At 37.6% G+C, this 57671-nt stretch carries 59 protein-coding genes, 1 tRNA gene and 3 riboswitches (2 of these 63 cut by a window edge); of the genes, 8 read left to right on the top strand and 52 right to left on the bottom strand.

Features of this window, described 5'->3' with window-relative positions; genetic code table 11:
- Window positions 1–976: the 5' portion of a diaminopimelate decarboxylase gene (lysA, locus tag AC3B5D_RS01445; RefSeq protein ID WP_489839873.1), read on the bottom strand. 320 nt of this gene lie to the left of the window's left edge; only the first 976 of its 1296 coding nucleotides appear in the window; the start codon lies at window positions 974–976; its stop codon lies beyond the left edge, outside the window.
- 9 nt (window positions 977–985) lie between these two features.
- Window positions 986–2101, bottom strand: a complete 1116-nt coding sequence (gene alr / locus AC3B5D_RS01440) for an alanine racemase (protein ID WP_489839874.1) — start codon at window positions 2099–2101, stop codon at window positions 986–988.
- Window positions 2102–2196: 95 nt separating this feature from the next.
- Window positions 2197–2371, bottom strand: a riboswitch (Lysine riboswitch).
- 107 nt (window positions 2372–2478) lie between these two features.
- Between alr and AC3B5D_RS01435 the strand changes: the two genes are divergently transcribed.
- The 3 genes from AC3B5D_RS01435 (at window position 2479) to AC3B5D_RS01425 (ending at window position 5698) form a co-directional block, all read left to right on the top strand.
- The gene (locus AC3B5D_RS01435) at window positions 2479–3834 is read left to right on the top strand and encodes an aspartate kinase (protein WP_489839875.1); all 1356 of its coding nucleotides are present in this window, start codon (window positions 2479–2481) and stop codon (window positions 3832–3834) included.
- Window positions 3835–4094: 260 nt separating this feature from the next.
- Entirely contained in the window at window positions 4095–4775 is a 681-nt protein-coding gene (locus AC3B5D_RS01430) for a transposase (protein ID WP_489839876.1), read from the top strand.
- A complete protein-coding gene (locus tag AC3B5D_RS01425) occupies window positions 4694–5698 on the top strand; it encodes an IS3 family transposase (protein WP_489841187.1) in 1005 nt (334 codons plus the stop codon). The genes AC3B5D_RS01430 and AC3B5D_RS01425 overlap by 82 nt, the downstream gene beginning before the upstream one ends.
- 103 nt (window positions 5699–5801) lie before the next feature.
- Here the strand turns inward: AC3B5D_RS01425 and AC3B5D_RS01420 are convergent, their stop codons facing one another.
- Together AC3B5D_RS01420 and rbsR are read right to left on the bottom strand one after the other, a co-directional pair.
- The gene (locus tag AC3B5D_RS01420; protein WP_489839877.1) at window positions 5802–6824 is read right to left on the bottom strand and encodes a DUF3114 domain-containing protein; all 1023 of its coding nucleotides are present in this window, start codon (window positions 6822–6824) and stop codon (window positions 5802–5804) included.
- Window positions 6825–6863: 39 nt separating this feature from the next.
- Window positions 6864–7856: a ribose utilization transcriptional repressor RbsR gene (gene rbsR, locus AC3B5D_RS01415; RefSeq protein ID WP_489839878.1), complete on the bottom strand. Its 993-nt coding sequence runs from the start codon at window positions 7854–7856 to the stop codon at window positions 6864–6866.
- Window positions 7857–8049: 193 nt separating this feature from the next.
- Window positions 8050–8142: riboswitch (THF riboswitch) on the top strand.
- A 39-nt stretch (window positions 8143–8181) separates the two neighbouring features.
- On the opposite strand from rbsR, the gene AC3B5D_RS01410 reads away from it, so the two are divergent.
- On the top strand, window positions 8182–8721 hold the full coding sequence (locus tag AC3B5D_RS01410; protein WP_489839879.1) for a folate family ECF transporter S component: 540 nt from the start codon (window positions 8182–8184) through the stop codon (window positions 8719–8721).
- A gap of 124 nt (window positions 8722–8845) precedes the next feature.
- On the opposite strand, the gene AC3B5D_RS01405 is transcribed toward AC3B5D_RS01410, so the two are convergent.
- Window positions 8846–9160, bottom strand: a complete 315-nt coding sequence (locus tag AC3B5D_RS01405) for a hypothetical protein (protein WP_489839880.1) — start codon at window positions 9158–9160, stop codon at window positions 8846–8848.
- A 189-nt stretch (window positions 9161–9349) separates the two neighbouring features.
- On the opposite strand from AC3B5D_RS01405, the gene AC3B5D_RS01400 reads away from it, so the two are divergent.
- Window positions 9350–10006 (top strand): metal-dependent transcriptional regulator, encoded by a 657-nt coding sequence (locus AC3B5D_RS01400; protein ID WP_489839881.1) that lies wholly within the window; start codon window positions 9350–9352, stop codon window positions 10004–10006.
- Between the two features lie 80 nt (window positions 10007–10086).
- Here AC3B5D_RS01400 and AC3B5D_RS01395 read toward each other — a convergent pair whose 3' ends face one another.
- The 30 genes from AC3B5D_RS01395 to AC3B5D_RS01250 all read right to left on the bottom strand — a co-directional run bounded on the left by AC3B5D_RS01395 (window position 10087) and on the right by AC3B5D_RS01250 (window position 39048).
- The gene (locus AC3B5D_RS01395) at window positions 10087–10722 is read right to left on the bottom strand and encodes a redox-sensing transcriptional repressor Rex (RefSeq protein ID WP_489839882.1); all 636 of its coding nucleotides are present in this window, start codon (window positions 10720–10722) and stop codon (window positions 10087–10089) included.
- 284 nt (window positions 10723–11006) lie between these two features.
- Window positions 11007–12278, bottom strand: a complete 1272-nt coding sequence (locus AC3B5D_RS01390) for a DEAD/DEAH box helicase (protein WP_489839883.1) — start codon at window positions 12276–12278, stop codon at window positions 11007–11009.
- Window positions 12279–12299: 21 nt separating this feature from the next.
- Window positions 12300–13295, bottom strand: coding sequence for a Gfo/Idh/MocA family protein (locus tag AC3B5D_RS01385; RefSeq protein WP_489839884.1), 996 nt, complete (start codon window positions 13293–13295; stop codon window positions 12300–12302).
- A 162-nt stretch (window positions 13296–13457) separates the two neighbouring features.
- A complete protein-coding gene (locus tag AC3B5D_RS01380; protein WP_489839885.1) occupies window positions 13458–14006 on the bottom strand; it encodes a cysteine hydrolase family protein in 549 nt (182 codons plus the stop codon).
- A gap of 94 nt (window positions 14007–14100) precedes the next feature.
- The gene (rlmD, locus tag AC3B5D_RS01375; protein ID WP_489839886.1) at window positions 14101–15471 is read right to left on the bottom strand and encodes a 23S rRNA (uracil(1939)-C(5))-methyltransferase RlmD; all 1371 of its coding nucleotides are present in this window, start codon (window positions 15469–15471) and stop codon (window positions 14101–14103) included.
- Window positions 15472–15746: 275 nt separating this feature from the next.
- The gene (gene htpX, locus AC3B5D_RS01370; protein WP_489839887.1) at window positions 15747–16637 is read right to left on the bottom strand and encodes a zinc metalloprotease HtpX; all 891 of its coding nucleotides are present in this window, start codon (window positions 16635–16637) and stop codon (window positions 15747–15749) included.
- A 17-nt stretch (window positions 16638–16654) separates the two neighbouring features.
- A complete protein-coding gene (locus AC3B5D_RS01365) occupies window positions 16655–17224 on the bottom strand; it encodes a LemA family protein (RefSeq protein ID WP_489839888.1) in 570 nt (189 codons plus the stop codon).
- Between the two features lie 151 nt (window positions 17225–17375).
- Entirely contained in the window at window positions 17376–19100 is a 1725-nt protein-coding gene (locus AC3B5D_RS01360) for a phospho-sugar mutase (protein WP_489839889.1), read from the bottom strand.
- 83 nt (window positions 19101–19183) lie between these two features.
- Window positions 19184–19879, bottom strand: coding sequence for a ribose-5-phosphate isomerase RpiA (gene rpiA / locus AC3B5D_RS01355; protein WP_489839890.1), 696 nt, complete (start codon window positions 19877–19879; stop codon window positions 19184–19186).
- 136 nt (window positions 19880–20015) lie between these two features.
- Window positions 20016–20801 (bottom strand): carboxyltransferase subunit alpha, encoded by a 786-nt coding sequence (gene accA, locus AC3B5D_RS01350; protein ID WP_489839891.1) that lies wholly within the window; start codon window positions 20799–20801, stop codon window positions 20016–20018.
- 2 nt (window positions 20802–20803) lie between these two features.
- Window positions 20804–21649 (bottom strand): acetyl-CoA carboxylase, carboxyltransferase subunit beta, encoded by an 846-nt coding sequence (gene accD / locus AC3B5D_RS01345; RefSeq protein WP_489839892.1) that lies wholly within the window; start codon window positions 21647–21649, stop codon window positions 20804–20806.
- 10 nt (window positions 21650–21659) lie between these two features.
- A complete protein-coding gene (accC, locus tag AC3B5D_RS01340; protein ID WP_489839893.1) occupies window positions 21660–23036 on the bottom strand; it encodes an acetyl-CoA carboxylase biotin carboxylase subunit in 1377 nt (458 codons plus the stop codon).
- 2 nt (window positions 23037–23038) lie between these two features.
- Entirely contained in the window at window positions 23039–23470 is a 432-nt protein-coding gene (gene fabZ / locus AC3B5D_RS01335) for a 3-hydroxyacyl-ACP dehydratase FabZ (RefSeq protein WP_489839894.1), read from the bottom strand.
- A 12-nt stretch (window positions 23471–23482) separates the two neighbouring features.
- Window positions 23483–23944: an acetyl-CoA carboxylase biotin carboxyl carrier protein gene (gene accB / locus AC3B5D_RS01330; protein WP_489839895.1), complete on the bottom strand. Its 462-nt coding sequence runs from the start codon at window positions 23942–23944 to the stop codon at window positions 23483–23485.
- Complete coding sequence (gene fabF / locus AC3B5D_RS01325; protein ID WP_489839896.1) at window positions 23944–25179, bottom strand: beta-ketoacyl-ACP synthase II; 1236 nt, start codon at window positions 25177–25179, stop codon at window positions 23944–23946. The genes accB and fabF overlap by 1 nt, the downstream gene beginning before the upstream one ends.
- 87 nt (window positions 25180–25266) lie before the next feature.
- Window positions 25267–25989: a 3-oxoacyl-ACP reductase family protein gene (locus AC3B5D_RS01320; protein WP_489839897.1), complete on the bottom strand. Its 723-nt coding sequence runs from the start codon at window positions 25987–25989 to the stop codon at window positions 25267–25269.
- 11 nt (window positions 25990–26000) lie between these two features.
- On the bottom strand, window positions 26001–26930 hold the full coding sequence (locus tag AC3B5D_RS01315) for an ACP S-malonyltransferase (protein ID WP_489839898.1): 930 nt from the start codon (window positions 26928–26930) through the stop codon (window positions 26001–26003).
- A 15-nt stretch (window positions 26931–26945) separates the two neighbouring features.
- The gene (locus tag AC3B5D_RS01310) at window positions 26946–27893 is read right to left on the bottom strand and encodes a DUF561 domain-containing protein (RefSeq protein WP_489839899.1); all 948 of its coding nucleotides are present in this window, start codon (window positions 27891–27893) and stop codon (window positions 26946–26948) included.
- Window positions 27894–27923: 30 nt separating this feature from the next.
- Window positions 27924–28163: an acyl carrier protein gene (locus tag AC3B5D_RS01305; RefSeq protein ID WP_075269310.1), complete on the bottom strand. Its 240-nt coding sequence runs from the start codon at window positions 28161–28163 to the stop codon at window positions 27924–27926.
- A 46-nt stretch (window positions 28164–28209) separates the two neighbouring features.
- Window positions 28210–29181, bottom strand: a complete 972-nt coding sequence (locus AC3B5D_RS01300) for a beta-ketoacyl-ACP synthase III (RefSeq protein ID WP_489839900.1) — start codon at window positions 29179–29181, stop codon at window positions 28210–28212.
- An 11-nt stretch (window positions 29182–29192) separates the two neighbouring features.
- The gene (locus tag AC3B5D_RS01295) at window positions 29193–29651 is read right to left on the bottom strand and encodes a MarR family winged helix-turn-helix transcriptional regulator (protein WP_489839901.1); all 459 of its coding nucleotides are present in this window, start codon (window positions 29649–29651) and stop codon (window positions 29193–29195) included.
- Between the two features lie 2 nt (window positions 29652–29653).
- A complete protein-coding gene (gene fabZ, locus AC3B5D_RS01290) occupies window positions 29654–30115 on the bottom strand; it encodes a 3-hydroxyacyl-ACP dehydratase FabZ (RefSeq protein ID WP_489839902.1) in 462 nt (153 codons plus the stop codon).
- Between the two features lie 257 nt (window positions 30116–30372).
- Entirely contained in the window at window positions 30373–30612 is a 240-nt protein-coding gene (locus AC3B5D_RS01285; protein WP_489839903.1) for a CsbD family protein, read from the bottom strand.
- Between the two features lie 152 nt (window positions 30613–30764).
- Window positions 30765–32060: an adenylosuccinate lyase gene (gene purB / locus AC3B5D_RS01280; RefSeq protein WP_489839904.1), complete on the bottom strand. Its 1296-nt coding sequence runs from the start codon at window positions 32058–32060 to the stop codon at window positions 30765–30767.
- A gap of 229 nt (window positions 32061–32289) precedes the next feature.
- A complete protein-coding gene (locus tag AC3B5D_RS01275; protein WP_489839905.1) occupies window positions 32290–33357 on the bottom strand; it encodes a peptidylprolyl isomerase in 1068 nt (355 codons plus the stop codon).
- A 69-nt stretch (window positions 33358–33426) separates the two neighbouring features.
- Window positions 33427–35895, bottom strand: coding sequence for an ATP-binding protein (locus tag AC3B5D_RS01270; protein ID WP_489839906.1), 2469 nt, complete (start codon window positions 35893–35895; stop codon window positions 33427–33429).
- On the bottom strand, window positions 35877–36977 hold the full coding sequence (locus tag AC3B5D_RS01265) for a carbamoyl phosphate synthase small subunit (RefSeq protein ID WP_489839907.1): 1101 nt from the start codon (window positions 36975–36977) through the stop codon (window positions 35877–35879). Before AC3B5D_RS01265 ends, AC3B5D_RS01270 begins: the two co-directional genes overlap by 19 nt.
- Before the next feature lie 63 nt (window positions 36978–37040).
- Window positions 37041–37553: a bifunctional pyr operon transcriptional regulator/uracil phosphoribosyltransferase PyrR gene (gene pyrR / locus AC3B5D_RS01260; protein ID WP_489839908.1), complete on the bottom strand. Its 513-nt coding sequence runs from the start codon at window positions 37551–37553 to the stop codon at window positions 37041–37043.
- 207 nt (window positions 37554–37760) lie between these two features.
- Window positions 37761–38675: an RluA family pseudouridine synthase gene (locus AC3B5D_RS01255; RefSeq protein ID WP_489839909.1), complete on the bottom strand. Its 915-nt coding sequence runs from the start codon at window positions 38673–38675 to the stop codon at window positions 37761–37763.
- Window positions 38668–39048, bottom strand: a complete 381-nt coding sequence (locus AC3B5D_RS01250) for an EbsA family protein (protein ID WP_489839910.1) — start codon at window positions 39046–39048, stop codon at window positions 38668–38670. The genes AC3B5D_RS01255 and AC3B5D_RS01250 overlap by 8 nt, the downstream gene beginning before the upstream one ends.
- A 100-nt stretch (window positions 39049–39148) precedes the next feature.
- Here AC3B5D_RS01250 and AC3B5D_RS01245 point away from each other — a divergent pair, with 100 nt between their 5' ends.
- A complete protein-coding gene (locus AC3B5D_RS01245; protein WP_489839911.1) occupies window positions 39149–39538 on the top strand; it encodes a ribonuclease HI family protein in 390 nt (129 codons plus the stop codon).
- Here the strand turns inward: AC3B5D_RS01245 and AC3B5D_RS01240 are convergent.
- From AC3B5D_RS01240 to AC3B5D_RS01225, 4 genes are all read right to left on the bottom strand, one after another.
- Window positions 39522–40874 (bottom strand): Na+/H+ antiporter NhaC family protein, encoded by a 1353-nt coding sequence (locus AC3B5D_RS01240; RefSeq protein ID WP_489839912.1) that lies wholly within the window; start codon window positions 40872–40874, stop codon window positions 39522–39524. The two genes, AC3B5D_RS01245 and AC3B5D_RS01240, sit on opposite strands and share 17 nt — an antisense overlap.
- 524 nt (window positions 40875–41398) lie before the next feature.
- The gene (locus tag AC3B5D_RS01235; RefSeq protein ID WP_092462411.1) at window positions 41399–41641 is read right to left on the bottom strand and encodes a type B 50S ribosomal protein L31; all 243 of its coding nucleotides are present in this window, start codon (window positions 41639–41641) and stop codon (window positions 41399–41401) included.
- A 113-nt stretch (window positions 41642–41754) separates the two neighbouring features.
- The gene (lepA, locus tag AC3B5D_RS01230; protein ID WP_489839913.1) at window positions 41755–43578 is read right to left on the bottom strand and encodes a translation elongation factor 4; all 1824 of its coding nucleotides are present in this window, start codon (window positions 43576–43578) and stop codon (window positions 41755–41757) included.
- A 71-nt stretch (window positions 43579–43649) separates the two neighbouring features.
- Window positions 43650–43790: a hypothetical protein gene (locus AC3B5D_RS01225; protein WP_489839914.1), complete on the bottom strand. Its 141-nt coding sequence runs from the start codon at window positions 43788–43790 to the stop codon at window positions 43650–43652.
- 122 nt (window positions 43791–43912) lie between these two features.
- On the opposite strand from AC3B5D_RS01225, the gene AC3B5D_RS01220 reads away from it, so the two are divergent.
- Window positions 43913–44539 carry an HdeD family acid-resistance protein gene (locus tag AC3B5D_RS01220; protein WP_489839915.1) on the top strand — a complete coding sequence of 209 codons (627 nt, stop codon included), beginning with the start codon at window positions 43913–43915 and terminating at the stop codon, window positions 44537–44539.
- A 157-nt stretch (window positions 44540–44696) separates the two neighbouring features.
- On the opposite strand, the gene cls is transcribed toward AC3B5D_RS01220, so the two are convergent.
- The 12 genes from cls to AC3B5D_RS01160 all read right to left on the bottom strand — a co-directional run bounded on the left by cls (window position 44697) and on the right by AC3B5D_RS01160 (window position 55862).
- Window positions 44697–46145: a cardiolipin synthase gene (gene cls / locus AC3B5D_RS01215; protein ID WP_489839916.1), complete on the bottom strand. Its 1449-nt coding sequence runs from the start codon at window positions 46143–46145 to the stop codon at window positions 44697–44699.
- A gap of 82 nt (window positions 46146–46227) precedes the next feature.
- Window positions 46228–47748 carry an ABC transporter permease/substrate-binding protein gene (locus AC3B5D_RS01210; protein ID WP_489839917.1) on the bottom strand — a complete coding sequence of 507 codons (1521 nt, stop codon included), beginning with the start codon at window positions 47746–47748 and terminating at the stop codon, window positions 46228–46230.
- Window positions 47749–47759: 11 nt separating this feature from the next.
- On the bottom strand, window positions 47760–48683 hold the full coding sequence (locus AC3B5D_RS01205) for an ATP-binding cassette domain-containing protein (RefSeq protein WP_489839918.1): 924 nt from the start codon (window positions 48681–48683) through the stop codon (window positions 47760–47762).
- 125 nt (window positions 48684–48808) lie between these two features.
- The gene (gene thiE, locus AC3B5D_RS01200) at window positions 48809–49426 is read right to left on the bottom strand and encodes a thiamine phosphate synthase (protein ID WP_489839919.1); all 618 of its coding nucleotides are present in this window, start codon (window positions 49424–49426) and stop codon (window positions 48809–48811) included.
- A complete protein-coding gene (gene thiM / locus AC3B5D_RS01195; protein WP_489839920.1) occupies window positions 49380–50228 on the bottom strand; it encodes a hydroxyethylthiazole kinase in 849 nt (282 codons plus the stop codon). Before thiM ends, thiE begins: the two co-directional genes overlap by 47 nt.
- Window positions 50225–50740 carry an energy coupling factor transporter S component ThiW gene (gene thiW / locus AC3B5D_RS01190; protein WP_489839921.1) on the bottom strand — a complete coding sequence of 172 codons (516 nt, stop codon included), beginning with the start codon at window positions 50738–50740 and terminating at the stop codon, window positions 50225–50227. Before thiW ends, thiM begins: the two co-directional genes overlap by 4 nt.
- A 101-nt stretch (window positions 50741–50841) precedes the next feature.
- Window positions 50842–50943, bottom strand: a riboswitch (TPP riboswitch).
- A gap of 49 nt (window positions 50944–50992) precedes the next feature.
- A complete protein-coding gene (locus tag AC3B5D_RS01185) occupies window positions 50993–51889 on the bottom strand; it encodes a LysR family transcriptional regulator (RefSeq protein WP_489839922.1) in 897 nt (298 codons plus the stop codon).
- Window positions 51890–52004: 115 nt separating this feature from the next.
- A complete protein-coding gene (locus tag AC3B5D_RS01180; protein ID WP_489839923.1) occupies window positions 52005–53225 on the bottom strand; it encodes a phosphoglycerate kinase in 1221 nt (406 codons plus the stop codon).
- A gap of 106 nt (window positions 53226–53331) precedes the next feature.
- A complete protein-coding gene (gap, locus tag AC3B5D_RS01175; protein WP_489839924.1) occupies window positions 53332–54342 on the bottom strand; it encodes a type I glyceraldehyde-3-phosphate dehydrogenase in 1011 nt (336 codons plus the stop codon).
- Between the two features lie 355 nt (window positions 54343–54697).
- A complete protein-coding gene (locus AC3B5D_RS01170) occupies window positions 54698–54910 on the bottom strand; it encodes a hypothetical protein (RefSeq protein ID WP_489839925.1) in 213 nt (70 codons plus the stop codon).
- Between the two features lie 123 nt (window positions 54911–55033).
- Window positions 55034–55489, bottom strand: coding sequence for a hypothetical protein (locus tag AC3B5D_RS01165; protein ID WP_489839926.1), 456 nt, complete (start codon window positions 55487–55489; stop codon window positions 55034–55036).
- Window positions 55476–55862, bottom strand: a complete 387-nt coding sequence (locus AC3B5D_RS01160; RefSeq protein WP_489839927.1) for a helix-turn-helix transcriptional regulator — start codon at window positions 55860–55862, stop codon at window positions 55476–55478. Before AC3B5D_RS01160 ends, AC3B5D_RS01165 begins: the two co-directional genes overlap by 14 nt.
- Before the next feature lie 158 nt (window positions 55863–56020).
- Here AC3B5D_RS01160 and AC3B5D_RS01155 point away from each other — a divergent pair.
- Window positions 56021–56092, top strand: a tRNA-Arg gene (locus AC3B5D_RS01155).
- Between the two features lie 446 nt (window positions 56093–56538).
- Here AC3B5D_RS01155 and AC3B5D_RS01150 read toward each other — a convergent pair.
- Window positions 56539–57671, bottom strand: the 3' portion of a protein-coding gene (locus AC3B5D_RS01150; protein WP_489840598.1) for an aspartate kinase. Its footprint extends 226 nt past the window's final position; the window shows 1133 of its 1359 coding nt (coding positions 227–1359); its start codon lies beyond the right edge, outside the window; its stop codon occupies window positions 56539–56541.

Genomic DNA, 57671 nt, shown 5'->3' with positions numbered 1-57671 from the left:
CTGGTCGAATATTATCACCCATACCACCATCAACAGATAGATATGTGCGAATGCCTGGAACATCTTTTTTTGCACCAATTGTATACAGATTATACCCAGCTGGTCCAACAATCGCACGTCCGGGTTCGATCCAAATTGCTGGCATTGTCATACCATATGCCATCGTCTTTTCACTAATTGTATCAATAATGGCATCGACAAATTCAGTTGCTGGCAAAGGTTTATCTTCTTCAGTATAGCGAATACCAAAGCCCCCACCAGTATTGATCACTTGTGGTTCAAAGCCCCATTCATGGACTAAATCAACTAATTTGGCTGCAGCCATTTGGAAACCAGTGACATCAAAAATCTGTGAGCCAATATGAGCTGATACACCCAAAACATTGAGATATGGATCAGCTAAAGCCTGCTGCAATGCTTGTTGTGCTTGACCACTAGCAACATCAAAACCAAACTTACTGTCTGTTTGACCTGTTGAAATATAGTCATGTGTATGAGCTTCAACACCTGGCGTAATTCTCAACAACACATTTTGTTGTTGCTTTCTTTCCTTCAATAACTCATGTAAAATACTTAATTCATAAAAATTATCAAGAATAATGGTCCCCAAACCATTGTCAATAGCCATCGTTAATTCTTCAATTGATTTATTATTACCATTAAAAGAAACATTAGCCATTGGATAATTTGCTGCTAAAGCTGTTTGAATCTCGCCACCAGAAACAACATCCAAATGGATGCCTTCTTGAGCGGCAACTTCATACATCGCAATCGTTGCAAATGCCTTTGATGCATAAGAGACGACATAATCTAATTTTCGTTTAATGAAAACGGTTTTAAATGCTCGCATTTGTTGCCGAATATGATTCACATCATACACATAAAGTGGTGTTTGATATTGTTTGGCTAAATCAGTTGCAGAAACACCACCAATTGTTAATTCGCCAGCTTCGTTTACTTCATATGGTACTGTCATATTTTCCCCTTAATCTACAAGCACACGCATTAGTCTCTCTTGCAAGCCAGTCGTGACGACCCATGGTGCTAAGCCAACATGCTGTGCAAAGTCCTCTATCGTATTTTCATATTGCCCTTGTTTACCAATGATGGTGACTACCGTGCCAACGGGTAATTCTTCTGGTAAAGAAATCATCATTTGATCCATTGCAAGGCTGCCAATAATTGGCGCTTTCTTCCCGTTCACTAAAACTTCAAAACCTTCTAAGGAACGTGGTAATCCATCGGCATAACCAATGGGTAACGTGCCGACCCACTCATCTGCATGCGTATAATATTTGTGTCCGTAACTAATACCAACATTTGCTGGCATTTGTTTGACAAAAATTAATGTCGTTTCCAATGTTAGAACAGGTTGTAAATAATTATCTGGTCTAACTTCCCCTCGTGATGGTTCGATACCATAAACCACCGTTCCTGCCCGAATATAGTCAGTTGGTAATTCATCTGCATGATACATGGCAGCCCCTGAATTTGCTAAGTGAACCATCGGAGGCATTGGCAAATCATCAGTTAAAGTATGCCAATGGCGTAACTGCGTTTTAAAATAATCAGTTGCAAGTGAATCAGCTTCTGAAAAATGAGTCATGATACTTTGATAAACAAAATAATCTGATCGTTCAGTTAAAAAGTCAATCGCTGTTGCTAATGCTTGTCGACTTCGAAATCCGATTCGACCCATGCCAGTATCAACGCCTAAATTAACCTTCAATGACGCCTGTTGTTTGTTTAAACTCTGTTGCGCAGCTTGTAACCAACTGATATCACTGACCGTTGCAATTAGGTCATTATCAGCCATTAACTTGGCATATTGTGGTAGCGTAATGCCTAAAATAAGGATTGGCACAGTAATACCAGCTTGACGTAGTGCTAAGGCTTCATCTAGGACAGCCACTGCTAAGCCATCAACACCCGCTTTCAGTGCTGCTTGCGCCATCGTTTGCAATCCAAATCCATATGCGTTAGCTTTCACAGCTAAAAACATAAACTTCGCCCCACTTGCCTCTCGTGTGACGGCAACATTATGCGTCACTGCTGCTTGTGATATTTTGATTCTTGTTGGTCTTGTTACTGCTACTACCATGTTTAGCCCCTTTATGATGCCATCTTTTTTACAAAAAAAATCCGACTAACAGCACTATTGCACTGTCAATCGGATTGGTTTCTATTCCTAAAGACTGTGACAATAGCTCCCCGCTGAAATTTAGCGACAGTCTAATAGTTATTTACCATTAGCCCAACAATAACAGGTGCACAAACTGTTTCATTTCGGCAACCGCCCCTTTAACTTAATTTCTTTGTCTGTGCAGACTCCATTAAGCGACTCTTGTTGGTTGCGACCTCTATTAATCATTAACGTAACATTAGAATATATTAATTTAATGTTCATGTCAATACTTGACATTAATCTTTTTTTCACTTTTAATTAGTGCCAATTAGAAATTTATTTGGAGGCAAAAAATGAAAGTTGTAAAATTTGGTGGATCTTCCTTAGCAACGGGTGCTCAGGTACAAAAAGTTTTAAATATTATTCAAGCTGACGCTGAACGTCAAGTTATTGTCGTATCAGCACCAGGTAAACGTTTTGATGGTGATATTAAAGTGACTGATTTACTTAAAACATATGCTGATCAAACCATTGCTGGTACCGATACATCAGAAATTTTAACAACTATTCTGGCGCGCTACCAAGAAATTGTCCAATACTTTTCGTTAGAAGAAACTAAGATTATCCCTCATATCAAACAACAACTTATTCATTTAAATCGCGTTCACTATCCATCATTTGATCACTTATATGCCGCTTTTATGGGGCATGGTGAATTATTGAACGCACAATTGATTGCTTTTATTTTTCAAGAAAAAGGCTTAGCTGCTGATTTTGTTTCTCCTGCTGCATTAGGTCTAACAGTAACTGGTTCACCACGATCAGCACGCTTAAATGAGGCTAGTTATGAAGCTATTAAAAATTATGATTTTGATGATTCACGTTTAATGATTGTTCCTGGATTTATTGCCTATACCAATGATGGTTATGCCGCAACTTTTAGTCGAGGTGGTTCCGATATTACTGGTGCAATCTTAGCACGCGGCTTTCAAGCTGATTTGTACGAAAATTTTACTGATGTATCAGCTATCTATGCTGTTAATCCTAAGGTTGTACCAAATCCTCAATCGATTAAAAAAATGACTTATCGTGAAATGCGTGAACTATCATATGCTGGCTTTGCTGTTTTCCATGATGAGGCCATCATTCCGGTTATTGAAGCAAATATACCAATTAATGTTAAAAATACAAACGACCCACAAGCACCAGGAACCATGATTGTCCCAAATCACGCCATTGATCCAAAGAATCCAGTGACAGGAATTGCAAACGATAATCGTTTTGCGGCACTTTATTTACACCGTTATTTGTTAAATCGTGAAGTCGGTTTCACTTTGAAAATATTACAAATTTTGGCCACTTATCACGTTAGTTATGAACATATGCCATCTGGAATTGATGATATGACTATTATCTTTGATAAATCACAACTTACGCCTGATATTAAAGCCCATATTAGCCATGATTTATACGCAACGATTGCCCCAGATGAACTCGAATGGTTAGATGACTACGCCATTATTATGATTGTTGGTGAAGGCATGCCAAAACATATTGGTACTTTTAGTAAAATTACCACAGCATTAGCTCAAGCAGGTATCAACCTACCGATGATCAACCAAGGTGCTTCACAAATTTCAACGATGATTGGCGTTCCTGTCGATCAGATGGATGATGCTGTCCGTGTCATTTATCAGGCTGTTTTCTAAATTTAAAAGGGGCTAAGACATAAGTCGTTATGATCAGCTGAAAAAGGCGCTAATCTATCAATTTTGATTGGTAGATTAGCGCCTTTAAACGTGTTCCAAAAGACTGAAGTCTTACTGTAACAACAATTAGGCGCTTCCGGTTCTTCGTTATACTGCAAACCAAAATCACCTAATCATTGTTACAATCGTGCTATAGTCTCCTAGAGGTTGACGAAAGAAATAATATAAATTTCTTTCATAAATCTTTAGGGGACTTTTTTATGGCAAATATAAAATTTACAGCAATGGAAAAATATGAATTAATACAAGAATTCCTTGAATCAGGACAAACGGAACGAAGGTTTCAAAGAGAACATCATTTAAATAATATGTCCATCAAACGATGGTTAGATTTGTATAATAATTATGGTATCGACGGACTATGTCCGCCAAAGACACGTCAAAAATATAAACCCGCCTTTAGACGTAAAGTTGTACAAGCTTATTTACAAGGTGCTGGCTCAATGGAGCAATTGGCAATAAAATTCGGCGTACGTAGTTCTACTCAAGTACGTGATTGGGTTTCAAAGTATAATGGGAATAAAGTACCGTCCCGTTCAGTCGGGTATACAAGGAGAATTCCTATGACATCACGAAAACTAACATTTGAAGACCGTGTTAAAATCGCAACTTATGCCATTGAAAATAATCGAGATTATCAGAAAACTGCTCAAAAATTTGATGTCAGTTATCAACAAGTTCGTACGTGGGTTTTAAAAGTTGATCAAAATGGTTTTGAGGCTTTAAAAGATGGTAGAGGTCGAAAAAAATCGCAGAACGAATTATCAGATATGGATAAAGTGTTACTTGAAAATAAACGATTAAAGGCAGAATTAAAAGCAAGCAAAGCACAGGCAGTATTCGCAAAAAAATTTCTAGAAAATCTCAAGAAAGGCAGGTAATAACTAGTCGTGTTATCCATGAAGTTGCGTTCCAGACCATTAAAATAATGCATGAAGAGAATCCAAGAGAATATCCGATCCGCCTATTAGTTAAATTTAGTGGCGTATCTTTTCAGGCTTATTATAAGTGGTTGAAACGACAAAAATCGATTAATGATCAATTCAATGAATTATTGAAAATTAAAATACAGAAGTTAGACAAGCAACATCATCATAATTTAGGGGTTAAACGCATGACGATGTACCTTAACATGGATAAAGAAATCAATCATCGTGTAAATCATAAACGTGTTCGTCGACTTATGCATTATTTAAATATCCGTGCAGATATTCGCAAGAAACGTCACAATCGTATTAAAGCTAATGAACAGTTTATTATTGATAATCTAATGAACCAGAACTTTAAAACAATATTGCCTAATCAAAAATGGGCAACAGATATGACTGAATTAAGATTTGGAGAACATTTAGAAAAAACATTAAGATTATCTGCAGTCGTTGATTTATACGGTACATATGTTTTATCGTTTAACGTTAGTAAAACAGAGACTAGTCAATCAGCTGTACAAACCCTTCAAAGAGCTTATCAATTCGCAGGTAATCCAGCGAATGTTTTAGTGCACTCTGATCGCGGAACAGCTTATACATCATGGGCTTTTAAAAACATCTTGAGTCAACATCATGCACAACGTAGTATGTCTCGGCCTGGAACGCCCTATGACAACGCAATTATTGAGAAATTTTGGAATGATTTCAAAGTTGAATGGTGGGATAAACAACACAGCGACACATTACAAGAAGCAATTGAAGCAATTAAACGAGGAATTGATTACTTTAACAAAGTTAGACGATCGGAAATAATAAATGGCCATACTCCGGAAGAATTCCGGAATATAGCCATTTATGGTGAAGTAATCGCCTAACTAATTCTTATATTATTTTTACCGTCAACTTGACGGGGACCAGTACACGGCTTCAAAACGTCTTTTGTCACACTCTCTTTTATTTATTATCTATATCAGGCTATTAAAATTGATTTTTCGCAAAATTACGTAGATCAGATTCCAAACCAGCATACCGATTAGCTGGCATGACATCTAACGATTGATGGATTTGACCACCAGCATTCGCATAATTAGCCGATTCAGTATTCGCAATCATCTGTAGTTCTGCCAACGAGTAAGTTGCTGGATCCTCAGAAAAGACTAAAACACCCTGTTCATTAGTGATTTGATGTTTCTCTAACACTGGCCACATTGAAATAATTTGCCCGTTATGATCGAAAATTAATTCCAAATGGTATCCTGGCAAAGCTACTTTAATATTGTCTTTTTTTGCAACGCCACGATTATGAAATTGTGCATCGGGATATGAGACTGGTGTTCCTGTTAATTCTAATATTCTATCAGAGACATCATTTTGATGCCACTGATGACGAACAATGAAATCAACAATCGGTTTGCTCAAATAATAACGAAATTGATTATCTATAATCGTACTTAACTGACGACTAGTTTCATACTTTGAACGAATACCATTCCAAGCATGATGCTTCAAACGCATCATATACGCCACTTGTTTGACAAATTCAAAATAACTTTGTGTCTCTTGCAAACTTTCTATATGATAATAATATAAATCAGCATCTTCGATTGTTTCCCTTAACTGCCAATTGCCTAATCGCGTCATTTTGACAAAATTCGATGAACTAACTGTCATCCCCAAAATTTTATATAGCATATCTAAACGATCAGCCGCTGGCAAACCGCCACGATGAAAACCAGCTGCAAACATCTCAGTAAACAGCGCCGAACCAATTCGATGCGCTTCTGCCCAATTTTCAGACAATATACGGTTCATCGTCTTATCTGTTAACGCTTCGTTATTCACCGTATGATCAACATACACGGCAATGGCTTTTGGAACCCAGCCATCATTCATGAGATGTGTTACTTGTGTGGCTAAGGCAGTCGACATATTTTTTTGGCGTTTATCCACACCTTTGGGCGATTTTATTAATTCTCGTGTTCGTTTGAACAGTCCTGTCATTATAAAATGACCTCCTTGCTACGATTAGCTTACCACATCTTATTGTAAAGATGCAGTTGATTCACGGATAACCAACGCCGTATCAAATGCTGCTACTTGCCGTTCAGCATCTGGATGATTAATACGAGCTATCACTGTTTTTAACGCCGCTTCAGCAACTAACCAGACTGGTTGTGCAACAGTCGTTAATGCTGGCCGAAAAAATTCTGCATAATCAGTATCATCATACCCGACAACCGACATATCTTCAGGAACCCGAATACCATGCGCATTTAATCCGGCAATTAAACCAATTGCTAGTTCATCATTTAATGCAAACGCTGCTGTGGCTTGCGTAATCGATACGGCCATCGCCGCTGCCCGACCAGCATGTTTTGTTAAATTACGAGTCGCAACTTCGCTAACTTTCGCCCCTGCTGCTAACATTGTTTCTTTAAACGATGCGGTTCGATATTGTAAATTGTCGGTATAAACTTGATTACCCAACAAAACGACATGACGATGCCCCAGAGCTAACAAATGTTCAGCAACGAGCCGACCACCTTTTTTATCTGATGCATAAACGGCATCCGCTTCTGCCAATTCATCATGATTTTCTAACACAACTAGTGCAATCCCACGTTTTTTTAAACGATGTGCCACGGTTACTGGTTTCGTCAATTGGCTTGCCATAATAATACCATGTACCCCTGCATTCACTAATGTTTCAACTGTTTGATCTGTTTTTGCTGGTACAGCAGTCATAATTGATAACGACACATTGTCAGGTAAATTTTCTTGCATCCGTTGAATTAAATCACCAAAAAATGGTGCTCTTAAACTAGGAACAACAACGCCAATTAGTATCGTTGATCCTTGTTTTAAACTCCGTGCACTCGCATTGGGTACATATCCGATTTCATCACGCGCTGCAAATACTTTGGCCTTGGTTTTATCAGAAAACCGCGTACCCTTACCATTTAAGACTTGTGAGACAGTCGCAATTGATACGCCTGCCAAACTAGCCACATCTCTGATTGAAACTTTACCCATGCCCTACCTCTTATCTCAATAATCAATTAATAGATTCGTTTATTTGCCAGTTTGTTATGCAATTAACTTTTTGATCATAAATTATCTTTACTAAAACATTTTACCAACTTTTAAAATGCCTTTCAAAAGTTTTATTTCTAAACTAGCTGTTTACTTTTAATAAGAATGTAGTAAAATATACTCCTGTAAAACGAACAGGGTAGATTCAGGTGCGTTAAGTGCTGTGGAAACGGAATGTGGGCCATGGACGAAGGATTACCGCGATGCTTGAATCACATTCACTGTAACAAGTGAAACCCTCCAATTAATAAGGAGGTGTTTTCAAATGAAAACATTAGAATATGTCTTACCACATTTACGTACACGACAACTTGCTATGCTGGGCATTTTAATGGCTTTACAAATAGTCATTAGTCGTTTCTCATTCGGCACTGCTACCATCAAAGTTGGCTTTACGTTCTTGATTGTCGGAGTGATTGCTAAGTGGTATGGTCCCTTTTGGGGAATGCTCGTTGCAATTTTTACTGATGTCATTAGTAGCTTAATGAATGGTTATGGTTATTTTTGGGGCTTTACTATTTCCGCAGTAATTGCAGCCGCTGTTTATGGCTTTTCTTTCTATGGCCGCCAAACGCTTTCTTGGTTACGGATTATTTTAACGGTTACAATCGTTTTGTTAATTGTTAATGTCATCTTAAACACGTTATGGGTTGTCATGATTGGTAACATTCATAATTCACAAACGATTACTTCTCTACTTTGGGTACGTGTCATCAAACAACTTGTTTTTTTACCAATTCAAAGTATTTTATTATATCTACTGCTGAATAACACAACCATTGATCAACTACATCAAAAAATTTAATTAAAAATTATTTTATAATGCAAACAAAAAAGGTCGATCAGCTTCCACCATCTAGGGAGTTGATCGACCTTAATTTGCATCCAAATGACTAATTATAGAAATTAGAACTATTTTTAACCTATTATTAGTAACTCCGATGCACAGTTAAGCCAACTTCTCGACAAGCAACTTCAAAAGAACTCGCAAATTTATTACGAACATCTGGCGTTGAAAAACATAATTTTGTTTCAGTGTTAATATCACCACAACCAATTCGATAAACACAACTATCATAAACCTGACCAACATAAACTTCTGGCCGACAAGTCAGTGTTTCTTCTAGTGCTGTTGCTAATTGTTGTACAGTCTGCTCTGAAATATCACGTGAGCTTTGTAATAGGTGACGAATTAAGGTACATCCCCCTAACTTGTTCTCTTGGCATACTTTCATTTCCTGCATTTTGAGCCTCCAAAACTTGTTTCTGACTGTTGTCAGTTGCTGATTAAATTTTACATAATTATCATAACCTAAAATCATTTTTTTATCAAACGTATAATTAGTTTCATTTTTATAAAATACATTATCTGCCATTTCATGGTATAATTAATCATATTAACTATTTCACAACAAACGAGGAAATTTTACATTATGACCGAATCTATTTCTAAAACCCAATATCTACAAACAATCTTAGAATTAAGCGGTGGCGATGAGTCAACAAAAATTTCTAATAACCAAATTGCTGAACATTTAAACGTCACTCCTTCATCGGTTTCTAATATGCTGGCAAAACTACAAGAAGCTGGCGAAGTTGATGTTGTGCCTTATTATGGTGTCACACTCACAAAACCTGGTCGTGAAACAGCCCTCCGTTTAATCCGTGCCCACCGTTTAATTGAAACATTTGGTGCAACAAAATTAGGCTTATCAATTTCAGAAGCCCACTCAAACGCTGATCACCTTGATCACGATGCTAATGATCAATTTATTAACGCCCTAGATAAGTACTTAGGTTTCCCAAAATTAAGTCCCCAAGGTCTCAGCATTCCTGATATCGACCATCATTATTCACCAAAATCATTACGTTCATTACGTGAAGCAAAAGATAATGAAACTGTCACTATCAACAGCTTTACTGAAGACTTAGAACTATTACAATATACTGAAACACTACACCTAGGATTAAATACAACTTGGACAATTAAAGAGCGTTTGCCATTTGATGGTCCCCTTGTTTTAGTTTCGGGTGATCAAACAATTCAAGTAACACAACATGCCGCTGACTTTATTTATGTCAACGACTAGTCATTCCAAAAAAGCACATCAGTTACCAAAATTGGTTCCTGATGCGCTTTTTTATATTATATTGGTTAATGATCGTTGTCTTATTTTTCTCCAAAATTGTTGATAAAATACAAAAGCGTTTGCAGCTCATTTGTTAAGTCAACGTTTTGTACACGGACAGACTTTGGCACATCCAAGCGTAATGGTGTAAAGTTTAAAATACCACGAATGCCTGCGAATGCTAGACGCTTGGCAACATCTTGTGCTACATTGGCCGGTACTGTCACAATTGCGACATCAATTCGTTGATCAATGATTTGCTTTTCTAAATCATCCAAACTATAGACAGGAATACCCGACTGGATCGTATTAACAATTTCTGGATTAACATCAAAAGCTGCTGCAATTCGTGCATTAGAACTTTGATGAAAATTGAAGTTCAATAAAGCTTGTCCTAGATTTCCGACTCCTACCAATGCGACTGAAGCTAATGTATCTTGATTAAGAATTTCACCAAAAAAATTCATTAATGCCTCAACATCGTAGCCATAACCACGCTTACCAAGTGCGCCGAAATAAGAAAAATCACGTCGAATCGTTGCGGCATCAAATTTCACAGCTTCGGATAATTCGTTTGATGAAACGCGGACAGTCCCAGAGTCTAACAGCAATTTCAAATAACGATAGTAAATTGGCAATCGCTTTGCCGTTGCTCTAGGAATATCATGTTCAACCATTAGTTCGACCTCTTTTTTTAAAATTAACTATTTTCACAAACATTTCCAAAGATTGTGAAACTCATATTAGTTATTATCATAACATATTTAATCATTTATGTGAACTAACTAACAATCGAACATTCACAAAATAACTATTTTTTGTAAACGTTTTCTAAATACCATCATTAACAAACACAGCATCTTTCAGCACGCCTCGCTCAAAAAGGACCATTAATCTAGCTAATCTGACTAACTAGATCAATAGTCCCTAAACCTATTTTAAAATTTCATAATGCCCATGATTAATGCTTTGGCTTACCTTTGTTTTTACGATGCTTTCTTTGCGCTCGTTTTTCTTTTGCAAACCGTTCTTCACGCGATACAATGACTTTTTTCCCTTCATGTTTACCCTGTCTTTTAGTTGTTGTCCCAGTTACCTGTTTAATAGGTCGATCATGATGAGTTATTGCCGTAGTTGCTGACCTCACGGCTTGCTTGCGAGATACCTGGCTACCAGAAACCGTTTGAATATCAACTGCTACCATCTTTTTTAAATCACGCAAGTCATGATCATTACCAAAAGAAATCACTAATCCTGACTTACCCATACGACCAGTTCGCCCTGCACGGTGCGTATAAGTTTCACCATCACGTGGTAAATCAAAATTGATTACTGCTGTTAAATCAGGAATATCCAATCCTCTCGCACCAACATCTGTCGTCAACAGAAATTTGGCAACACCTTTTTTAAAATGCATTAATGATCTCGCACGCGTCGTACTTGAGTCACCTCTCACCAAAGTTGCCATGGCAACATGTTCATGTGCTAAAAAGCTAGCCGTAATTTTAAGTTGCTTTGTCGTATTAAAAAATACTATCGCTTGAAAGTTCTTTTGGGCAGCTAACTGACGTAACCGTTTTTGACGTTGATCATGTGCGGTTGGCCAAAATTCATGTTTAATCGTTGTTGGCATCATAACATGACGCTGATCAATTCGTATAAACTCTCTATCAAATAAACCGTTAGCAATGGTTGTATCAACTTCAGTAGCACCAAATAGTGCCACTTGGATGTCTTTATCATTGATAATGTCCCAAATATGATCAATTTGATTTGCTGTATCATCACGCAATAATTCATCAGCTTCATCTAAAATTAATGTTCGTAATCGTTTTAGTTTCAGCTTGCCACTATTCATCAACTCATTCACACGACCAGGTGTACCAACCAAAATTTCAGGGTGCTTTTTTAACCGGTCAACTTGATGCTTGATGTTTGCCCCACCTGTCAACGACAATACTTTTAGTGATAACACATTAGCCCACTCACGAGCAACACGTGTTGTCTGCATTGCTAATTCTTGTGATGGCGCTAAAATTAATAACTGTTCACCATCATCTGGTACTAATTTTGGTAACAATGGCCAAATGAAAGCTAATGTTTTCCCGGTTCCTGTTGGTGCAAGCGCATCAATTGACACACCTGCTGCCAATGGTTCTGCGACTGCTTCTTGAATGGGCGTTAGTGACTGAAACCCAATCGTTGTTAATCGCTCTTCAAAACGAGAGTCCATGTTTTCTCCTTCGTCTGTTACTTATTTTTCATCTGCTGGGAAGACAATTCCCGCATCTTGACGCAAATCAAATAGTACTTGATTGACTGTTTGACTCAGTGTCAATAATGCTTGATACTCTGTTTCAGTTTCTGTAGGATGTTTTAACATGTCAGCAAATTTGACAGCTTCAGCAACCATTGGATTTTCTAAAGGTGTTTTACTTAGTTTTTGTTGACCACCCTCAGCATCGTGATAAGTGACATCCACTACTTCAGCAATATTACCAATAACCAACGTGTCACGCCGACCTAGAATTTCAGATTGCAAATAGCTATTTGAACCCTTACCAAATTCAATCGTGACATCAAAATCTGCATAACGTAGAATAGCAATTCCACGCCCATCTGCCCCATTCCGAAGTGTTGTTGCAAAGTAATGACTTTTTTGCGGCTTACCGAATAATTTAATTGCTGCATAAATTGGATAAACGCCTAAATCAGTTAGTGCCCCAGCACTGAATTGACGGCTCAATACATTGGGTTCATGGCCTGCTAAATAATCATCGAAACGTGATGAATATTTTTCATAAACAAATGTTGCACCTGCAATTTTAGACATTTTAGCCACTTGCGCTTCAACGATTTTAAAATTGGGTTGTTGAATATGTCGAGCCGCTTCGAACAGGCGGACATTCGTATGTTCTTGAAGTAATGTCATGATAGTTGTGTATTCAGTTGGATTTGAAAAAGCAGATTTCTCAACGATAACGTTTAAGTCATGCGTGATTGCTCCTTTTACTTGCTCAAAATGAACACTATTTGGTGAAGCAATATAAACAACATCAATACCACTGGTATAGAAATTTTCTAAATCAGTATAAATATTTGTGACATCAAAATGATTACCAAATGAGCGACCTGATTCTTCATGACGTGAATAAACGGCTGTTAATTCATATTCACCTGATTCATGAGCTGCTTGCACGAATTGCTTGGTAATCCAATTAGTACCAATAATGCCCAGTTTGTATGCCATAATTAATCTCCCTTATTATTTTTCATAATCAATTATTTCTAATTATACCATTGAAAGCGAACCGACTGGCACATAAGTCGTTGAGTGAATCTAAAAGAGCTGTCAACCCAACCATTTCACATGGTAGATTGACAGCTAAATGACTTTGAAAAGTAAGCGTAATTATTTTACGGTAGCCCCAAGACTATTCTTGAAATGAGCTAAAGCCCATTCTTGACCGTGTTCCGTAAATGTTGCGACCCCATTTTTTAGAATCGTTAATTGATAATTCAGATTGTATGCATAAATTGCCGTATGCAACACACAAATATCAGTGCAGACGCCAACTAATGTTAATTCATTTATCTGACGTTCTCTCAAAAAGTTATCTAAATTAGTATTTTGAAAGGCTGAGTACCGATTTTTGTTAAATTTATAGACTTTTTCATCTGTTTGATGTGCTTCATACCAAGGTTGCAATTGACCATACAAGTCTTGGCCCCATGTTCCCACAATATTATGAGGTGGAAACAATTGATGTTCTGGATGATAATTATCATCCTCAAAATGCGCATCTGTTGGCAAAATGACATAATCACCATTGTTATAAAATGCTTGAGCTTGGTCAACAATGTATTGTTCTAATGCCTGACCAGTTTCACCACAAGTTAAGGCACCCTTTGTATCTACAAAATCATTGGTATAATCTATAATTACTAGCGCTTTTGCCATGTCTTGTCACCCTCCTGTCACTTGATTATACCATTAAAAAAACCATCAATCTAACTATTTTCATAGCAAATTGACAGCTTTTAAAGGCTTATCTTTAATCAACACGTTCAAGGACAGTAATCGACTCAATATGTGTTGTTTGTGGGAATTGATCAACGGGTTGAACATCCCCCTTAATATCGTAACCTTGCGCCTTGAATTCGACAATATCACGAACCAAAGTTGCTGGGTTACAGCTAATATAGACAATCTTCTTTGGCTTCATTTTGGCTGCTGCATCAATTAACTCAGGTGTCAATCCCTTACGTGGTGGATCAACAAAGATAACATCCGGTTTCAAGCCCTCTTGTTGCCAAGCGACCATCTTTTCTTCAGCTTTGCCTAACTCAAATGTCACATTGTGTACATGGTTGAGATCTGCATTTCGCTTGGCATCATCCACAGCGCTAGGCACAACTTCCACCCCAATGACTGACTTCACTTTATCCGCAATCGTTAATGAAATCGTACCAATACCTGAATAAGCATCAATCACTGTATCTTCACTTGTCAATTCTGCTTTGTCTGCTGCCAACTGATACAAAACTTCAGTTGTTTGTGGGTTAACTTGATAGAAAGAATTTGGACCAATCGCAAATGTCTTATCAAACAAAGTATCTTTAATGACCTTATTACCCCATAATACATGATTCACATCACCCAAGATAACATTAGTCTTATCTTGGTTAACATTTTGAATAATTGAAGTGACTTCAGGTAAAGCTTCTTTGATTTGTGGCACGATAATATTAGCGCCAGGAATACGTTTTGAACGTGTCACAAGCACGACCATCATTTCGTGTGAATAATAACCCCGACGAACCATAATATTACGAATGACCCCCTTATGATGGATTTCATCATAAGCTGGCACATGGAACTGACGTAAAATATCACGAATAATCACGATTGCTTTGTCAATTTTTGGATCTTGAATATAAAAGTCTTCAATTGGCATCAATCGATGCGACCCCCGTCGGAAAAAACCAGTTGTTAGTTGACCTTTGATCATCCGTGCAGGAATTTGCGCTTTATTCCGGTAACCTGTTGGATTTGACATACCAATTGTGGGTGCCACATTCACAGATACATGTTGCTTATTAAATAATTCAGCAATCTGGCCTTGCTTGAATTTTAATTGGGCATCATATTTTAAATGTGCTAAGGGTGCAATACCAGTTGTTAATGCCGTACTATTAACTTCATGATTACGATTGGGTGATGCTTTAAGTGTTTTAATAACTCGACCAAACGCATACGTACTAGCAACTTTTGTGATACCAACCCGAATTTTTTCGCCTGGCACAGCATTTGTAACAAAGACAGGAAAGTCATCAACTTTAACAACACCATTTCCTTGGTACGTTAAATCAATCACTTCAGCATCAAATTCTTGATTTTTAACCACAGGGGCTTTCTTCTTCATTATTCTCTCCTTCTTTTGGCCTTTGCGACGACCAACAATCCTTTTATTGTATCACATGCCCTATCAAACAGAAAGATAAAGTTACTAGAATAAAGATACTAAAAAGGACGTCAATCTATCAATGTAAAATTGATAGATTGACGCACCCTTAAACGTGTTCCAAAATGATGAAACCTTGCTATAACAATAATTAGCTTCAGAACATCTTTTGTTTCACTCACCTTTATATATAAAGCAAAAGATTGCTTCTCATTGACCCATATATTTAGTTATCACTACATTTTTTCCAAAGCTGCAATCCGTTCTGACATTGGCGGATGCGTTGAAAAAAGATTTGTTAATTTCTTTGTTTGTAATGGGTTAGCAATGTATAATGCAGCACTTTCAGCTGAAACATTTTCATCTGACATTGGTTCACTTTGTGAGATCTTAGTTAAAGCACTAATTAACCCTTGGGGATTTCGCGTTAATTCAACAGCCCCAGCATCAGCTAAAAATTCACGGTTACGTGAAATTGCTAATTGTACCAATGTTGCCGCAATCGGTGCTAAAAATAGCACCAATACAGATGCGATTAACGCAACAATATTTCCTTCTTTATCATTATCGCGATTACGATTACCACCAAAATACCAAAAATGAGTACCAAAATTAGCTAACATCGCAATCGCTGAAGTTAACGCAACTGCAATTGTTTGAATACGAATATCATAATTACGCACGTGCGTCATTTCATGCGCCATAACGCCCTCTAATTCTTCTCGTGTTAGCACAGATAAAATACCCGATGTTGCGGCAACTGCTGCATGTTGTGGATCGTTGCCGGTTGCAAAAGCATTAGGGCTTGGATCATCAATAATAAACACACGTGGCATTGGCACATTGGCCACTAAAGCCATGTCTTCCACAATATGCCATAAATCAGGTGCTTGGTCAGCATTGGTAATTTCATGGGCATGATTTAAATGCATAACAACATCTGTCGATTGACTAAACATATAACCAGCATAGACAATGCCCGTCACGATTGCAATAATCACACCTGGTAACCATTCACCTAGTAAGTAATATCCTAATGCTGCTCCTACAATGCCCATGAACAAAAAGAAACCAATGAATAACCCAACTGTTTTGCGCTTATTCTTTGCAATTTGCTCAAATAACATGATTGATTACCTCGTTATTAAAGACCGCGATCATCAAATGATACCTTGACAACTTCACGTTCTTCTTCTGGTGTTTCTAGGAATTCACTAGGCTTAAAGCTATGTAGCTTTGCCACAAGATTTGTTGGGAAAGACTGCAACTTTGTGTTGTAATTTGCCGTCGTTGTATTAAACAACTGGCGTGAATAAGCAATCTTATTCTCTGTATTTGTCAGTTCTTCCATTAACTTATTATATTGACTTGATGACTTCAAATCAGGATAAGCTTCAGCGACAGCAAAAATCGACTTCAATGTACTAGACAATTGATTTGACAATGCCATTGTCTTCTGATGATCATCCGTAGGTACTTGTGTTAAGGCGTTACGCAGGCTAACAACTTTTTCTAAAGTTCCTTGTTCAAATTTTGCTGACCCTTTGACAGTTTCCACCAAGTTAGGAATCAAATCATTACGCCGCTTTAACTGGACATCAATTTGACTCCATGACTCTTGTGTGCGCATCCGAGCTTGTACAAGACCATTATAAATACCTACCCATAATAGAATTAGTACAATAATAACACCAACAATAATCCATCCAATCATCACTTTCTCCAATCCTTATGACTTCTTCCATTCATAAGTTATATTTATAGTCCCGACTATACCTACATTGTAACATGTATGAAAACTTCACGGTGATTTAAAATATTTATGAATATAAAAAAACTTTGGTAATTACCAAAGCTTTTTTATATTAGTCAACGTAATCAGCAATCGATTGTTGAATTGCTGCTAATTTCTCGTTAGCTTCGACTTGAGTTGTCCCCTTCGTACCAACATATAACTTAATTTTTGGTTCAGTTCCCGATGGTCGCACAGCTACCCATGAGCCATCAGCTAGCCAATATTTCAGAACATTTGCTTTTGGTAATGTCAAAGCTGTTTCAATACCTGTTTTCACGTCTGTCTCAGTTTGCAACGTAAAATCATCAACCTTGATAACATCAATATTACCAAATGTCGTTGGTTGTTCAGCCCGGAATTTTGCCATTAATGTTGCAATCTTCTCCGCACCATCAACTCCCTTAAACGTTAAGGATTGTGTGTTTTCAACAAAGTAACCATATTCATGAAACAACTCTTGTAACCCATCATATAGTGTTTTACCTAGTGACTTATAATAAGCTGCCACTTCAGCTAATAATACTGTTGCTTGGATAGAATCTTTGTCACGTGCAAACGGCTTGACTAAGTAACCATAAGATTCTTCAAAACCAAATAAGAATGTATGTTCATGTGTTTCTTCATAATTTTGAATTTGTTCAGCGATATATTTAAAGCCAGTTAAAACATCAATGGTTTCAATTGCAAAACTTTTCGCGATATCAGCGGCAAATTCAGATGACACAATTGATTTGACTAACACGCCATTAGTAGGCAACGTACCAGCCGCTTGCTTAGCTGTTAACAGATAGTGGAGCATAATCGCACCAATTTGGTTACCGGTCAATAATTGATACTCACCTGATGGTAAACGAACAGCCGTTCCCATACGATCTGCATCTGGGTCAACACCAATAACAACATCAGCACCTTGTTCTTTGGCTAAAGCAATTCCCATGGCTAAGGCAGCTGGATCTTCAGGATTCGGCAACTTTACCGTTGGAAAATCACCATCAGGTTGTTCTTGTTCAGGAACAATCGTCACATTTTTAAATCCAGCATTTGCTAATGCTTGACCAGCAATTAATGCACCTGTTCCGTGAAGTGGTGAATAAACCAACTTCATATCCCGTCCTTCTTGATCGACCAAAGCTTGATCAACTGTTACTGTCTTGACCTCAGCTAGATAAGCATCATCAATAGCCTTACCAATCGTCACTAATAGACCATTTGATACCAGTTCTTCTTGTGATTTAATAGGCACAGCAAACATATCCGCTTCACGAATTGAGGCTGTAATAATATCTGATTCCTTAGGTGGCATTTGACCACCATCTTCACCATATATTTTATAACCATTATATTCTTTAGGATTATGTGAAGCCGTAATCATAATACCTGCATATGCATGAAGGTGACGCACTGTAAATGATAATTCTGGTGTTGGTCGTAATGACTCAAACACATACGCTTTAATACCATGTGCCCCCAAGACCCTTGCTGATTCGAAGGCAAATTCTTGAGAAAAATGACGCGAATCATAAGAAATTGCAACCCCACGTTGCTTTATTTCTTGTGATAAAGAATCCATCAATCGTGCAAGACCTTCAGTTGCCTGACGTACCGTATAAATGTTCATACGATTAATTCCTGCACCTAATAAACCACGCATACCTGCTGTTCCAAATGATAATGGTTGATAAAAAGCATCTTCTGCTTGTTTATCATCTTGAGCCAAAGCTGTCATGTCAGCTTGTAAGTAGTCTGGTAAATCAGTATGATTTGCCCATACTTGATAATTTTCTTGCCAAGTCATTTTTATATTCTCCTTTATGACAATCGTGTTCCCCAATACAACTACGTTAATTGTACCATAGGATTATGCAGCAGTTTCGTTTGCTATGATTGATTTATACGCGAAATCAAAGTTGGTTGATGACCACCAATAATCACTTGATCAACCATATTTAAGAATAAGCCATGCTCAACAACGCCAACCGTTTGTTCTAAAAAGTAAGCTAAGCTTTGGGGGTGCTCAATTCGTTGAAGCGTCAAATCAATGATGTAATTACCAGTATCTGTTGTCAGTCGTTGACCGGTAGTCGTTCGCCGAAAAGCTGGCTGTAAATCAGCTGCCTGAAATTTTCTTAGTAACTGATGACTACCATATGGTACAACTTCAACTGGTAAAGGAAACTGACCAATAACATCATGATACTTTGATTCATCAATGATCCAAATATTTTTTTGCGAATTTAACGCGACAATTTTCTCAAATAATAATGCTGCACCGCCACCTTTAATGCCATTTAACTGTTGGTTCACTTCATCAGCACCATCAATCGTTAAGTCAATGTGTGGTACCTCATTCACTGAAGATAATTTAATTCCCCAAGCCTTTGCTAAAGACGACGTCTTATTTGAAGTTGTCACACCAACAATATTTAAGCCTTCACGATTAATTCGTTTTGCTAAAGCTTCAATAAAAAAACGGACCGTTGATCCTGTGCCTAAACCGACAATCATCCCGTCCTTGATTAAAGTTGCTGCAAACGCCCCTGCCTGCTTTTTTTGTAATGTTTGTTCGTTTAACATGGTCCGTTATCTCCTCATCATCCCCGAAACTATTTTTATTTTAACGGTTAATTTTAAAAAAAGATATAAAAACGTCATAACTAAAAAACACGAAAGTCCAAAAATTATTGGTAACTTTCGTGTTTTTCAAATATGATTAAAATTTACGGAAACGAGCACGTCGTTGTGCCAACAATTTATCTGCCGGTAATGCCGATAATTTATGAATTTCATCAGTTAATTTGGCACGAATCAGTGAAAAGACGCGTGCATGTGACCGACTCTCCGGTATAATGTACTCAATCACATGATTCTCTAACAAATCATTGGGCGTTAGTCCCATAACAGCAGCAGCTTCATCATGACGCTTTGCATCTTTCCATAATATCGATGCAAATCCCTCTGGCGAAAGCACTGAATATGTCGCATTTTGAAACATCCAAACCTGATCAGTCGTGGCAAGTGCAAGTGCTCCACCAGAACCACCTTCACCATACACAATGGCAATCATTGGCACGGGTAATTTTAGACTTTCTAAAATACTTTGGGCAATTGCATCTCCTTGACCTTGATCTTCAGCTGTTTTGCCGGGAAAAGCACCTGGCGTATTAATAAAGGTAATGATTGGGCGGCCAAACTTTGCGGCTTGTTTCATTAAACGAGTCGCTTTACGATAACCATATGGCTCTGGTGACCCATTGCGCTTAGCCAACTTATCTTTAATATCTGAGCCCTTATCAATAACAATGATTGTTACTGGTTGACCATTTAAATTTGCTAACCCACCAATAACACTTTCATCATCACCAGCATAGCGATCACCATGCAATTCAAAGAAATCTGTAAAAATACCAGCAATCATTTCACGAGCCATGAACCGATCTTCACGTGAACGTTTCACAATTTGGACAGGTGTCAATTCACGTTTAAACAAACTTACCATGATTAATGACCTCCCTGTGGTTGATGAAATTTAACTAATTGTGCGAGTACATGCGGTAATTCCTGACGTTGCACAACTGCATCAATAAACCCATTCTTCAAAACAGTTTCAGCACGTTGAAAATCTTTTGGTACCTTTTCGTGAATTGTTTGCTCAATCACACGCTTACCCGCAAAACCAACGAGTGCATGTGGTTCTGCCAATGTCACATCTCCCTGCATTGCAAATGAAGCAGTCACACCACCCGTTGTTGGATCTGTCAGAACGACAAAATAAGGTAATTTTGCTTCCTGATGGGCTGCAACTGCCGCTGATACTTTTGCCATTTGCATCAAAGAATGAATCCCTTCTTGCATACGCGCACCACCTGAAGCAGTAAATAAGACAACTGGTAGTTTTTGGTCTGTTGCTTTTTCAAACAAACGCGTAATCTTCTCACCAGTGACTGAGCCTAATGACCCCATCATAAAGTAAGAGTCCATAATACCAAGCGCTACTGTTTCGTCTTCTAAAATAGCGCGACCTGTTAAAACTGATTCTTTTAAATTTGTTTGTGATTTCGCCCGTGCTAATTTCTCAGCATATCCAGGAAAATCAGGATTTTCTAACGTTAAATCAGCGTCCCATTCTTCAAAATTATCAGTCATTAAATGCACACGTTCGTATGCCTGCAAACGAAAACCATAGCCACAATTTGGACAAACACGTTGATCACCTAATTGCTTTGAATATAATTGTGCACCACAAAATGGACAAGCTAAAAACAACCCATCAGGTATTTGCGCATCAACATGCGCATCTTTTTTAATTTTTGGCAATTTGACATTTGGTTTATTAAATAAATCCATCATTTGTCTCCTATTCACCGGTTGTTAGGCTTTTTTGCCATTTTGGTAGAAATTCTTGCTCAAGATATTGTGTATTGAATAATCCTTCGGCAACCTTTTCGTCACTTAACAAGGCTTCTTGGAAATCAGCATTGGTATTCACACCGTCAATCACCATTTCATCCAAAATACGTTTCATTTTAACCACTGCTTCTGCACGATCGTTACCATGTACAAGTAGCTTACCAATCATTGAATCATAAAATGGTTGAATGATATCACCTGAATAAATTGCCGAATCAATGCGGATTCCAGGCCCACCAGTTGGCAAGAAAACAAACTTGATTTTACCTGCGCTTGGTGCAAAATTACGTTCAGGTTGTTCAGCATTTAAGCGAACTTCAATGGCATGACCATTCACTTTGACCTCTTGCTGCGTCATCGTGAGTGTTTCACCTGCAGCAACTTGAAGTTGCATTTTAATTAAATCAACCCCCGTCACTAATTCAGTAACCGGATGTTCAACTTGAATACGTGTGTTCATTTCCATGAAATAGAAATTACCATCATGATCTTCTAGGAACTCTAGTGTCCCAGTATTTTCATAATCCAGTGCATTCACTGCACGTGTTGCAATGGCTCCTAATTCATCACGCATAGCTTGCGTAATACCAACAGCTGGACTTTCTTCCATAACTTTTTGATTATTACGTTGCAATGAACAATTACGTTCAGGAAAATACAATACGTGACCTTGTTGATCACGTATAACTTGCATTTCAATGTGTCGCACATTTGTCATGACCTTTTCAACATACATATGACCATCGCCAAATGCCGCTTTCGCTTCATGTTGTGCATCATCAAATTTATCCGCAAGTTCATCTTCTGCATACACAAAACGCATCCCTTTACCACCACCACCAGCAGCGGCTTTTAATAGTAAAGGATACCCAATACGTTCTGCAATTTTTTTTGCTTCACTGGCATTGTGAATAAATCCTTCAGATCCTGGAATAACGGGCACACCAGCAGCACGCATTGATTCACGCGCATTCGCTTTATTACCCATTAACTCCAAAACTTTCGGACTTGGTCCAATCCATTTTAATCCTACCGCGCCAACCATTTCTGCAAAGGCTTCATTTTCAGATAAGAAACCATAACCTGGATGAATCGCTTCGGCACCAGTTAAAACAGCAGCGCTCAAAATATTTTTCATATTGAGATAGCTGTCTTTTGATTTTGGTCCTCCAACGGCAATTGCTTCATCAGCCAGTCGTACATGAAGACTATCCGCATCCGCTGAAGAATAAATAGCGACAGATTTAATGCCCATTTCCTTCAGTGTACGAATGATACGAACCGCAATTTCTCCTCGATTCGCCACTAAAACTTTTTTGAACATACTTAATCTCCAACAATAAATGTTAAGTCAGCTGTGGTGACACGCTTGCCATTCACATATGCTGTTCCCTTACCTTCGCCAATTGGTCCACGTAAACGTGTTAGCTTAACTTCCAAACGAACTTGGTCACCTGGTCGTACCATCTTACGGAAACGTGCCTTCTTAATGCCACCAAAATAAGCAGTCTTACCCTTAAATTCAGGCATTGAAAGCAACGCAACAGCACCAGTTTGTGCTAATGCTTCAACGGTTAGATTACCAGGAAAGGTTGGATTACCGGGAAAATGTCCTTGAAAGATTTCTTCGTTAATTGTCACATTTTTAATTGCAACAGCACTTTCACCAGGTACTAATTCTTCAACCGTGTCTAACATCAACATTGGATAACGGTGAGGCAAAATTTCTTGAATTTGTTGGGTATTTAATACTGACATTTCAAGTCCTCCCTAAGCATCTGGTTGGACACGGAATAGTGCATGACCATAGTCAACAACATCTTCCTCTTCAACCAAGATTTCCTTAATCGTTCCTGCTACTTCACTCTTTACAGGTGTCATTAATTTCATTGCTTCAATAATCGCAACTTGTTCACCAACACTCACATGATCACCAACCTCTTTAAAAGGTGCTGCATCAGGTTTTGGCTTCAAGTAAACTGTTCCAACTAAAGGTGCTTCAACTAAGACACTGTTATCAGTTCCCAGATTAGCCGTACCTTCAGCCGTTTTCTTTTCAGGTGTCGTTACTGGTTCTGCCACAACTGGTTGTGCAGCTGTAACAATTGGTTGTGACACTTCATTTTTACTCAAATGTAAACTAAAATCCTCAGATTGCAACGAAAATTCACGCAATGAACTTTTTTCCAGATCCTGCATCAAAGTTCGAATTTCATCTAATTGCAAAGCCATTAATTCTCACTCCACTTCTTAAATATAACAACCGCATTATGACCACCAAAACCATAGTTAGCTGATAACACATAGTTTGGTGCAACATGCTTGTTTTCATCATTGACTAGTGTGACACCAGCAGTCTCAGGATCTTGTTCTGTTAGACCGACGTTAACTGGTAATTGTTCACGAACAATCGCACCAATGGCAGCAATTGCCTCAATTGCTCCAGCAGCTCCTAATAAGTGTCCCGTCATACCCTTAGTTGATGATACCAAGACACCATTCTTACCAAAGACCAATTCCATTGCCTTTGATTCAGCGGCATCATTAGCACCAGTTGCAGTCCCATGAGCATTAACATAATCAATGTCACCAGCTTCAATGCCAGCATCGGCCAAGGCTAACTTTACTGAACCAGCAGGTCCTGAACCATCAGGTGTTGGACTAGTGAGGTGGTATGCATCGGAATTTGAACCATAACCAACAATTTCTGCAATAATATTAGCGCCACGTGCTTGTGCATGTTCTAGAGATTCTAGTATCAAAACACCTGACCCTTCACCCATGACAAAGCCATGACGGTTAACATCAAATGGCGTTGATGCTTTCAAAGGATCCGTTTCCTTTGACAAAGCAGTCAAAGCCGCGAAACCAGAAATTCCCATTTCATTAACAGAAGCTTCTGCACCACCAGTAATCATGACATCCATCTTACCAGATTGGATACGCCAGAAAGCTTCACCAATCGCATTGGTTGCACTAGCACAAGCAGTAGATACTGTGTAATTAACACCCTTTGCACCATAACGCATTGAAACATTACCTGAAACCATGTTTGGAATCGCATTGGGTACAAACATTGGACTGACACGTTGTGGACCCTTGTCGTGCATTTTGATAACTTGTTGTTCAATCGTTGTTAGACCACCGATTCCAGTTCCCATAATGACACCAAAACGATCAGGATTATCAACCCCATCAGCTAAACCAGCTTGTTCCAAAGCTTCACCTGCAGCATGAACAGCATACTGTGAAAACAAATCCATTTTACGTGATTCACGCTTACCAACACGGGCAGCTGGATCAAAGTCCTTTACCTCACCAGCAACCGTTACACCTGTCTCAGTTGCGTCAAATTTTGTAATTGGTGCAATACCAACTTCACTGTTAAAAATACCGTTCCAAAAATCTTCAGTACTATTTCCAACAGGGGTTACTGCCCCTAAACCTGTAATAACAACTCGTGTCATCTTGTTCTCCTTTATGTTTTAGCAAATTCATACGTACGAAAAAAGTAAGTAAAAATAAATAAGTGCAAAACCGCACGTACAGTTTGCTTAAATATATAAACCACCATCGACCGTAATTGTCTGGCCGGTAATGTAATCGTTTTGAGCCAAGAAAACAGCTGTATTTGCAATTTCAGTTGCTTCACCAAAACGTTTTAATGGTACTGCTTCCAGTACTTGATTTTTCACTTTATCTGATAAGGCATTAGTCATGTCTGAGACAATCATACCCGGTGCAATCGCATTCACACGAATACCACGCATGGCACCTTCTTTTGCTAATGTCTTTGTTAAGCCGATAATCCCAGCTTTTGATGCAGCATAGTTAGCCTGACCAACGTTCCCCATTAGCCCGACAACTGAAGCAATGTTAATAATCTGTCCAGTTCGGGCACGCAACATCTTCTTAAAAACAGGTTGCGTTACATTGAATGTCCCATTCAAGTTAGTATTAACAACCTGTGCAAAATCAGCTGCTTTCATCCCCATTGCCAGTTTATCATTCACAATGCCAGCATTATTAACTAAGATATCAATACCTTTAATTTCAGCAAATAAACCATCTAATGCTTTTTGAACACTATCATCATCGGCAATATCTGCTGTAATCGCCATTGTATCATCACTAAATTCAGCTAATATTTCGGCCTTTGGTGCCGAGCGACCATGCAAAATAACACGTGCACCGGCATCATCAAAAGCGTGCGCGATTGCTAAACCAATGCCACGAGTTGATCCTGTGATTAATACTGTTTTCCCTTCGAGATTCATTACTTCGTCTCCTATTCTGCTGCTAGCATTTCACGAACTTCTTGATAAGTTTTAAAATTAGTAACCTTGTAACGCTTAATATCTTTACCAACAATTTTGCGGGCAAACTTATATAAGGTATCACTTGGTCCAAATTCAATTAATGTATCAACACCATCATCCACCATTGCTTGTAATGCCTGTGCAAAATAAGTTGGTGAAACAATCTGCTGTAACAAAGTCGCTTTCACATCATCAAACTTTTTGCCAGTCGTATTTGAATAAACATCAAACGCCATTGGCGCAAAGTTTTCTTCTGCCAAACGCACTGTCAACTGATCAGCAGCTGATTGCATCAGTGGTGTATGGAAAGGTCCTGAAACTGGTAGTTCAATTAAACGCGCAATTCCTGCATCTTTCAATGCTACGATTGCTTCATCAACATCAGCACCAACGCCACCAATCACTAGTTGATTAAATGTATTGTAATTTGCTGGATAGACACGCTTTCCAGCAGCTTGCAACTTTTTAACCGTTGCCACAACCAAATCTTGGTCATCAGTCATTACTGCAACCATCTTACCTGGATTATCGTCACCGGCTTGTTGCATATAGGCACCACGGTCTTTGATAATCCGCATGGCTTGATCAAAGTTTAATACGTTTGCTGCAACTAGCGCACTATATTCACCAAGGCTCAAGCCAAGTGTGGCTTGTGGTGTTGGCATAACATCTGCTAGTGAGCGATAAATACCTGTACTCATTGCCAAAATTGCAGGCTGAGTATACTTTGTCTGTGTCACATTTGCTTCATCATTAACAATGGTCGACATGATGTCATAACCTAGTACATGACTAGCTTCGTCAATGGTCTCTTTATAAGCGGGCACTTGCTCATACAAATCAGCACCCATGCCAACTTTTTGAGCCCCTTGACCGCTCATTAAAATGCCAAGTTTCATACATCCTCCAAAAAATTAATTCAAAAGGTCCTGTGCTTGTGACCAAGTATCTTCCAAAATTTCAGCAACTGGCTTTAATTCAGTAATTAGTCCTGAAATTTGACCAGCCATGAAAGCACCATTTGTCTTATCACCATCAAGCACAGCGCGACGTAATGAGCCGTTTTCCAAATCCTCAATGGCATCTGCATCAGGCTTTGGCTTTTGAATTTCAATACGCTCTTGCTTAACAAAATTCTTTGACATCTTGGTCTTCAGTACGCGAGCACGATTACCCATAATCTCACCAGTCACTAACGTATCAATGTCTTTTGCTTTTACAACAGCATTTTTAAAGTTTTCATGAACTTCTGATTCCTCAGAGGCAAGGAAACGTGTTCCCATTTGTACACCTGAAGCACCAAGCATAAACGCAGCAGCAACGCCACGTCCATCACCAATACCACCGGCTGCAATAACTGGAATATTGACAGCGTCAACAACCTGCGGTACAAGAGTCATGGTCGTTAAACTACCGATGTGACCACCAGATTCCATTCCTTCAGCAACAACAGCATCGACGCCCTTCTTTTCCATCATTTTAGCAAGGCCAACTGATGGAATAACAGGAATAACGAAAATATCATGCTCATGTAATTCATCAATGAATGGTGATGGGTCTCCTGCTCCAGTAGCAACAACCTTAACACCTTCTTCAATAATGACATCAAATACTTCACGAATATGACGTGACAACAACATAACATTCACACCAAATGGCTTGTCTGTTACTTCGCGTGCCCGATGAATCTCTTCACGGACTTTGTCAGCCTTCCAATATCCAGTTCCGATAATGCCTAATCCACCAGCTTCTGAAACGGATCCAGCCAAGTGACCCGTACCAGCCCAAGCCATACCACCTTGGATAATAGGATATTTCATGCCCAACTTTTCAAACAGTGGATTATTTAGCTTAAAGCTCATAATATCGTCCCTTCTAACTACGTCGACTACTTAGGCGTTTACTTGTTCTGCAACCTTGTTTACCAAATCTTGTACAGTTTGAATTTCTTCTGCAACAGCCAACTTAATATCAAATTCGTCTTCAACACGATTCAAAACTTCAAATAAATCTAATGAATCAGCATCAATGTCTTCACTCAAGTTTGTTGTTAACTTAATTTCATCATCTTCCAAATCGAATTGGTCTACCAAGATTTCGCTTACTTTGTTAAAAATTTCTGTTTCAGTCATGTTATTTTCCTCTTTTTCTTTGATTAATAATTAATTGTTATTTATTTTATAGTTGGATAATGAGTGCACCTGCTGTTAAGCCACCCCCAAAACCAGCCATTGCAATCTTTTGACCTGAATGAATATGACCTGCTGTTCGTAATTCATCTAGTAAAATACCAATACTTGCAGCACTTGTATTACCATAATTTGCAACATTGATTGGGAATTTCTCAAGCGGTTGTCCAAATCTTTTTGCAATACTTGCAATAATACGAGCATTTGCTTGATGCAATAGATACACATCAATATCATCAGCTGTTAACTTTGCTTTTTCTAGCGCTTCGGATAGAACCACAGGTACCTGACGAGTTGCAAAATTGTAAACTTCACGTCCATTCATATGGAAGTAAGGATCCATTGCAACTAAATCACCAGCAAAATAATTACCGTTACGTTGACGACCAGCTGTTAAAAATTCTGACTGATCACCATATGTCTTTAATGATTCAGCCATTAACCCAACCGGTGTATTTGTTTTTCGTAATAATACACCCGATGCACCGTCACCAAAAAGCACAGCCGTTGATCGGTCTTCCCAATCTAGTAATTTACTAAGCACTTCAGCACCAATCACTAAACCGCACTGATACTTAGTCGCTAATAATTTACTAGCCATGCTCATTGTGTAAACAAATCCTGAGCATGCGGCTGACACATCAAAGGCAAATGCGTGACTTGCTTTGATTCGCCCTTGAACAAGTTGTGCCACACTTGGCGTTAAATAGTCTGGTGACATCGTACCAACAATAATAAAATCTAATTGATCCGCTGTCATTCCTGCCTGCTCAAGTAATTTTTGTGCAACCATTGTTGCAAGATCACTTGTGTTTTCGTTTGAAACAATGTGCCGTTGATGAATACCTGTACGTGGATAAATCCAATCATCAGATGTATCCATAAACGTTGCTAATTCATCATTTGTTACTACTCGTTCAGGTACCACGTGGGCAGACTCAACAATTGTAAATTGTTCCATATCGTCCTCAATTAAAACTGTATTAGCTCACGAAGATATTCTTGCAAATCACGGACGGCTTTTTTAACCACGGGTGCTTCGCCTTCTTCTAATGAATCAAACAATGAATGCGTCATACCACGATGAAATGCATCATGGGCACGAAAAACTGTGCGACCTTTATGTGTTAATCCAATATGGACAACACGCCGATCTTTCGTATCCCGATTTCGAACTGCGTAACCTTTTTTCTCAAGCTTATCAATGACACTAGTCATGGCACTTGGTGTCAGATGCATCGTTTGTGATAATTGAGATGCGGTTCGTGTTTCATACATCGATATTGCTGCGATGGTATGAACGTCCTTAATGGAAATATCTTTAAATCGTGATTTCCGCAATGAAGCTTCTTCAATCCACATAACATTATTGAAGACATCTACTAATGATTCATTCATTTGTTCAAAAGAATCCTCTTCATGTGCGGTCATACTTATTTCTCCGTGTCACTAATTGACTTTTCTTCAGGTGAAACGACAAACATTAGTTCAGCACTCGTCGCTAATTTACCATCAACGACTGCTTTAACACTAACTGTACCCATGTTTTCACGTAAGTTACCAAATGCAACATGTAACTTTACTGTATCGCCTGGTTTAACCATTCTCTTAAACTTTGCATTATCAATACCCGTCATATAAGCTGTTTTACCAACAAATTGAGGTGATGATAAAATCAAAATTGAAGCTGCTTGTGCTAATGATTCAATAATTAACACACCTGGCATCACTGGATTACCTGGGAAATGTCCTTGGAAAAATTGTTCGTTAATTGTCACATTTTTTGTTGCAATCAATGATTCTCCAGGTGTCATCTCATCAACATAATCCATATACAAAATGGGATAACGATTTGGAATTAAATCCATAATTTCTGTCGTAGATAGAACTGCCACAGTTGTGCTCCTTCCAAAATTTATTTCGAACATCGAAATATTCGATATTCAAATATTATTGCTTTTTTGAATAATTGTCAACTTATTACACACATTTGCGTCATTTATCCAACTTTTTATAAAAATTATGGCAATTGCTGAGAATTAAAAAAAGCCAGTACCTATCGACTTCTTTCGTCAAGTACCAGCCATTTTATAAAAATTACTTTACTATTGTTTTATTGTCAAAGAAATGCTTCATGACATCTATAATGACATTACTTTTTAAACTTCGCTTTAACATCATCTACGACATCTTCAGCTTTTTCCTTCAAATCTTCTGTTGCATCCTCAATCTTGTCTTTGGCTTCACCAAAAGCACCACGCGCTTTACCAGCTAATCCTTGTGCTTTGCCCTTTGCTTCTAACTGCTCATCATCAGTTGCAGCACCAGTAACTTCTTTCGCTTTACCAGAAACTTCATCTACCTTACCTTTTACACTGTCTTCAATTGCCATAAGTAAAATCCCCCCGTATTTGAAATTACCTATATCATAACTGATATTTAATAAAGATGCAATCAATACGCCCTATTTCAAAGTTATTAAAAATAACATCAAAATGAAGTTAAATATAACGCTAAACAGCACGACAAAATAATGAATAAATATTAAAGCAAACCAAGACGTTTATAAATATCACCCACATGTTTTAAATGCCAATGATAATCAAACGCATCATCAATATCAGCCGGTGTCAGATATTTTTTAATCGTGTCATTGGCTTCTACTAAATCACGGAATTGTACTTGCTCATCCCACGATTTTGCTGTCAATGGCTGTACCGTATCATATGCTGTTTCTCGTGATAGGCCAGCATCAACCAATTTTAACAATAGACGTTGTGAATAGATCAAACCATAAGTTCGTTTCATATTTTGTTTCATTGTTTCTGGAAATACTTGTAAATTACGTAAAATATTGGTCATACGATGCAACATATAATCCAAAACAGTCGTTCCATCAACCAAAATAATTCTTTCAGCACTCGAATGTGAAATATCACGTTCATGCCATAAAGTCACATTTTCCAGTGCTGTTACAGAATAGCCCCGTAACACCCGTGACAAACCAACAATATTTTCTGAACCAATTGGATTACGTTTATGAGGCATTGCTGATGATCCTTTTTGACCACCTCGGAAACCCTCTTCAACTTCATGAATTTCTGAACGTTGTAAGCTTCGAATTTCAGTTGCTAATTCTTCTAAATTTGAACCAATGATTGCAATAGTTGTCATATAATCCGCATGTAAATCACGTGGCAAAACTTGTGAACCAATTGGCTGTGGCGTTAAGCCTAATTCATTCATGGCCACTTCTTCAACTTCTGGTGGAATATTGGCAAATGTCCCCACAGCACCTGATAATTTACCAGTTTCAATAGCTGTTGCAACGGTCTCAAAACGTTTGATATTACGAACAACTGCTTGATAAAAGCGTGCCATTTTTAAACCAAAAGTCGTTGGTTCAGCATGTACCCCGTGTGTCCGTCCCATCATAACCGTATCTTTATACTTTAATGCCAGTTCTGCTAATATCTTGCGTAAATCTTGTAAATCTTGTTTGATGACTTGATTAGCTTGTCGTAAACGTAAAGCCTGCGCTGTATCAACAACATCAGTAGAAGTTAGCCCATAATGGATCCATTTACGTTCTTCACCTAATGATTCTGAAACATTTCTCGTAAACGCCACAACATCATGTCGCGTTGATTGCTCTATTTCTGCAATACGTTCAACGTCAAAAGTAGCATGCTGACGGATCGCTGCTAAATCAGCTGCTGGGACATGCCCAACGGCAACCCATCCTGCTGTTGCTGCAATTTCAACATCTAACCATGATTGGTATTGATTTTCTAGCGACCAAATACGTCCCATTTCCGGACGTGTATAACGATCAATCATCTTTTTTATCCTCTTATTTCTTTCAGAAAATCCGAACAAACTATTACATCTATCAACTATTGTACCTTAAATCCGAATTACTTTCAGCAATTTTTGAAAAGAAAAAGGGTTGGACAATCCTTGTCTAACCCTTAAATGTGTGTCAAAAGACCATCATCAACGTCAATCACTGGCTATCAGATATCTTTTGCTCTACCCTTATATATCATTTTCTACTATATACTATGATCTATTCGCCGCTTTCAGAACTTGATGATTCTGATGATGATGAACTTGAACTCTCAGATGATGAACTAGAAGAACTTGAACTCTCAGATGATGAACTTGAACTAGCACTCGAACTTTTTGCTGATGAACTTGAACTAGTCTTTGTGCTTTTAGCGGATGAACTATTTTTAGCTGCTTTAGCTGTTGCAGCGGCTTGTGTATAAGTCGACAAAACATTTTGCAAAGTTGAATCTTTAATATTCACATTTGCTTTACCTAATTCTTCACCAACAATTTGTTGTACCTTGGTTGTATCAGACATCGTCTCATTAACTAAAATTGTCTTCATCTTTGACTTTAAAGCACTAAATGACTTTTTCGGTTCTTTTGAGTTCATCTTAATAATGAAGTATCCATTAGAAGCTGTTGACTTAACCGGCGTTTTTGTATACTCACCTTTCTTAAGCTTAAAGGCAGCTGTTTTAAAATCATCCTCAAGATTAGTGTCTGTTGAATCGAATGCTGTCATCTTACCACCATTCTTTTTGGTGTTTGTATCAGTAGACTTTTCTTTTGCTAATTTTGCAAAATCACCACCCTTATCAAGTTCAGCAATAACTTTCTTGGCATCATCTTCTGATGACGTTAAGATGACTGAGACATTGACTTTAGGTTGGTATGCATTGTATTCCTTACGTAATTGCTTCGTAGAGTAATTTTCATTTGCTATTACTGCTTGCTTTTCTAACGCTTGGATACGTAATGAATCACGGAAGCTATCTTCATCCATCCCGTTTTGTGATAGAACTTGTGAGAATTGTGAGCCATATTGTGACTTTGCCTGCTTGAATTGTGACTCAATTGACTTCTTTGAAACTTTATCACCATATTTCTTATTCAAAACTTTCTGAATAATCATATTTGCCAATTGTTGTTGTCCTTCAGGAGAACTCTTTAATTTTTTGTAATATTCAGCTTGTGAAACATTACCTGCATCGGTCGTCGCGATTGACTTTGGGCCAATACCCCAAGCAGCCAATCCAATCGCCACTGCAATGACGACTAGTACGCCTAACACTTTTTTCCACATTGGTAGTGCCTTCTTTCTTGAAATTTTTAATTCAACTTGTCTAGTTTATCATAGAAACACAATTGATACTTAAATTATATGGTAAGTCGCCCCAATTGCATAACGCCCATTATCCAATACCTCATCAATTTCCATATGTTCAATAAAATCAGCATCCCAGTACACTAATTCTGCTTTGGGCACTCGCCACTTTAAGCTGCGCAACTGTGCTAAAAACTGCTGCTCAGCATATGTTTGCCGATTTAACATATATCGTACGACTAATCGTAACCAATCAATCCCTGTCACCTTATCTAAAAACGCAATCATTGTAAAAGGCATTGGTCGAACAATCATCGCTGGATTTTCATCACGACTCGGTAATTGATTAATAATCATTTGGTACAATCCTGGTGTTTCAGAATTCATCTGTGGTCGTGGCAATCTTTCCCAAAGTTCTTCAGACATCATCGTTTGATCCAAAATGATGCCCTCATTACTTTGATAACTCATGCCAATTAAATAAATCGTTTGCCCATCATAAAAGTAATTCAAAATCGTATGTGGTAAGTCATCAGTTTTACTACTTGGTAAGTATTTTTCTTTGGCAATTACTTGTACATTGATTCCATTGCGACGCAAACTATTGATTAGTTTAATACGATTACCAGGCACAAATACTTGTGTCGGCTGTTCAATTTCAATAACATTCATCACATCAGAAATTTCCAAAGGCTCATAATACTTTTTATTTCCTAATTGCGCCATAAACATCAAGTCAGTTGGGCTATTATTCATTAAAACAGTCTGAATACCTTGACTTTGCAATTCTTGCACAACCATGGCCATCACATATGATGCGGCAGCCCCATCACCCAAACGGAACCCGCCTGATCCAATCACCAATGCCGACTGCTTGCCAAGGCGAGTACTTTCATTTTCAGATTCAAATGTTGAATAATATTGATTCGCAGCTTCTTCAAATTCACCGGCAGACGGTTCAAATGCCTTGTATGTCGGCAAAATCCCGTTATCCCAACGATAACGGCGAACTTCTTCATATTGTGCATCCCATAAACGGGCAATCAATCCATCTGATAAACCATAATACTTTGCTAATCTTAAAACATCAGTTTGCCAAGCATTCTTTTTTACGGTGCCTTCTAACTTATTAATTTGTGCAAGTTTATAAAAATAAAAAGCATTGATTTTGGTCAACTCTGCTAATTCATCTACTGTATAACCACGCCTTAGTGCTTCCAAAAGTACAAAAATACGATTATCTCGCGGATGAATCAATTGTTCAATGATTTCATTTTCTGTCAAAGCATTCATAACAGTTGGTGAAAAATTACGATTATTAAAATGCGCGGCACGAATCGCTTTTTCAAGTGCTTCCTCGACACTTCGCCCAACACCAATGGTTGCCCCCACAGACTTTTGAACAGTATTTAGCCGATGTTCTGTTTTAACCCCATTTGATTCAAAATCACCAAACGAAAAGATTGGAAAACGAATCACAATATGATCCATTGTTGGTTCCAATAAGGCCGTATGATTAGCACCAATGACTGGTGTTTGTACATCTTCTAGATTTTCACCCAACATTAATCTGATAACAACGGGTACCAAAGGGTAACCTGTTGCGGCTACTAACAACGCAGCTGTACGATCAAAATAAGGGGTTACACGTGTAATCACATAGTCATTATTCTTTGGATCCACTGCAAATCTAACTTCTAGTAAACCGACCACATCGAAACCACGAATGACTTTAAAGGCCGCTGACCGTAATTTTTGATATACCGGATCAGGAAGTGTCTGAATTGGTGTAATCGCAATTGAATCTGCAGAATGAATGCCCACAGGATCCATATCCTCAACACCACCTATTAAGATCGTCGTGTCTCGTTTATCTCTAATCACCAACATTGAAATTTCTTGATAGCCACGAATACTTTTATCAATATTAACTTGATGTGTAATTGAACGATTCAATGCTGTTTCAGCGGCATTTTCTAAGTCGTTCGTATCTTCCACTTGTAAACGCAACGTTTGACCCATGGGTGCCACTGGACGAATAACTACCGGTAATCCAAATTCGCGTACCGCATCAAACACTTCATGCACATTACCTGCTAAACGTGATTGTACTGTTGGAATATTCAGTTGCGTTAGTCGTTCGTGCAAATTTTTTGTATTTTGCGTTGCCTGCATCACTGGTAATGACAATCCCAGTACCGTTGGCGCACCATTACCCATTAATTTGAGGATATCAGCTCCTAATCGTGTTGCTGTCGAACCACCAACGGATGCAACCATAGCCGTAATATGTTCATCATTAATAATTTGAATCAGGTTATCGACCGTCAGTGCCTTTTCAATTACTTGGACATCGTGACGAGCACTTGTAAAAGCATACGGATTATCATCAACAATAACAACTTCATGACCATACTTTTTTAGCACATCAACAACTTGGTATGCCGCAACATCACCTTCTGTTTCTCGACCAAAATCATTGGCTGAACCACCAATAATTAAGACTCGTTCTGCCATAACGTACCTCCTCCTCGGCGTGCCATCACCATTTCCATAAATTCAGTAAACGCTTGCGTTTCTTCTAGTGGACCTGGTGCCGCGTCTGGAAAAAATTGCACACTAAATGCTGGATAGTCACGATGACGTAATCCTTGAATTTGATTATCTGTAATATCAACATGAGTCACAAATAACGGTGTCTCTTTGATTGATTCATAATCAACATAGTAAGCCTGTCCCTGCGTTGCAAAAATAATATCCTTGGTAATTTGCTCGCGAATAGGATGGTTCATCCCATGATGTGCTGAGGCCAATTCTGTCACCTTAGCACCATTTGCCATGGCAAACAATTCATGTCCCAGTCCAATTCCAAATAACGGGACACTTTTTTCAAATTGTCTAATAATTTCAAGTGCCGTATCCGGTACTTGATTCGGATCACCTGGACCTGATGAAATGACGATTCCATCTGGATCCAAATTTGTCACTTCGTCAATCGTTGCTGAATAAGGCAATACTGTCACATTTGCATCAAAATCACTCAACATCCGCAAAATGCCACTTTTCAATCCAAAATCCAATACGACCACATTGGCGCCACGACCTGGATTAGCATATGCTTTAGGTGTTGAAATTTGGGCAATTTGTTGATTGGTCAATACCATTGCTCTGAGTTGATCAAATGCATGATCATCAGGTTGATCAACAATCGATGCTTTTTGAATCCCTGTTTCACGTAAATGTCGTGTTAATGCACGTGTATCAATTTGTGAAATACCAGGGACGTTATGCCGTTTTAAATAATCATTTAAACTAAGCGCTTGTAAGCGATTCGTCGAAATCTCTGCAATTTCACGAACAACCACGCCCTTCACAACTGGCACGATTGCTTCATCTGCATAATGATTAATGCCTGCAGCACCAATTGTTGGCGTCGTAAACATAATAATTTGATTATAATAAATAGGATTTGTAATAATTTCTTGGTACCCAGTCATGGCAGTATTAAATACTAATTCACCAAATGTGGTTGCGGGCGCCCCAAAAGCTTCACCTGCATACACTGTACCGTCTTGTAAAATTAAATAGCGTGTTGTCATGACGTTGAATTCGTTTAACAGAATCGTTAAACGATCCCTCCTTCCCGTCTAACGGTAGAAAAACTAACGAATTTCAATGCCATCCATACCGTCAAATTCTTTCATTTTTACATGAATTTTTTCAGAAGTTGCTGTTGGAATATTCTTACCCACAAAGTCTGCGCGAATTGGTAATTCACGATGACCACGATCCACTAAAACAGCCAAGTTAACGGCTGCTGGGCGTCCATTGTCCATAATGGCATCTAATGCCGCACGAATCGTGCGGCCTGTGAATAAAACATCATCAACTAAAATGATCCGTTTATTATCGATATCAACATTAAATGATGATTTTTCCCCAGTAGTTTGCGTATCATCGTCACGATAATGGGTAATATCCAGTGGTATCACTGGAATAGTTGCGCCTTCTAATTGTTGTAGTCGATCAGCAATACGTTGCCCAATGAACACGCCACGCGTTTTAATGCCAACAATGACAAGATTTGTTACGCCTTTATTTTTTTCAATGATTTCATAGGTAATTCTTGTTAGTGCACGTTGCATCGCCATACTATCAACAATTTCTTTAGACATAATTTTTCCCTTTTCTCTCGTTAATCTACAATAATTGACAATAAAAGAGACATCATCCTCCTCAAAAAAGGAAAGATAACGTCTCTGTTGGTTTATTTTCTCACGTTACCTCCTAGTAACTTCACAGAATTACTTTAAGAAAGCTATTATTATTTATATTCTTCTACCTAAAACTATTTTAGCATGTTCTAGCTACTTTGCGTACTTTCAATTACTCTCAGTTGCATATGGTTGCAATGTTGCTAATGTTTTGACAAAGTAATCAGGTAGTGGCGCTTCAAACCGCATTTCTGCCTGAGTAGTTGGTTGTGTCAAACCCAATGTTGCTGCATGTAAGAACTGACCATGACCAGGTAATGTTTTTTTCGGACCATACAATGGATCACCAGCAACTGGATGGCCAATATAGGCCATATGAACACGAATTTGATGCGTACGTCCTGTCTCTAATGTGACGCGTAATAAAGTATAACCCACATATCGTTTAACGACTTCAAAATGAGTTATCGCCTCACGTCCACCTGCAACTACCGCTTGTTTCTTGCGATCGGTCTTCGAGCGTCCTAGCGGTGCAGTGATGGTCCCTTTCTTTTCGGTAAATTCACCATGAACCAAAGCATAATATTGTCTCAGGTTTTTCTTGGCTTTTAAATCAGCAGATAGCGCTTCATGGGCTTTATCATTTTTTGCGACCATTAATAATCCTGATGTGTCTTTATCAATACGATGAACGATTCCAGGTCGAATCACCCCATTAATCGTTGATAATTTTGTATGATACATTAAAGCATTCACTAACGTACCAGTCGGATGTCCCGCAGCAGGATGGACCACCATTCCTTGTGGTTTATTCACAACCAATAAATCATCATCTTCATAAATAATATCTAACGAGATGTTTTCTGGTTTGACATCCAAAACAACCGGTTCAGGGACTGTAAATTTCACAACATCCCCTGTTTGCACTTTATATTTAGCTTTTTTGGTATGCCCATTTACTGTGACAATGCCATCATCAATCCACTTTGAAATTTGTGTACGTGTATAATCGGTCAATGACTCTGCGATGACTTTATCCAAACGGCCTGCCTGGTCTACAATAGTTAGTGATTCCTCAGTCATTTGTTTTTCCTTTAATTTCTTCTTTTAAGTAGTTTAATAAGCGTCGATTTATCCAATAATGATAACTTTCACCATCATAACTAAATAACACTGTTCGTTTTGTAAATTGAACGTGTGACATTTTAACAAAATGAATTTTATCTGTATGCACACCAAACATTGGCATGATCCACAACGCATCGCTTGTTACGGCCGCGTGCCGTCTGAAATAAGTCAGTAATGCAACTATGATGAATATGACCGCTGCACCGTATGTCCAGACATTTAAATGGGTTACTTCTAATTGCATTATTAGACCAAACATCGCAATCATTAAAATCCAAAGCCAATTGACCCAGCCCAATAAACCAGCCGGTTGGTAATATCCCTTCATTCCTCTATCCTTTCTGATTTGCCAATTTTGTTAACCTTATCGGCAAAACATCTGAGAATCTATTTATCCTTTTAGTATAATGAAATTGGAGGTACTTGTCATGTTAATCAAAATTTATACAGACGCCACTAGCAAAGGCAATCCTGGTGATAGTGGTGCCGGTTTAGTCATTTTATATGATGGTAAACAAGTACAAAAATATCATTACCTTGGTAATATGTCGAATCATACTGCCGAATTTGCTGCTGCTATTTGGGGATTTCAAGTATTAGCTGATATAGCACAGCCAACTGATACAATCATGTACTACGCCGATTCTAAAATTGTCATTGATAGTATTCACAAACGCTATGCCAAACATTTCAGCACACAGCTAACGCAATTATTAAATTATCAAGATCAATACCAACTGCTTATCGCAACATGGATTCCAGAAAAGCAAAATCACGGTGCACATCAATTAGCTTGGCAAGCTATTCATCAGAATTAACTTGACCAATACCTGTCCACGCACTAATCAATGAACAAATTGGTGACAATAAAGCAAAAAAGGTAAACGGTGCAAATGAAATCACAGAAACACCTAACGTTTGTGCTGCAAAACTACCCGCAACACCCCAAGGTACCAAATAATTAATCACTGTCCCCGAGTCTTCTAATGTTCTGCCCAATGTTAATGGATTAACTTTTAAACGTTGAAAACTTTCTCGCCATAATTGACCCGGTAAAATCGTTGCTAAATATTGTTCTCCAATTAAAAAGTTCGCTATTATCCCCGTCATTAATGTTCCTGTCACTAGGCCAGCATGTGTTTTAATTCTGCTTACTAATGGTACCATAACAGCTTTTAATACGCCCTGTGATGTTAGTAATCCACCAAGTGCCAAGGCTAACATTATTATAATAACCGTTGGCATCATAGACAACATCCCCCCACGATTCAATAAAGATGCAAGTAAGTCATTTTTAATCGTTGTTTTTGAACCATTCATAATCACGTCAGCTATTTGTGCTGGTGAATGATTTATCATAAACATGCTACCGGTTATAGCAATATTAATCAATAATGTTGGTATTGCAGGTATGTGACGCCATGCCATGATAAACAACAAACCAATTGGTAAAATTGCCCACCATGTTGGTGATAATAATTTTGCTAAGTTCTGTAATTGATCCACTTGTACAGTTGTTGTTTGTTGCTGATTTAATATCGTAAAAATCAATAATGAACCTAACAATGACGGTATCGTTGTCCACATCAAGTTTTTAATATGTGCAAATAAATCAGTACCTGCAATCGATGAGGCTAAATTCGTTGAATCTGATAGTGGTGAGCTTTTATCACCAAAAATGGCACCAGATAAGATAGCGCCAGCAACGATTCCTGGTTCAAAGCCAATGGCTGTTCCTACACCCATTAATGCAACACCAACTGTTGCTAACGTGGTAAATGCTGAACCAATCATCGTCCCCATCAACGCCATAATTAATAGCGCACTAGGCAAAAACCAATTAACATTTGCTAATTTTAAACCAAGCCATAATAATGATGGTATTGTATTGGTACCCATCCACAAGCCAATCAACATCCCGATTAATAGAAACAAAAACAATGGTGCTAAGGCTTTTTCGATACCACTTAATAACTGTGATTGTATTGTTTGCCAGTCCGTTTTCCTTATTCTGGCGTATACCACCATAACCAGAATACTCATCACCAGTGGAACGTTTGGCGATAAACCAAACCCTAAAATACTAACACTAAAAATAATCATTAGTATCATTAATATCACGATACTCTGTTTGAAAGTCATTGGTTTAATCATGTCTAATTTCTCCTTTATATTATTAAAAATAGCTGTTTTCAATTTTTATAAAGGCGATAACGATTCAGACCTCCTATATGACCTGTATGTTTTAATACCCCAAGACGTCTCCTTCCAATATTAAAAAAGTCCCAGTGATAAATCAGTTGATTTATCACTGGGACGAAAATTTTCCGCGGTACCACCCAAAAATTAGTTAGTACCTTATCGGCTAACTCACTTTAATTTATTCATTTATTTTTTAATAGTTCAGTCACCCCACCTGCGCTACTCACAGCAACCGTAGCTTCTCTGTCATACAATGGCGTGTCCTACCAATAGTCGATATTCTACGCATACTTCATGATGCTGTCAATAAGCAATCATACTTTACTAAAAAATAAGTTCATTTTTACGACTATAACGAAAGAAGCGCTATGAAAAACTGATAATTCAATCGTTAGAATTCAAACAATTAAACAGTACAAAAAAAGCTGTTGCATAGCAACAAATGCCCATGCGACAGCTTTTGTAAGAACTTGTGATTAAGCAAGTCCATATTTTTTGTTAAACTTATCAACAGCACCATCTGCAGTCGTAAACTTTTGCTTACCAGTGTAGAATGGGTGTGAATCTGAAGTAATTTCAACACGAATCATTGGGTAAGTAGCACCTTCAAATTCGATAGTCTCATCAGAAGTACGAGTAGAACCTGACAAGAACTTGTAACCAGTAGTTGAATCAACGAAAACCACTTGGTGGTAATCTGGATGAATATCAGCCTTCATTATTTTCTCCTTATCGCCCTGATTTTATAAAAACCAGAGTCAGTTTATTTAACTGTAATATACTAACATAAATCGTGGCAAAATGATAGGCTTTACCCAAAAATAATAACGAATTATTCTTCATCTGCTTTTAAGACCGCCATAAATGCTTCTTGTGGCACTTCAACAGTTCCCACCGCCTTCATGCGTTTCTTACCACGCTTTTGCTTATCCAACAATTTTGCGCGACGGTCTGGATCACCTGTATGGATACGTGATGTAACATCTTTACGATAAGCTTTGATAGTTGAACGTGCGACAATCTTCGATCCCACTGCCGCTTGCACAGGAATTTCAAAATTACGACGTGGAACAATTTCTTTTAGCTTCTTTGTAATCACACGTGACCGTTCTTGTGCAAAGTCCTTGTGCACAATGAAACTTAAAGCATCAACCTTATCACCATTCAACAAGATATCAATCTTAACCAAATCAGATTGCCGATAACCAGAAACTTCATAATCTAAGGAAGCATATCCTCGCGTACTTGACTTCAATTTATCAAAGAAATCAAAAATGATTTCAGATAGGGGCATATAATATTTTACGTTAACACGATTTGCGTCTAGATAATCCATGGTATCAAATTCACCACGTTTTGACTGCGCTAATTCCATGACTGCACCAACATAATCATTAGGTACCATAATTTGCGCATGAACAAATGGTTCTTCAATCGTTTTAATTTCTGAAACATCTGGCAACTCTGACGGATTCGCAACCTCTACCATTTCACCATCAGTTGTATAGGCATGATACGTTACTGATGGCGCAGTCGTGATCAAATCTAAATCAAATTCACGTTCTAAACGTTCTTGGATAACGTCCATATGTAACAACCCTAAAAAGCCAGTACGAAAACCAAAACCTAATGCTTGTGATGTTTCAGGTTCAAACTCTAAGGAAGCATCATTTAATTGTAACTTTTCCAATGCGTCCCGCAAATCATTATATTTTGCATTATCAGTCGGATATAATCCTGAATAAACCATTGGTGTCATTGGCTGATAGCCAGGCAATGGTTCGGTAGCTGGTTGCTTCACATGAGTAATTGTATCCCCTGGCCGAGCATCACGAATATTCTTGATTGACGCTGCCACATAACCAATATCACCAGCCATTAAAAAATCACGTTTAATAGGCGATGGTGAATTAACACCAACCTCCGTCACCTCATATTGAGCACCTGAATTCATAAATTTGATCTTATCACCAGGACGCAAAATACCTGTTTTTACACGTACTGTCAGAATAACACCTTTATATGAATCATAGGCTGAATCAAAAATGAGTGCTTGCAAAGGTGCTTTCAGATCGCCTTCTGGTGCTGGAATATTGGTCACAATTTTTTCTAATAGTTCTGGAATCCCAATCCCTTTTTTTGCCGAGGCCAAGACAGCATCTGAAGCATCAATACCAATGACATCTTCAATTTCTGTCCGTACCGCCTCAGGATCAGCAGCTGGTAAATCAATTTTATTGATAACTGGTAGAATCTCTAAATCATTTTCAATGGCTAAATAAACGTTGGCCAAAGTTTGAGCTTCAACACCTTGGGCAGCATCAACAACCAAAATGGCACCATCAGCAGCAGCCAAAGATCGTGAAACTTCATAAGAAAAATCCACATGCCCAGGTGTATCAACTAAATGGAATATGTAAGTCTCACCATCATTTGCTTGATAGTGCACCTCTACCGCATTCATTTTAATCGTAATACCACGTTCACGTTCAAGATCCATTGTATCTAACAACTGGTCTTGCATTTCTCGTTCCGTTACTGTATGTGTTGCTTCTAAAATACGATCTGAGATTGTTGATTTACCATGATCAATATGGGCAACAATACTAAAATTTCGGATATGACTTTGGCGCGCCTGCATTTCTTCTATATTCATCTTTGCGCTCCTATTCTTGTAATTTTCTGTCTCTATTATTATACAAGTATTCTGATTATCTTGATAGTATCCTAATTATCATTCTGATGCTTTCGTTTATCTATTAAGGCTTTTGCTTTTTTATCTACCGTTTTGTTAAATTGTTTTTGCCGATACTGTGTATATCCAAATGCGATGACTAAAATAAGCACAATGATAATTGCTAACATCATTTAAGTTCCTTTCATTATAAATAATTAATATTTTTTATTTTAAATTAGACTTCAATTGTATTTTACGCTATTTTCAATTACACTCAAATTAAACATTACCATTTAAACAAGGGGGCATTGATATGACCAATTTACCAGAAATTCAACCTGAAGCAAGTCGTGAAGAAGTGAAACAGAGACGCTCTGACGATCCGCAACATCCTCAAAAACCAGTGATTTCATATTTTGTACGTAAATTACTAGCAACAGCTGGTGTTATTTCAATTATTTTAGGTATTTTTGCTTTTGTTTTCAATCCAGAATGGCTGTTAGCTGTGTCGATTCTTTTTGGACTCTTCTCTATCTTTATTGCATTGATCGATATAATGTTATTTGGTCACAGTACTTATTTACGTGGTTCACATTTAATGAGTGCTTTACTAAGTACTGTGATGGGTCTGGTTTTGCTATTTAGGCAAGACGTTGCAAAAGATTTCATTGGCTTAGTCTTTGGTTTTTGGATCTTATTTAATGCTACTAGTAATTTAGCCCAAACTTGGGTACCTGAACTACTGATCGGTTGGCAACGCCTTGTTGGATTGATCATCGGCGCAATCGGCCTTTGTCTTGGCCTATTCTTAGTCTTATTTACAGGCTATTCAACGCATGATATGCAAGTTATTCTTGGTGTTTATACTGATTTATTAGGTATTTTCTTCTTACTTGTTAGTTTCTTTAGCCGTAAAAATAACTTGAACCAGCCAGCTTAAATTGCGTGAATAAAAATATTAATAGCTATTAAAAAATTGGGACATCAATCGTCATGACTAGCTGAAAAGGCGTCAATCTATCAACCTCACAATTTGAAGTTGATAGATTGACGCCTTTAAACGTGTTTCAAAAAATAAAAGCCTATTATCACTTTTTTTACAAAATTGGTGTTAATAATCTTGAGAAAAATTGCTTAAAACGTCGCCAAGCAGATTGTTGTGCAAAATATTTCGGTGTTAGCAACGTTGATACTGCCAAATCTTTTTCAAAGATCGCATTCATTTCTTGCGCTAAATGCCTACTATAGAGGAAAGCATTCACTTCAAAATTCAAAGAAAATGAGCGAATATCCATATTGGCACTACCAACTGAAACGATTTTATCATCAATAACAATCGTCTTCGCATGTAAGAAGCCATTATCATAAGCATACACTTCCACGCCTTCATTAACTAAGACACTTGCATAGTATTCCGTTGCCCGATAAACAAACATATGATCTGGCTTTGATGGAATCATCACGCGGACACGTACACCTGATCGAGCAGCCACTTCAATGGCATCCATAATTGCCTGATTAGGAATAAAATAAGGTGATTGAATCGTAATACTTTCATGGGCCATTGAAATCATACGTAAATATCCTTGATAAATTTGTTTCGTATCAGCATCTGGGCCTGAAGAAACGATTTGCATCGCTACATCCCCACTAACATTATTTGATGGAAAATAATCATCACTAAATTTTAGTTTTTCATGTCTGGTTGTTGCATTCCAATCTGTAAAGAAGCGACTTTGCATTGCCAAAACGCCATCGCCAACCACCCGAAGATGCGTATCGCGCCAGTAACCAAACTTTGCCAATCGACCTAAATACTGATCACCAACATTAAAACCACCAATGTAACCAATATTGCCATCAATGATCACTAACTTACGGTGATCATGATTATTAACGTGTAATGATATCAAATGCCACCTAGGCATTAAAAACGCTTCCACTTGACCACCAGCAGCCCGGAGTCGTTTGTATAACCTGGCGTTATTGCCACCCGATCCCCAAGCATCAAAGATAACCCGAATACGAACACCTTCTTTTGCTTTCTCTGTCAATAAATCTATTAACTCATTACCAATTTTGTCGTTATAAATCGTGTAATATTCAATATTCACATGATGTTTGGCTGCTTTAATATCTGCAAATAATTGCTTAAATTTTTCATGACCATCTGTAAAAATACTAACCTCGTTTTGATTAGTAAAGATTGCTTGCTCATTTTGTAAAAATAATCGTATAAATGCCTGTTCTTCAACATAATGATTTGTGTCGACAACTGATAGCACCTCTTTTTGTTGATTAGCTGCTATTTGATCAACCCCAAGCACTTGTTGTGTTTGCATATTAAAAATATGATGGCCAGATAATTTACGACCAAACAAAAAATATATTAAAAATCCTACTATTGGAAACAATAGTAAAACTAGCATCCACGCCCAAATAGACGTTATATCACGATAACGATCTCTAAACACCGTTAATATTGCCGCTAGTGTATTAATAACAAACAATCCGGTTACTAATATCACCACCCAATGTTCAAACATACCAACACTCCTTTTGAATAGTAATACTATTCTAACAGTTTTATGTAACACAAATATGTTAAATTAATAATTAATTTGCCAACTACTTTAATAAGTGATGTTTTACTAAATATTGATGAGCAACTGTTGCTGCTTGCTTATGTTCAACCGTTACTTGATAATTCATTTCAATCATATCTTGATTACTAATTTTATTTCGTAGACGATTTAAACTTGCTTTAATTTTCGGATATTTCGTTAATATTGCTGTTCTAATCAAAGGTGCTCCTTGGAATGGTGGAAAATACTTTTTATCATCTTTTAACGTTACAAAATGATAGGCTTTAAGTTGTGGATCCGTCGTATAAGCATCTGTCACGTCTATCTGCTTATTCGCTAGTGCTTTGTAGCGCAAACTTGATGACATACTAGTAACTCGTTTAAAGTTTAACTGATAAGTTTGTTTCAACCCTGGAAATGAATCTTTTAATTGATAAAAATCATGATCAAATCCCGCTGTTAATTGCGGTGCACGCTTTGCCAAGTCACTCGTTGTTTTGAGATGATAACGTTTTGCGTCTGATCGTCGCACAGCCAGTGCATACGTATTTTGATATTTCATTGGTGCAAGATATGTTAAATTATCTTGTTGCTTAATTGCTCGTTTTGCATCTTTAAATGCTTGCTTTGGTTGATGGCTAACGTGTTGTCCTTTAACTAATGTTTGTAATACTGTCCCTGTAAATTCGGGATAAATATCAATATCACCTGATTTAAGCGCTTTATAAATAAATGTTGTCCCGCCAAAATTTGGTTTCAAGTTAACCGTTAATCTTGGATTATCGTTTTCAATCAACTCTTTATACATATTAATTAAAATTTCTGGTTCACCACCTAGTTTACCAGCGATTGTGATCGTACCCTTGGGTTGCATCAACGCTTGTCCACCTAAATAGCCACCACCTAAGACGATTAATAAAGTTGTAATAATACCGATTTTCTTTAATGATAATTTCCCAATTAATTTAATGCCCCACGAAAAGGCCAATGCTAGTACTGCTGATAAAATGGCACCTAATAAAAGCTGTGCATTGTCATTCGTTTGAATGCCAATCATAATAAATGTTCCTAAGCCACCACCACCAATTAGTGCTGCTAATGTTGCTGTACCAATGATCATCACCATCGCAATGCGTAATCCGGATAAAATCATCGGCATTGCCAATGGTAATTGTATTTTGAATAATTTAAACCAACGAGAAAAGCCAAATGCTTCAGTTGCTTCAATTAAGTTCGGATCAATTTCGGTTAAGCCCGCGTACGTATTTTGAAATATTGGCATAATTGCATAAAGTACTAATGCAATAATCGCTGGCACAGTACCGATACCCACAAATGGAATTAAAGCACCTAAAACAGCCAAACTAGGAATCGTTTGTACAACACCCGCAACTTGTAATACAAATTCCCCTGCGCGTCGATGATTAATTAATGAAACAGCTAACGGTACAGCAATAATCGTAGCAATTAGAATGGCAATTAATGACAGTAAGATGTGTTCTCGTAAGGCAACGATAATATCATTTGATTGTGTCATCAGTAAATTAACGAATTCATTTAACATATCGTCCCTCCTCAATGTTCACTAATATATTTCATCAAATCATCACTAGTTATCATAAACGACTGATCAATAATTACCTGTTGATGGACTCGTAAACAGGTTGCTAATTCTTGAATCGTTTGCGTGCCACGTAATTGGGGTGTGACATCAGTCGATTGTACTGCATGCAACTCATGAAAAATACCTGCTTTTTTTAAATCATTAATCAAAACGACTGGCTGATGATCAAATAAAGCAGCAACTGTTTGATTTGCTGGTTTATGAATCACTTCATTTGGTGTCCCAACCTGTTCCAAATGACCATCAACTAATACACCAATCTTTGTCCCTAAGCGTAAAGCCTCTTGCATATCATGGGTAACAAAAACAATCGTTGGTTTAAACTCTTGATACAATGACAAAATTAAATCTTGCAATTGTTTACGAGATAATGGATCAAGTGCGCTAAAAGGTTCATCCATTAAAATTATTTCAGGTTTTGTGATCAATGCACGTACAATGCTCACACGTTGCTGTTCCCCACCAGACAATTCACTTGGCATTCGTGAACCATATTGTTCATGTGGTAATCCCACTTTATCTAGTAATTGGTTGACCATTATTTGCCGTTGCTCACGCTTTATTCCCTTAGATTCCAATAAGATACCTGCATTTTGACTAATGGTCAGATTAGGAAATAGTGCAATATTTTGTAAAACATAGCCAATATTTTGCCGTAATTCTTTTATATCCATCTGATTAACATTTTTATTATCTATATAGATATCACCATTAGTTGGTTCAATTAAACGATTAATCATTTTCAAAATCGTTGTTTTACCACTACCACTTGGACCAACCAAAACAAAAAAATCTTCAGATAAAATGGTTAAATCAAGGTGATTAACGACTTCTTTTTCTTGATAGGTTTTGATAACATCTTTGAATACAATCATTAATATCCTCCTTTGCGTTGCTTCACGAATTAATTTAATCATCAATAAATTTTTATAATAGCAAATACTTTAAGTATATAAAAAAGACTGGGTACTAATTCATAATTGACTCAGTCTTTTGAAAATTATAATGTTTCAAGTGCTTGTTTAAGATGCTGCACTTTTTCTGCTATATTTGTTGCCTGCATAATCTCACTAACCACTGCAACGCCAATAATGTTAGTGTCCTTAAAAGTTGCAATTTTATCCTCTTTAATCCCACCAATAGCAAATACAGGAATTTTAACTGCTGCTGTAATTGCCTTGAGAGTTGGTATTGATGTTTGTTTTGTGACAACTTTGGTTTGTGTTGGAAAAATTGCACCAGTGCCGAGATAATCTGCCCCATTTTCAGCGGCTTCAACTGCACGTGTGACTGTTTTTGCAGATACACCAAGCATACGTTCAGGACCAATCAATTGACGTGCAACGTCAACAGGTAATTCATCATCACCAATATGAACTCCGCTTGCATCAACCGCTAAGCAAATATCAATACGATCATCAATAATTAATGGTAGATGATACTTATCAGTTATTTGTTTTACCTGCAATGCTAATTCATAATAAGCTCTTGTTGATAACTCTTTTTCACGTAACTGAACCAAGGTGACCCCATTAGCACAGGCTATTTCAAGTTTACTCAAGAATTCTGCCTTAGATTCTCCATATCGAGCTGTCACTAGATATAATTCTTTTGCCATTTTTTACCCCTCTTATCTTGTTGATCCAATGCGGATCATCACTACCCAATACTGATAATTCATTCAAGAATAATTGTCGAAATTCTGCAATTCCTGAAGTTCTTGCTTTTCGTTTTGCCTGTTCACCTGAAATATTTAAATAACTAATGGCACAGATCGTCGCCATCTCTGTTGGCATGTCTGTCCCCAAGAAAGCTGCAATCAACCCACCTAATGTATCACCAGATCCTGTAAAACGATCTAATTCATCCACACCATTTGAAAGTACCCAAACGTTATTTTTTGAAACAACGATGTCCTTTACGCCAGTGGCAACATAGGTTAATTGTGACGAGCGAGCTTGTAGTGCTGTAATCAAATGACTTATTTCTTCATCTGTCTGGTCAAGTATGCTGCCATCCACACCACGGCTATTTGTTGCTAAGCCACAAAGTGCGCGCATTTCAGAAATATTACCACGGACAACAGTTGGCTGCATTAGCATTAACTTTTGTGCAATTTGCATAGCTGATGTCGCACTTGCAATTCCCACAACATCTAATACAAATGGTTTTTGTTGCATAGCCAATTGTCCAGCAGCTAACAAGCTTTTTTCTTTATTAGGCGATAAACTACCAAGATTTAGTAATACAGCATCTGTTTGACTCGCTAAATCATCAAAAGCACGCACATCTTCTGTCATAATTGGTTTTGCACCAACATAGAGTAATGCATTTGCAACAGTTTCAACAGATATGGCATTCGTAATACAATGAACGAGCGGTGATTTTTTAAGAGGTATTGTGATTTCTGTCAATTTCATGCCCCCTTTTTACCATTAAACAGGCGCATCATATCTTTAAAAAGTGTTATTTTCTTGGCCTGTTGCCAAATTAACCATGCGGCAATGGCACCCATAAAAGTTGCCCCCAAAAATCTCGGTGTATACAACAACCAATATAAATCTGTTTTTGTTCCAGTAAATAATACCATTACTGGATATGACATTAATGACCCGATAATTCCTGTTCCAATTATTTCACCGATAATTGAACCGTAAATATTATGAGTTAACCTTGCCCCAATACCTGCTAATAAAGCACCAAATACTGCACCAGTCAATGCTAATGGCGGAATTCCCATCATCATCATTCGAATAATACCACAACACGTTGCCATAATTGTTGCATATAATGGTCCCATTAACACACCAGCCAAAATATTGATCACACTCGACATTGGTGCCATCCCCTCAATCCGTAAAATTGGTGATAAAACGACATCTAAGGCAATCATCATCGCTAAATAGGTGATTTTCCTAACATTTGTATTCATTGATATTCTCCCTCAATTTAAAATTTGTTTGGCGATGTTGACTAAAAAACGCTCAATAAAAAAGCCTCCTTGCAATAAAAAATCACAAAGAGACCATGAAAATGCCTTATATGCACAATTCCTTCGCTTAAATAACTAAAACAGGTACGGAGGGTTTAGAGATAATCTCTTTCTCAGCTAATACAGCTCCCCTTTGTGATATCTATTTAATTTTATATTATTATAGTAACACATTAACAACTAAAAATACGTTTAAAGAATATCGTGATTAGTTGCTTGTGTGATATATTTCCAAAATAATTCATTCGCCTTTGATTCATGCATTTGTTTACATCTCATAAAGCCAAAATTACTTGTTGTATTTGTTCCTATTTTACGCTTAATTAATGGACCATCATTTGTCATATCAACTCTTTTTTCCATCATTAGGGCAATTCCCATCCCATTTGAAACCATGTTTAAGATAATATCGATTCTTTCACCTTGATATGATACCGCAGATGACAATTGTTTTTTATCACCCATGACTCCTAATTTATTGAAAATTAATGTCTCTTCTCCTTCAAGCAGCAATAATTCTTCTGACATTAAATCGTTTAATGAAATAATTTGATGATTTGCTAATGGATGATTTACCGGAAGAATACAAACTAAATTATCCTGATCCGTTAATAACGTTTCAATGGTTTGATTATTTGTAGACGTATAATGACCAAATACAATATCAGCCTGATTATTATTTAAAGAGTCTAACAATAAATTATCTTTTATTTCTGAAAAATGTAACGTAATTTCTGGATACCGTTGATGAAACGCACTCATCAATGAAAAGCCACGATAATTTGAAAAAGTTGGCATGGTATGAATCGTTAAAACATTATCTGACTCTGTATTATGTTGTTCTAACGTTTGTTGTAATGCCGAAAATTCATGTAAAATTTTTTTAGCATACATCTCTGTAATACGACCAGACTCTGTCAAATAAATATGCCGATGTTCACGTTTAAAAAGTCGTGTCTTTAATTCTTTTTCCAAAGATAAAATTTGCTTTGAAATATTCCCCTGTGTTGTATATAATCGGTCTGCTGTTTCAGAATAATTCCCCGTTTCCGCCAAATCAAGAAAAACAGCAAATTTATGAATATCCATAATATGTCCCCTTATTCATTACCGTTTGGAATAGTTTACCACAAACCAATCAATGTTGACATACTAAAAAGGAAGTCAGATAACAAAATCCGACTTCCTTTTTAATTAATCAAATTTATTTTTCAGAAATTGCTGCAATTCCTGGCAACGTCTTTCCTTCAAGATATTCTAGAGAAGCACCACCACCAGTTGAAATGTGGCTTAATTGATCGGCAACACCCAATTGTTGTACGGCGGCAGTTGAATCACCACCACCAACGATCGTCGTTGCACCATTAGCAGTAACCTTAACAAGTTCTTCACCAATTGCTAGAGTTCCCTTTGCAAAGTTTGCCATCTCAAACACACCCATAGGTCCGTTCCAAACAACCGTCTTTGCATCTGAAAGAACTGATTTGAATAATTCTACAGACTTAGGACCGATATCAAGTCCCATGTAACCATCTTTAATGTCACCCTCTGCAACGTAAGTCTCAGCATCATTTGCAAATTTATCTGCGGCAATTGCATCAACAGGTAGAATTAACTTATCACCAGCATCGGCAATCAATTGCTTAGCAAGTTCAACCTTGTCCTCTTCAAACAGAGAATTACCAATCTTTTCACCCTTAGCGGCAGCAAATGTGTATGCCATACCACCACCGACAATCACTTTATCTGCCTTTTGTAATAAGTTTTGAATAATTGTAATTTTGTCAGAAACCTTTGCACCACCAATAATGGCTACGAATGGACGCTTAGGATTTTCAACAGCACCACCTAAGAACTTAATCTCTTTTTCCATTAAGTAACCAGCCGCTGTTTGTGAGATATTTGCTGCAATACCAGCATTAGAAGCATGTGAACGATGAGCTGTTCCAAATGCATCATTGACAAATACATCACCTAATGATGCCCAGTAAGCACCAAGTGCAGGATCATTCTTAGATTCACGCTTCACAACTTCACCATCAACAACATCAGCATAACGCGTGTTTTCGAAAATCAACACTTGTCCATCTTCTAACTTGTTGATTGCATCTTCCAACTCAGGACCCTCAATAGCAGGTACAAACGTTACGGGTTGACCAAGTAAATCAGCCAAACGTTGTGCCACAGGCTTCATTGAAAGTCCTGGCTTATCATCCTCGCTCTTAATGCGTCCCAAGTGTGAGAATAGAATTGCTCGTCCACCTTGTGACAAAACATACTTAATTGTTGGTAATGCTGCAACAATACGGTTATCGTTTGCAACTTCTTGACGCCCATCAACTTCTTTAAGCGGTACATTGAAGTCAACACGCATCAATACTTTCTTACCCTTTAATTCTAGGTCTTCAACTGTTAACTTTGCCATGGAAATTTTCTCCCTTTTTTACTTCAAATACTACGAATCTTATATAAAAAACGGGTGGTTCAGACTATTACTAAACCACCCGTTTTCAATAATAGTTAAGTAACTATTAAAGTGTTGCCAAGTGCAACAAAGTACGGATCATGTTTGAAGTGAAACCATACTCGTTATCATACCAAGCAGCAGTTTGTACTAATTGCTTATCACCAACTGTGATAACCTTAGTCAAAGTTGGATCAAACACAGCACCGTGTGTATCTCCAATGATATCTGAAGATACAATTTCATCATCATTGTATCCAAATGAATCATTCTCATACTTCTTTACTGCATCGTTAACTTCTTCAGCAGAAACCTTCTTTGACAAAACTGCTGTCAATTCAGTCACTGAACCATCAACAACACCGACACGTTGTGCGTGACCATCCAACTTACCAGCAACTGATGGGACAACTAGACCAATAGCCTTAGCAGCACCAGTTGAGTGAGGAATTGTGTTGACAGAAGCTGCACGGTTTGAGCGCATCTTCTTACCCTTAGGTCCATCCAATAGCATTTGTGTACCAGTGAATGCGTGAACAGTCGTCATCAAACCAATTTCTACACCAAATTCCTTGTCCAAAGCATTTGCTAATGGTGCAAGTGATTGTGTTGTACATGAACCGGCAGATACAATGTTGTCATCTGCAGTCAATGTATCTTGGTTAACACCATAAACAACCGTTGGAACTTTACCAGCAGGTGCTGAAATCAAGACCTTCTTCGCACCAGCATCCAAGTGAGCTTGTGACTTTTCTGCTGAAGTATAGAATCCAGTTGACTCCAATACAATTTCAACACCGTCATTTGCAACCCACTTCAAGTTAGCTGCATCACGCTCAGCGTATACACGGATCTTCTTACCATCAACGATGATTCCCTCTTCGTCAGCTGAAACTTCAGCATTCAAAGTACCATGAGTTGAATCATACTTCAACAAGTATGCCAACATAGCAGGGTTAGTTAAATCGTTAATTGCAACAACTTCAATGTCGTCCGCTGTATCCTTCAATTCAAGAATACGACGAAATGCCAAACGACCAATACGGCCAAAACCGTTGATACCAATCTTAACAGTCATATTATTAAGATTCCTCCCAGAAAAAATTCTTTTGTAACGTTTCTACATGATTTATTATACGACTTTGTTTACAATTTCGCAAACAACCCGGTTAACACCTATTTTAAGTTTAATTTGATAATTTTAAAATTAAACTCGGATAGAAAAAATAGTTGTTAATGTGTCATTCACTTATCTATCTACAACAACTATTATACGATAAATAGGAAACAATTGCTTTTTATTTGCTTACATCACTTTTCTTGTTAAAAATTTTTCAATAAAACTTCTTCTATTTTGTTAGTAGTAACTGGTGTACCACCACATTCATATGCGAGACCGTTCATTATTTACTTATATTGTGAATTATTGAACTTTATTTACCTAATAAAATTTTATGTGCTTCTTTGCCATCTACACCACCTAATCGAATCAGACCATATTGTAACAACAACTTTAATCCTCGTATAATCCGATGAAAATTGCCGGCTAGTAAATATTCAATCATTGTTATAATTGCCATTGCAGCAATCCATAGGCTAGTAAAAGTCCCCAAAATTATTAAGAACGTCATCATATCATTACTCATAAGTTGCCTCCTGACAATTAATTTAAACCTAATCACAATTGTTAATTTTAGTCCTAAGCGGCATAACTTAGGACTAAAATTAGTATATATTAAGTTTAAACAAATTTCAAGAAAATGTTAGGTTTAATTTAACAGACCAATTCTTTGATATAAGGCAACCGTTTCTTGGGCAAAATCTAATGGATATCCGAATTTTTCACATAGCATCCATGGTTCAAAAGGTTGATCTTCGTATTCTTTTGCTACCCTAATCATATCTTCTTCGGGCGTCATATATTTAATCACTGATTCTCGTGCAACAACTTCATCATTATGTGCCAAAGTGGCATCATAATCCATATGATTACCGATGTCCGAAATAGCATGATGATATTCTTCGACTAATGTTCGAGCTTTGTCAAATAATGACAAATATTTATCAATAAATATATAAACTTTTTGACCTTTTAGATACGCAACACCGTCTAAGCCAGAATTTTCTTTTAAAGGCATCGTATCTAAGATAACGGGTGTCATACCTAAATCGACCAAATCATTTTCCACTCTAATTAAGAGATCATCATAATTATCTGTTCCCATTCCGATCCTCGTAATCAGCAATTAGCCCCTCAATATATGATTTTGCTCGATCAATAACACGTGATCGTTCTTCATCCGGTAATCCAGAAATATCTAAGCCCCAATGTGCTGCCATTAAGACCGGCTCATCAGTGGCAACGGTCTTTGACATTTGATTTGGTTCTTCAACAAGATCAGACTTTGAGACACCAAAAAATTCTGCCATTGCTTCTATTTTATCAATTCTTGGGTATGTTTTCCCATTTGACCAATCCGAAATTGTCGCCGTGGAAACACCAATGACTTCTGCCAAATGCGCCGCTGTCATTTCATTCTGCTTAATGTAACGCTTAATATTGCGTCCCATTGTCGCTTTTCCTTCTGATGATGCCATATTATCCACCTTTTCTATTTTAAACGGTTTTTGATTTGTAACTATTATTTTAAAGCTAAACTTAACAAATTGCAAGGTTTAACCTAACAAGCACCAAGATATATGCTTACGAATCTCTTGTAAATACATATTTAATAGGCTATAATTACTCGTGTTGTGGACCCGTAGTGTAATGGATATCACGTTGGATTCCGGTTCCGGAGATGAGGGTTCGATTCCCCCCGGGTTCATTTATAAGACGCTACAAACATTGATATAACAACGTTTTAGTTGGAGTTAGTGGCAAATTAGTGGCAAAACCATTTTTGATTTGTTTGTTTGTAATTTCAGTCTGTTGAACGATTATCAATTTAGTCGCTCAACAGACTTTTTGTTTATCAATACAATTTGATTGATTTTCTATCTGCTGTTATATAGGTAGAAAACACAAAAAAGCCCACCAGTCGCAATGTGAGGTATACCCAAAAAGTTAAATTTTTACTTTAACTTTCACTTTCGGAGTACATCTCAATGACCAGTGGGGATTAATTTTATTTTGCTAACAACGCCAGTTTGTGAGCTTTCCGGTTCACTGGTTGTAATGTTACTGTTAATATCATTTTCTACACTTTGTGCACGCTTCTTTTTCTTATGATAAATATCATGACGTTGACTAGTTTTAACTATCCGTACAATTTTACCAGCAGTCTATATTTTCATAAATTGCTTTAACGGCCCGATCTGACAGATCAGGTTGAATACCAAGCATAATTGATATTTCACTGGCACCTTGGTTAACCATTTGCAGACTAATATGATGTTCTTTCAATGGCGATACAATTTCAGCCAGTGCACCAATACGATTGCGCATACCTTCCCCAACGACCATTATAATACCGTAACTAGGCATCCATTTCAGTGTATCAGGTTTAATTTCTGATGCAATATCAGCCATCATGCCATCTATCTGTTCTTGCGTTAAGAGCGTCTTGTCAAAAATGATTGTCAAGTCATCAATACCTGATGGCATGTGTTCATAAGATATTTGATAACGCTTTAGGATTTCAAGAATTTTTAGCGTGAAGCCGACTTCCTTATTTAGTAAATAACGATGGAGATATAGTGCTGCAAAACGATTCGAATTCGCAATACCAGTTACTGGACGTGATTGCTGAACTTCAGTTGGTGGTACAATAAATGTTCCCGGCGCTTCCGGTTCATTGGTATTTTTGATATTAATACGTATGCTACCCTGAATGGCTGGCATAATTGCCTCATCATGAAATACTGCAAACCCAGCATAAGACAATTCACGCATTTCATCATAAGTCATTTGCTCAATCGCAGCTGGCTTGTCAATAATATTGGGATCAGCAGCGTAAATTGCACTGACATCTGTAAAATTTTCGTATAAATCAGCTTGCAAACCACACGCCATAATTGCACCCGTAATATCTGATCCACCTCGTGAAAAAGTTGCCATATCACCATTTTTAGTATAGCCAAAGAATCCTGGCACAATTAAGCGCTCTGATGTTGATAAATCAAGTTCAGAAATCGTATCGTATGACGTTGTGTCAAATGTTGCTTGGCGCGCATTATCATCGACCAATAGCCCAATTTCTTTTGGATCAATAAATCTTGATGGGACACCTAAATGGGTAAAAACCTTCGCTACTAATTGTGCATTCAGATACTCACCATGAGCAGCGAACGCAGCATATAAATAATCAAAAGATCGATAATGTCTGGTTGCCAAATGATTGATCTGTTCATCTAAATCAGCTAAGTCGTGGTCTGGTAAATCAAAATAGTTACCGATTGCGTGAT

The organism is Weissella sp. ESL1177, assembly GCF_058107185.1.
This window is presented reverse-complemented; position numbering and strand designations above follow the sequence as displayed.

Coding starts and splice junctions, on each gene's coding strand:
- alr (WP_489839874.1), bottom strand. CDS start 2,101: ATGGTAGTAGCAGTAACAAGACCAACAAGAATCAAAATATCACAAGCA.
- AC3B5D_RS01435 (WP_489839875.1), top strand. CDS start 2,479: ATGAAAGTTGTAAAATTTGGTGGATCTTCCTTAGCAACGGGTGCTCAG.
- AC3B5D_RS01430 (WP_489839876.1), top strand. CDS start 4,095: ATGGCAAATATAAAATTTACAGCAATGGAAAAATATGAATTAATACAA.
- AC3B5D_RS01420 (WP_489839877.1), bottom strand. CDS start 6,824: ATGACAGGACTGTTCAAACGAACACGAGAATTAATAAAATCGCCCAAA.
- rbsR (WP_489839878.1), bottom strand. CDS start 7,856: ATGGGTAAAGTTTCAATCAGAGATGTGGCTAGTTTGGCAGGCGTATCA.
- AC3B5D_RS01410 (WP_489839879.1), top strand. CDS start 8,182: ATGAAAACATTAGAATATGTCTTACCACATTTACGTACACGACAACTT.
- AC3B5D_RS01405 (WP_489839880.1), bottom strand. CDS start 9,160: ATGCAGGAAATGAAAGTATGCCAAGAGAACAAGTTAGGGGGATGTACC.
- AC3B5D_RS01400 (WP_489839881.1), top strand. CDS start 9,350: ATGACCGAATCTATTTCTAAAACCCAATATCTACAAACAATCTTAGAA.
- AC3B5D_RS01395 (WP_489839882.1), bottom strand. CDS start 10,722: ATGGTTGAACATGATATTCCTAGAGCAACGGCAAAGCGATTGCCAATT.
- AC3B5D_RS01390 (WP_489839883.1), bottom strand. CDS start 12,278: ATGGACTCTCGTTTTGAAGAGCGATTAACAACGATTGGGTTTCAGTCA.
- AC3B5D_RS01385 (WP_489839884.1), bottom strand. CDS start 13,295: ATGGCATACAAACTGGGCATTATTGGTACTAATTGGATTACCAAGCAA.
- AC3B5D_RS01380 (WP_489839885.1), bottom strand. CDS start 14,006: ATGGCAAAAGCGCTAGTAATTATAGATTATACCAATGATTTTGTAGAT.
- rlmD (WP_489839886.1), bottom strand. CDS start 15,471: ATGAAGAAGAAAGCCCCTGTGGTTAAAAATCAAGAATTTGATGCTGAA.
- htpX (WP_489839887.1), bottom strand. CDS start 16,637: ATGTTATTTGAGCAAATTGCAAAGAATAAGCGCAAAACAGTTGGGTTA.
- AC3B5D_RS01365 (WP_489839888.1), bottom strand. CDS start 17,224: ATGATTGGATGGATTATTGTTGGTGTTATTATTGTACTAATTCTATTA.
- AC3B5D_RS01360 (WP_489839889.1), bottom strand. CDS start 19,100: ATGACTTGGCAAGAAAATTATCAAGTATGGGCAAATCATACTGATTTA.
- rpiA (WP_489839890.1), bottom strand. CDS start 19,879: ATGTTAAACGAACAAACATTACAAAAAAAGCAGGCAGGGGCGTTTGCA.
- accA (WP_489839891.1), bottom strand. CDS start 20,801: ATGGTAAGTTTGTTTAAACGTGAATTGACACCTGTCCAAATTGTGAAA.
- accD (WP_489839892.1), bottom strand. CDS start 21,649: ATGGATTTATTTAATAAACCAAATGTCAAATTGCCAAAAATTAAAAAA.
- accC (WP_489839893.1), bottom strand. CDS start 23,036: ATGTTCAAAAAAGTTTTAGTGGCGAATCGAGGAGAAATTGCGGTTCGT.
- fabZ (WP_489839894.1), bottom strand. CDS start 23,470: ATGTCAGTATTAAATACCCAACAAATTCAAGAAATTTTGCCTCACCGT.
- accB (WP_489839895.1), bottom strand. CDS start 23,944: ATGGCTTTGCAATTAGATGAAATTCGAACTTTGATGCAGGATCTGGAA.
- fabF (WP_489839896.1), bottom strand. CDS start 25,179: ATGACACGAGTTGTTATTACAGGTTTAGGGGCAGTAACCCCTGTTGGA.
- AC3B5D_RS01320 (WP_489839897.1), bottom strand. CDS start 25,989: ATGAATCTCGAAGGGAAAACAGTATTAATCACAGGATCAACTCGTGGC.
- AC3B5D_RS01315 (WP_489839898.1), bottom strand. CDS start 26,930: ATGAAACTTGGCATTTTAATGAGCGGTCAAGGGGCTCAAAAAGTTGGC.
- AC3B5D_RS01310 (WP_489839899.1), bottom strand. CDS start 27,893: ATGAGCTTTAAGCTAAATAATCCACTGTTTGAAAAGTTGGGCATGAAA.
- AC3B5D_RS01305 (WP_075269310.1), bottom strand. CDS start 28,163: ATGACTGAAACAGAAATTTTTAACAAAGTAAGCGAAATCTTGGTAGAC.
- AC3B5D_RS01300 (WP_489839900.1), bottom strand. CDS start 29,181: ATGGAACAATTTACAATTGTTGAGTCTGCCCACGTGGTACCTGAACGA.
- AC3B5D_RS01295 (WP_489839901.1), bottom strand. CDS start 29,651: ATGACCGCACATGAAGAGGATTCTTTTGAACAAATGAATGAATCATTA.
- AC3B5D_RS01285 (WP_489839903.1), bottom strand. CDS start 30,612: ATGGCAATTGAAGACAGTGTAAAAGGTAAGGTAGATGAAGTTTCTGGT.
- purB (WP_489839904.1), bottom strand. CDS start 32,060: ATGATTGATCGTTATACACGTCCGGAAATGGGACGTATTTGGTCGCTA.
- AC3B5D_RS01275 (WP_489839905.1), bottom strand. CDS start 33,357: ATGTGGAAAAAAGTGTTAGGCGTACTAGTCGTCATTGCAGTGGCGATT.
- AC3B5D_RS01270 (WP_489839906.1), bottom strand. CDS start 35,895: ATGGCAGAACGAGTCTTAATTATTGGTGGTTCAGCCAATGATTTTGGT.
- AC3B5D_RS01265 (WP_489839907.1), bottom strand. CDS start 36,977: ATGACAACACGCTATTTAATTTTACAAGACGGTACAGTGTATGCAGGT.
- pyrR (WP_489839908.1), bottom strand. CDS start 37,553: ATGTCTAAAGAAATTGTTGATAGTATGGCGATGCAACGTGCACTAACA.
- AC3B5D_RS01255 (WP_489839909.1), bottom strand. CDS start 38,675: ATGACTGAGGAATCACTAACTATTGTAGACCAGGCAGGCCGTTTGGAT.
- AC3B5D_RS01250 (WP_489839910.1), bottom strand. CDS start 39,048: ATGAAGGGATATTACCAACCGGCTGGTTTATTGGGCTGGGTCAATTGG.
- AC3B5D_RS01245 (WP_489839911.1), top strand. CDS start 39,149: ATGTTAATCAAAATTTATACAGACGCCACTAGCAAAGGCAATCCTGGT.
- AC3B5D_RS01240 (WP_489839912.1), bottom strand. CDS start 40,874: ATGATTAAACCAATGACTTTCAAACAGAGTATCGTGATATTAATGATA.
- AC3B5D_RS01235 (WP_092462411.1), bottom strand. CDS start 41,641: ATGAAGGCTGATATTCATCCAGATTACCACCAAGTGGTTTTCGTTGAT.
- lepA (WP_489839913.1), bottom strand. CDS start 43,578: ATGAATATAGAAGAAATGCAGGCGCGCCAAAGTCATATCCGAAATTTT.
- AC3B5D_RS01225 (WP_489839914.1), bottom strand. CDS start 43,790: ATGATGTTAGCAATTATCATTGTGCTTATTTTAGTCATCGCATTTGGA.
- AC3B5D_RS01220 (WP_489839915.1), top strand. CDS start 43,913: ATGACCAATTTACCAGAAATTCAACCTGAAGCAAGTCGTGAAGAAGTG.
- cls (WP_489839916.1), bottom strand. CDS start 46,145: ATGTTTGAACATTGGGTGGTGATATTAGTAACCGGATTGTTTGTTATT.
- AC3B5D_RS01210 (WP_489839917.1), bottom strand. CDS start 47,748: ATGTTAAATGAATTCGTTAATTTACTGATGACACAATCAAATGATATT.
- AC3B5D_RS01205 (WP_489839918.1), bottom strand. CDS start 48,683: ATGATTGTATTCAAAGATGTTATCAAAACCTATCAAGAAAAAGAAGTC.
- thiE (WP_489839919.1), bottom strand. CDS start 49,426: ATGGCAAAAGAATTATATCTAGTGACAGCTCGATATGGAGAATCTAAG.
- thiM (WP_489839920.1), bottom strand. CDS start 50,228: ATGAAATTGACAGAAATCACAATACCTCTTAAAAAATCACCGCTCGTT.
- thiW (WP_489839921.1), bottom strand. CDS start 50,740: ATGAATACAAATGTTAGGAAAATCACCTATTTAGCGATGATGATTGCC.
- AC3B5D_RS01185 (WP_489839922.1), bottom strand. CDS start 51,889: ATGGATATTCATAAATTTGCTGTTTTTCTTGATTTGGCGGAAACGGGG.
- AC3B5D_RS01180 (WP_489839923.1), bottom strand. CDS start 53,225: ATGGCAAAGTTAACAGTTGAAGACCTAGAATTAAAGGGTAAGAAAGTA.
- gap (WP_489839924.1), bottom strand. CDS start 54,342: ATGACTGTTAAGATTGGTATCAACGGTTTTGGCCGTATTGGTCGTTTG.
- AC3B5D_RS01170 (WP_489839925.1), bottom strand. CDS start 54,910: ATGAGTAATGATATGATGACGTTCTTAATAATTTTGGGGACTTTTACT.
- AC3B5D_RS01165 (WP_489839926.1), bottom strand. CDS start 55,489: ATGGGAACAGATAATTATGATGATCTCTTAATTAGAGTGGAAAATGAT.
- AC3B5D_RS01160 (WP_489839927.1), bottom strand. CDS start 55,862: ATGGCATCATCAGAAGGAAAAGCGACAATGGGACGCAATATTAAGCGT.